The following is a 44,609-nucleotide window of genomic DNA, read 5'->3' as shown; positions in this document are numbered from 1 at the left end:
AGCAGCTTGCTCAGGCTCTTGGCGGACACGGCAAGGCCGCCGGACTCGACCACCCGCAAGCGGATCTCGCCGTCGAAGCTCTTCGCCAGCTGCGCCAGGATCTTCGCCGGGCGGGCATGCAGGCCGTGGGCGTTGGCCAGTACGATACGCGCACTGGGCCAGTCGGCTGGCAGCTCGCCACCGAGCGCTTCGAGCACTGCCCGCGTGCTGGTGGCGCCGCCTAATTCGTTGCCGCGGCCTTCGATCAGCAAAGCGCACAGGCGTTCGAGCAGCGCCTGGTGGGCTTCACCCAGACTCGCCAGGCAGAACAGACCAGTCAACGGCTGCCCCAGATAGCGCAGGGGCTTGTCCGGAGTGACGAACGCCAGGCCCGGACGCTTGACCGTTTGCTCGCTGTGCAGCCACCACAGGCCATCGCCCAATGGCAGCGCTTCGACCTGCTGCAGCAGCGCCGCGAAACCATTGCTTACACAATCGGCCTGGCGGAGCAGACGCGCACCGCGCCACACCAGCTCTTCGAAATCTTCGGCCATCACCCCCAGGCTGATCATCTGCGCATCCAGCGCCAATTCCTGCGGCGCCCCCTGCAGCAGTTTCAGCAGCGCTGGCGCATCGCTGGCCCGGCGCAACGCTTCACCCAGGTCGGTTTCACCCAGTGCGCGGGTCAGCAATTGCAGCAGGCGCAGGTGTTCGTCGGATTTGGCGGCAATGCCGATGGCCAGGTAAACCATCTGGCCATCGCCCCAATCCACGCCTTCGGGGAATTGCAGCAGGCGCACGCCGGTGGTGAACACCAGGTCGCGGGTATCGGGCGTACCGTGGGGAATGGCGATGCCTTGGCCAAGAAAGGTCGAGCCTTGAGCTTCACGCGCTTGCAAGCCGGCCAGGTAACCTTCGGCCACCAAACCATCGGCAACCAGTTTGTCGGCGAGCAATTGCAGGGCGGCGGGTTTATCCACGGCACTCTGGCCCATGGATATCTGCTCTATAGTGAGCTCCAGCATTGCCTCTCTCCTTTACAGCGGCGGCAGCGCGCTGAGGTATTGTTGTGAAGTTTGAGCATAGAGCACCTATGGGCGGGCTTTGTACTCTCGATACGTCCGGCCTGCGTTGCCGAGGGTAAGGGTGAGACCTCGACGAGAGATGTTTTACGGCAGGAAACGCGCAGGCTGAAACGTTTAATCTAGAATGCAGCGCACGTTACTCGATAATCTTCCATGATTGAAGTCCAACCTGTCGGTTACGTTGCCTGATCACGGCCCGACGCAACCTGACCAACGATGAATAAGCGCGATCCAGATGCTCCGGCAACGGCGCGCCGACCACAAGGAATCAACGGTTGAAACTCAGCGATATTGCTCGCCTGGCTGGCGTCTCGGTCACTACGGCCAGTTACGTCATCAACGGCAAGGCTGCTCAACAACGCATCAGCAAGGCGACGGTGGCACGCGTCGAAGCCATCGTTCAGGAACAGGGCTTCACGCCCAACCCCCAGGCGGCCGGTCTGCGCAGTCGGCACACCCGCACCCTGGGTTTCATCCTGCCGGACCTGGAAAACCCCAGCTACGCGCGCATCGCCAAGCGGCTCGAACAGGGCGCTCGCGCTCACGGCTATCAACTGCTGATCGCCAGTTCCGACGACGACGCTGCCAGTGAACTGCAATTGCTGCAACTTTTTCGCGCCCGCCGCTGCGACGCGCTGTTCGTCGCCAGTTGCCTGCCGGCCAGTGACGACAGTTACCGCGAGTTGCAGGCCAAAGGCACGCCGGTGATCGCCATCGACCGGATGATGGACCCGGCGCAGTTCTGTTCGGTCATCAGCGATGACCGCAACGCCAGCCTGCAATTGACCCAGAGCCTGCTGTTGCCCAAGCCACGGCACATCGCTCTGATCGGCGCTCGGTCAGAGCTGAGCATCAGTCAGGCACGAACCGAGGGCTTCAACACCGCGCTGGCCGATTTCGACGGCACGGTGCTGGTCGAGCACAGCGAATATTTCAGTCGCGAAGGCGGCCAGCAGTCCATGCTCGCCCTGCTCGACCAGCTTGGCCACCTGCCCGATGCAATGGTGACAACCTCCTACGTCCTGCTGCAGGGTGTGTTCGATGTCCTGCAGCAGCGCCCGCTGGATTCCCAGGCGCTGCACCTAGGCACGTTCGGCGACACCCAGCTGCTGGACTTTTTACCGCTACCGGTCAACGCCATGGCCCAGCAACACGACATGATCGCCAGCAAGGCCTTGGAACTGGCCCTGGCCGCCGTTGAACAAAAGCACTACGAGCCCGGCGTGAATGCCCTGGCCCGGACCTTCAAACAGAGGATTCACGAGGCCTGATCGTGCGCTTGATCGACACCCACACCCACCTGGATTTCCCCGACTTCGATGCCGATCGCCCGCGCGTGCTGGACAGCGCTGCGGCGCGAGGCGTGGAACGGGTGGTGGTCCTGGGCGTGCACCAGGCCAACTGGCAACGGGCGTGGGACCTGGCCCTGGCGGATGAGCGGGTGTACGCGGCCCTGGGCCTGCACCCGGTGTTTCTCGAAGAACATCAGCCCGACCATGTGAACGCACTGCGCGACTGGCTGGAACGGTTGCACGGACACCCCAAGCTCTGCGCCATTGGCGAGTTCGGTCTGGATTACTACCTCAAGGATCTGGATCGCGACCGGCAGCAGGCATTATTCGAAGCGCAGCTGAAACTGGCGGCAGATCTGGCGCTGCCGGTGCTGCTGCATGTGCGCCACAGTCATGCCGCCGTGATTGCGACGCTGAAGCGTTTCCAGCTGCCGCGGGTCGGTGTCATCCATGCGTTTGCCGGCAGTTGGGAGGAAGCGCGGGAGTACCTGAAGCTGGGCTTCAAGCTGGGCCTGGGTGGCGCGCCGACCTGGCCTCAGGCGTTACGCATGCACAAGGTGCTGCCGCGCTTGCCGCTGGACGCCATCGTTCTGGAAACCGACGCGCCGGACATGGCGCCAGCGATGCATCCTGGCGTACGCAACAGCCCGGAGCACCTGCCGGACATCGCCGAAGCGTTGGCGAAGATCATCGGCACCGACGTTCAGACCCTGGCCGCTGCGAGCACCCAGAATGCCAATGCCCTGTTCGGCTGGCCCGATGGGCAGTGACCTCTGATGCGGCTCCCGCCGCCGCTGCTACAAAAGCGGCGCGAGCCGCGTCCGGGTTCGACACGATGAACCTGAAAAATCACGCCAAAACCGAAACCACCGCCAACACCGCATACCACAACACCCCGGCCCGCACGACCATTTGCCAGAGGCTGTCCAGCGTTTCCACGCCTGCCGGGCCTACCACCGGCGTCGGCACATCGCCTGCCACACGACCGACCCGGCCGATCAGCGTCGCTGCGTCGATGTCCCAGCTGAGCACTTCGTGCAACATCACTCGGCTCACCGCCACGAAGTTGCCGACCAGTGCGAAGCTGGCCGCCAACAGGCGCACCGGCAGCCAGTCCAGGGCATGACGCAGGCGCTGCGCCCGCAGCGCCACTGCGGGATGCCGAGACTGCTCGGCCACCAAGGCCACCAGCCGATAGATCAGCGCCGCCACAGGGCCCAGCGCGGCGTACCAGAAGATCACCGCGAAAAAGCTTTGATAGGCTTCCCAGAGCAGATGGCCCTGCACCCTCTGCAGCAGGCTGTTGCCATCCTCGGCAGTGACCCCCATGTCACGTTCAGCCACGTGTACCGCCGCCTGGGTATCTTCACGGCGCCAGGCGTCGCGAAACGGCCCCAGCCCTACGGTAACGTCACCACGGCCCAGGCTGTAGATCAGCACCAGCAGATGCACCGGCAACGCCAGCAAGCCATACGCGACCGGCTGCAAGACATACAGCAGTAACGCCAGCAGCAGCGTTGGCAGTGCCACGCTGATACCCAGCACCAGCCATGGCTCGAGCGCCAGGCCCGACCGCGCCTCTAGCCGGTGCAGTTCACCGAGGAAGAACCCATCACGTTGCACGCGCTGGCGCAGACCGGAAAACTTCTCCGCCAGCAAGACCAACAGCAGCACTAGAAAGATCATCGAGCATCCTCTTCATTGAGCAAGGCGGCACGGTAACGCGCCCAATCGAAACAGGGGCCGGGGTCGGTCTTGCGACCCGGGGCGATATCGCTGTGACCGCGTATCCGCTCCACGCTCAACGCCGGGAAGCGCTCCAGCAACAGCCGGGTCAGGGTGACGAGCGCCTCGTACTGGGCATCGGCGAAGGGCTGATCATCGGTGCCTTCCAGTTCGATGCCTACCGAAAAATCATTACAGTTTTCGCGGCCGTCGAACGATGACACCCCAGCGTGCCAGGCGCGGTCCAGGCAAGAGACGAACTGCGTCACCCCACCGTCGCGCTCGATCAGAAAATGCGCGGACACCCGCAGGTGGGAAATCCCTTCGAAATAGGGATGCTCAGTGACATCGAGACGGTTCTGGAAGAAGGCCTGCACCTTGCCCGTGGCAAATTGCGCGGGCGGTAGGCTGATGTTGTGGATGACCAACAGCGAGACTTCGCCGTCAGGGCGCTCGTTGAAGTTGGGCGAGGGACAATGCCGAGCGCCTTCGCACCATCCCGTGAAACCGTTCAACCGCATCTGGAGTCCTGCTGGCCAATCAAGGAGCCCCAGTATGAACTCTCAGACCTGAGAAGTCAGACCCAGGAAGACGGCCTGCACCCAGGGCCGGTCAATTCGCCTTGAGCTTGCGCAGGTTGGTGACCACTGAATCCAGTGCCCGGTCGAACAACAGCGTGTCATCGAGCACTCGCACGGTACCGCGACGGAACTCGACCGCCAGCCCCATGCGAGTCTTTTCCAGCACCTTCATGCCAGTACGGTTGACGAACACATACTTGCCCGAGGTCTCGATGATCGCGGTCAGCTTGCAGCGCAGCTTGAACTCTTCGTTTTCCTGCAGTTCCACCCACGTGCCGACGCGCAGCTTGTCGACCTGCAGCAGGCCTGGGTCATCCTCCGGAAGACGCAGCTGGGCTTCACCATCGGCGGTTTCACCGACCGGTGCCAGGACGATCTCCTCGACCACCTGCACCAGCGACTCGTCGCCGTTCGAAGTCCCCTCGACATCCGCCAGTTCGCGCTGGAATGCCTGGACATGCAGCACTTCCAGCTGGCTGAAGAATTCACTGGTGGCGAACGGGTCGAACGCGGTGCTGGTGAGGCCGTCGCGCAGGGACTTGAGCAGACCCGGCACCAATTCCAGCAGGCGCATGCGCATATCCGGATCATCGTGAGGCTCGACGCTCCAGATCAAATCGTCGACAGTCGCCAATGCCGCCTGCCACTCATCCGAGTTGGCCCCATGCTTCAGGCACACCAGCAACAGCACTCGGCTCCACGCATCCTGCAGCAGATTGACCACCACCAGCGGCAGCGTGCGGCCCAGCAAGCGGCTGTTGAGTTCCTTCTCCACCAGATGACGTGCAAGGTCCGCGCGAGCGCGGCCTTCTTCGGCATCGCGGGTGCGCTGTTCGAGCAACTCGCTGCGGCGGCGCTCGTCATTGCTGAAGGCAAGGAAATCGACCAGCAGTTCGGAGAACAGCGAGGTGTCATCGACGAAATCGTTGAGCAGGCGCTGGACGATCTGCTCGATCCGCAAATACAAGGCATCGCGCTGGTAATCGTCGCGGCTGCCCCACCCCATCGCCGCCGAGGCGATTTCGTTGAGCAGGCGCCGGGCCGGGTGGGCGCCACGGCTGAAGAAACTCTTGTCCAGCACTGCGACCTTGAGCATGGGAATCTGCAGACGCGCGATCAAGGCCTTGAGCGAGTCAGGCAGATTGCGATCGTCGAGAATGAATTCGAAGAGCATGGCAACGAGGTTGATGACGTCCTCGTCCACCACCCCCACCACGCGAAACTTGCCGCTCTTGACGCTGACGCGGGTCAGCAATTGTTCCAGTTGTTGGCGCAGGTCGTAATCGTTCTGCGGCGTCTGCTGGGGAACGTGATGCTGCAGATGAGACAGCAGACGCATCAGGTCGCTGGTCGAGATCGGCATGGCCTCGCTGGGCGGCTCCATCTTCGGCGCCATGCTGCCACGCAGATCGTGCAGCAGATCCTGCAGGGCCCCGAACACTTCCTGCACGCTTTCATCGCGCTGGGCAGGCTTGCTCGGTGCTTCGGTGCGCGTTTCCGGTTCGACGGCCGCGGGGCGCGCACGGTCGCTGGAGCGATCGGCGGCGCGACGGGCCGGCGCGGCCTTGAGCTCGGGCAAGATTCCGGCGGCGATGAGCAACTGATTGGCCTCGGCGTAGAGCTGATCGGTATCGGTCAGGACGTATTTTTCGAACAGCTTGAGGATGATCAGCTTGACCTTGATCTCCACGCCCAGGCTGCGCCCGGCTTGAAGAAAATAGTCGCAGAGCATGACCGGGCCAAGGGGATTGGTGGAATCATCCAGGCGGCGCGTGAGCAGCACGTTCAAACGGGTGGTCAACTGGCCAAGGGCGAAGCTGTCACGGCTCAGCACCTTGCTGACCATGGCGTCCAGCGCCACGGTGCGCTCAAGCTCGTCGTTGGGCACCAAGGCCAGCTTGTCGTAGCTCAGCGGCGCAGGTGCATTGGTTTCGGCCGTGTCGTACTGACCCACGCGCACGAAGCTTTCGTAGAATTTTTCGAGGAAGCCGCGCTCGATGCTCTTGCGCTTGAGGCGCAAGTCGCGCATGGCTTCGAAAAAGGTGTTCTGATCGACGTTGTTCAACGCCCGATCGGCCATTTCGAAAAGGGTGTCGTCGGCGTTGTCGAACAACACCTGAAGGGCCTGCTTGAGTTGCAGCGCGGCTTTGTCGCGCACCTGCAACAGGACGACAGGCAGGCGCACACTGGCAGGCTGGCTCGCTGGATCGACGGCCGCCTTGTTCAGTGAAACCACTTTCCCATCGTTCGCCATCAAGAACCCCCCACCCACGAAAAAGAGCGTCGACATCCCTGCCAACCACGTGACGTCATCGCCCACCTGACCTCACAGACAGTGATCTCTGACTACCAAGGTGACAAGCAGTTCAGCGAGCACGGAGCTAAGTAGAAGATTGACCGTAAATAACCTGAAAAGCTCATCTGAGCCGACCAAATGCATCTCTTTTTGCAGCACATTACGGCACTAGGCGCAGGGCTTCGCTCCGAGCCGCGCAGTATCCTATAATCCGCCCCACTTTGCCGATGGAGCGCGTCATGCCCAATCTTCGTCTTGCCGATCTGACCGCTGAAATCGAAGCCAACGTGCGCCGTGCGTTGTTCGAAGACGTGGGCAGCGGCGATATCACCGCGCAACTGATCCCGGCCGAGCGCCTGGCCAAGGCCACCATCATTACCCGCGACACCTGCACCATCGCCGGCACCGCTTGGGTCGACGCCGTGTTTCGTCAGCTCGACCCCCGCGTGGCGGTGCATTGGCAGGTAGTGGACGGGCAACAGGCACAAGCCAACCAGCCGTTGTTTCACCTTGAAGGCCCGGCACGGTCGCTGCTGACCGGAGAGCGCAGTGCGCTGAATTTTCTGCAGTTGCTGTCAGCCGTCGCCACCCGCGCGCAGTCGTTCGCCGAGCGGGTTGCCCACACCCAGGTCAAACTGCTGGACACGCGCAAAACCCTGCCGGGCCTGCGCCTGGCGCAAAAGTATGCAGTGACCTGCGGCGGTTGCCATAACCACCGCATCGGCCTGTACGATGCATTCCTGATCAAGGAAAACCACATCGCCGCGTGCGGCGGCGTGGCCCAGGCGATCATGGCCGCGCAACGCATCGCACCGGGCAAGCCCGTGGAAATCGAGGTCGAAAGCCTGGACGAGTTGCGCGAGGCACTGGCCGCGGGCGCGGACATCGTCATGCTCGACGAGCTGAGCCTTGCGGACATGCGCGAAGCGGTGAGCATCAACGCCGGCCAGGCCAAGCTCGAAGCCAGCGGCGGCATCAATGATTCGACCTTGGTCAGCATTGCCGAAACGGGTGTGGACTACATCTCGATCGGCACCCTGACCAAGGATGTAAAAGCGGTAGACCTGTCCATGCGCCTGAGCCTGTGACAGCCCACATAGATATCGACCAGCAAAGGTATGGAGTTTTCGCAGTGACCAGCACATCCACCCAAGGCGCCCACCAGGTCTACATCGTTCGCATCGACGGCACCCGTTTCGGCCCCTTCGAATCGTCCCTGGAGCCCAACAAGGCCCTGATCTACGAGGTGACCCTCAACGCCGGCGCGGGCGATCGCATCGAACTGCACGACGCCGCCGGAGACGTGCAGACCCACGTCATTTCCAACACCCACTTCCAGCCCCAGATGAGCGACGTCCCCGCGCACTACACCGTCCGCTGGCGCTGACACCCCGCTGGCCTCTATGCAAGCAGCTCCTATGAAAGCAGGCCCTGTGAAAGCAGGCCCTGTAGGAGCAGGCCCTGTGGAAGCAGGCCCTGTGGGAGCGGGCTCTGCCCGCGAAGAGGCCAGTCGCCTCCCCACACATCCCAAGCCCCCCACAAATCCCCCAAACAGTAAATTCCCTTGACTCCCCCCCACGAATCGCCCAATGGTGCTCAAACAAAACCCGCGTAAGGAAGCAGCCTTGAGCATCGTCGAACAGTTTCACTCAGGCCTCAAAGCCGCCCTGCCCGCCGCCAGCCTTGACGAACTCGCGTTCGCCACCGGCGCCTCTTCCACCCAACTGGATGCGCTCAAAGAAGTCTACCCTGATTGCCCGGACAGCCTCCTGCACCTGCTTGCCAAGGTGAACGGCACGCACTGGCAGAAGTACGAAAAAGGGGAAGTTTCGGTACTCATCCTGGGCTCCGACATCGCCGGGTACCCGTACTACCTGCGCTCGGTCGAACAGATCCTCGAAGACCGCACCGCCAACGACAAAACCATTGCCGACATCTACGACGACTTGTTCCTGGAAAACCCGGACATGGTCGACAAGCGCATCGATCCCGATGTCATCCTAGGCGAGAGGCTGTGCTTCTCGCACTGCATGAACAACGGTGGTACCTCCACGCTGTTCATCGACTTCAACCCCACGAGCAAAGGCACCAAAGGCCAAGTGATCCGCTTCGTCCACGACCCGGACGAATACGTGGTCATCGCCGACAGCTTCGACGCCTACCTGAAGATGCTGATCGACGACAAGTTCGCGTTCATTCTCGAGGATTGATGCTGCAGCAGACGAGCCCACCTGCCTGGTGAGCTCGTCTACTGGCAAGACGGTCTGACCACCCACCTATGCTTCCCTCGGGCACTCCTGCACATCCTTCGTATCATTTGCCCTCGCCTACATCCTCATTCCTGATCTAAACCTAGCCAAGCAGCAGATATTGACGCGCAATTGATGGGCAACTAAATTTAGTCGCACCTAGGGAGAGGTATGTCCAGGCAAGGAAAGCTCATCGCCAAACTGATCTCGCAGGATGGCGATTTCACATGGAATGAACTGGTGAAAGTATTGCAGGGGTTTGGCTACGAGCCAATTCAAGGCAGTGGTAGCCGTGTCAAATTCTACAATGGTGATCCGAAGGCCTTAATCAGCCTACATTGTCCTCATCCGGGTAATGAAATCAAACCCTATATCCGGCGGCAGATCATTGCTCAATTGAAAAACGGAGGCCTGATCCCATGAACCCATTGCTTCAATACCGCGGCTATTTCGGATCGATCGAGGCGAGCGCTGAAGACGACTGCCTATATGGCAAAGCGCAGTTCGTGCGGGCGCTGATCAGCTATGAAGGACAAACAGTCTCACAACTCATCGCAGCGTTTCACACAGCCGTAGACGATTATCTGGAAACATGCGCCAACCTGAAGGTGGCGCCGGAAGTACCCTGTAAAGGGTCGTTCAATGTGCGAATAGGCCACGAGTTGCACTTGGCAGCCAGTATTGCTGCTAACCGGCAAAGCATTACGCTCAACGACCTGACCAAGCAGGCCCTTGCAAGCTACCTTCACCAGGAGTCAGCGACTCGCGCAAGTTGAAGCAACCCCTTGCTCAATGCTTGAGCGGAAGCATGCCAATGGCCGGACGGGCGAACAGGTAGCCTTGCTGGAGGTCGATCCCCAGTCCCTGCAGGGCCGTGCTTTCGCCGACGGTTTCCACGCCCTCGGCCACGACGGTGATGTTCAGCTTGCCGGCCACCAGTACGATCCCCGCCACGATGGCCTGGCGCACGGCGTCATGATCTAGATCGCGAGTCAGTGCCATGTCGATCTTCAGCACCTTGGGCTGGAAGGTCGCCAGCAGATTCAGGCCCGAATACCCTGACCCGAAGTCATCGATCGCCGTGACGAATCCCTGTTTCTCGTATTCGCTGAAGATCGACTGCAAATGCAGCGGGTCGTCTACACGCTCGCCTTCGGTCACTTCGAACATCAGCCGATTCAGCGGAAAGCCGAATTCGCGGGCTGCCTCGAGCGTGGCACGGATGCACGTTTCGGCGCGATAGACGGCCTTGGGCAGGAAGTTGATGCTGAGCAGGCAGTCAGGCAGGTCCAGCAGCCCCCAACGGGTGGCCAGCTCGATGGCCTTGACGCGGCAGGACTGGTCGAAACGGTAGCGATTGCCGTCGTTGACCTGGCTCAGGATGCTGTACGCAGACTCACCGTTGATGCCACGCACCAAGGCTTCATAGGCCCATGGCTGCCCGCTGCGCACGTTGAGGATGGGCTGGAATGCCATGGTGAAGTCGAAACCCAGGGCATCCAGGTTTCGACAGTCGGAGCAGCCAACCGCCTTGAACGGCTGGGGGAAAATAATCGAGCTCATGGCGAGGCTCCGTGGGCAAAGTGCGAATGATAGCGTAATGCCACTTTGACAGCTCGTAACCTCGTTAGGTCCATTGGCAGGGCTGAGCGGTCAGCCCAGCACGACCAACCGATCAGGCAACTCGTTGCGAGGATGGGTTACAGGTACGTGTTCACGTAATACCTCACCGCACGCCTGGATACAACCCACGAAGCCCTCCATCGTTTCACCCCGCTTGACCCGCGCGGTGAATGTCTCGACGATCGCACCCCAGGTGTCATCGCCAATACGGCTGGAAATGCCCTCGTCCACCAGGATTTCCACGTACCGTTCCGCCTCCGAAACGAAGATCAACATTCCCGTCGCGCCCTGGGTGTGGTGCAACTTGCGCTCCAGGAACTGCCGACGGGCCATGTTGGCCGCCCGCCAGTGACGCACACGGCGCGGCATCAATGCCGTAGTCAGCGCAGGAATGCGGAACAGCAGCCCCATCACGATGAAGGTCGCCCACTGCGCCAGCAGCAACTGGTGGGCATTCAGCCAGCCGGGGTAATAGTTGATCAGGCCCGGCACCAGCAAGGCGATCAACCCCGCCCACAGCAGCGGAATGTAGGTGTAGTCGTCGGATTGCGGTGCGAGCACCGTAACCAGTTCGGCGTCGGTGTGCAGTTCGGCCTCGGCAATGGCCGTGGCCACGCGCTTCTGCGCGCTTTCGTCCAGTAATGTCATGCTGCGTACCTGCTCGATTTACCAGCCACCCGATGCCCCCCCGCCGCCGAAGCCGCCGCCACCGCCACCAAAACCACCACCGCCGCCGCCGAAACCACCGCCGCCACGGCCGCCGCCGAGCACACTGCCCAGCACCGCACCGGTGAGTACCGAACCGCCACCGCCGCCGCGACCACCACGCCCGCCTCCCCCACCACGGATCATCACGATCACGATGATGATCAAGATGAGAAACGCCGGCCACGGCAGGCGCTGCTGCTCCTGACCTTGACCCTGCGCATTGCTGCGCTGGGGCTCGGCCAGTGGATCACCGCCCAGCACCTGCAACATGGCGGCCGCGCCAGCACGAATGCCACCGGCGAAATCGCCCTGGCGGAACGACGGCACGATCACGTTATTGATGATGATGGAGGACTGCGCGTCGGTGAGCTGCCCTTCCAGACCGTAGCCCACTTCGATGCGCACCTTGCGCTCGGCCTTGGCCACGATCAGCAGGGCGCCGTTATCCTTGCCCTTCTGCCCTATGCCCCAGGCGCGTCCGAGTTGATAGCCGTAGTCGGCGATGTCCGTACCTTGCAGATCCGGTACGGTCACCACCACGACCTGCTCGGAGGTCGCCTGCTCGTGTGCTTCGAGCATCTGGCTGAGCTGACTGCGGGTCTGCCCGTCGAGCAGGCCCGCCTGGTCCACCACCCGGCCGCTGAGCGCTGGAAACTCCAGCGCTCCGGCGGTGGCGACCCACAGCAGCATCAGCAGCGGCAGGCACCGCCATGGCTTCATTGGAACTTCACGCTCGGCGCTTGCTCGGCATTGGGTGCCGTGGCCTTGAAGTTCTCGCGAACCTTCTGGTCACGGTACATGGTCATCTGCCACAGCTTGCCGGGGAAGGTGCGGATCTCGGTGTTGTACTTCTCGACCGAGGCGATGAAGTCACGACGTGCCACCGCGATGCGGTTTTCGGTCCCTTCTAGCTGCGACTGCAAGGCCAGGAAGTTCTGGTTCGACTTCAGGTCAGGATAGCGCTCGACAGTGACCATCAAACGGCTCAAGGCACCGCTGAGTTGCTGCTGAGCCTGGTCGAACTGCTGCAGCTTGGCCGGATCGTCCAGGGTATTGGCGTCGACCTGGATCGAAGTGGCCTTGGCCCGCGCTTCGATTACCCGGGTCAGGGTGTCCTGTTCCTGCTTGGCGTAACCCTTCACCGTTTCCACCAGATTGGGAATCAGGTCGGCACGACGCTGGTACTGGTTCTCCACCTGAGCCCAGGCCGATTTCACCTGTTCGTCATATTGCGGAATGTTATTGATGCCGCAGCCACTGAGCAGCGTGGTGAACATCAACACGGTCAGCAGCCGTGTGCGCAGAGAAATGGTCATGGCGGGGTCAAGCTCCTTGGAAGGCAGCGCAACAAGGCGCTGCAACGCGCCGACATCCGGTTCGGGTCGACGCTTGAATAAGAGAGGTTAGCAGGCCTGGATGGGCGAAACGCCAAATCGCAGGCAAAGAAAAGCCCGCCGACGGGGAGGAAAGCGGGCTTGAAGAAGGAGCAAGGTCAACATTACGCCCGAGAATGTGAACACCGCGTGAAACGGATGTGAACGGACAGTTAGCTGCACTTTTCTCCCTTTTCACGACATCAACGACCGTCTGCGATCTTGCGTTCGATCTCGGCGGTCTTGCGCTGCAAGGTCTCGGCGTCCTGCTCTTTCTCCTTGATGGAGGTGGGCGTGATGACCTTGTCGACGCCTTCGGTCGCCGGGGTTTCGTTCTCGATATCGCGCTCGACCACGTTCACGGGCTTGCCGCTCGCGTCGAGGGTCGGAGCTTTCGGCTGGATTTCATCGCGTGTGGTCATGGTAGGAAGCCTCTGATGTTAGGTAACGATTCGAGGCTTTGCAGGCGAGGTAAGTTCCTGTGCATAACTTTTGACCGCACGTTACCCACAGGCACGGGTCACAGTTTCTTTGGGAGGAAAACCATGGCCATTTCAGTGAAGAAACTCGAAGGCGATGACGTCCCCGAGCAATACCGTGCACAAGGCATGGACCTGGTGTTTCAAGTACAGGACGCCGAGGGCGAGCTGCACATCCGCACCAACGACGAAGAGGCCGCCGCCCTGGCGGTGGAGTTCAGCGAAAAGGACCAGGCCAGCAAGTGACCGTGGATGGCCTGTACAGCCTTGCCGACGTGCATGCCCGGCCTAACGGCTGAGCAACCAGACCCCGGTGCAGATCAATCCGGCCAGCAACGTACCGCCGAACAAGGCGTACTCCAGCTTGGTGCGATTCAACGAGTCGATTACCTGCTCGATGTACACCTCAATGTCAGCCGCTCGGCGGCGCATCTCCAGACCTTCGATAATATCCTGCACCCGCGCATCGAGCAGCGGCGAGACGCACAGATAGACCGAAGCGTAACTGGCGAGAATGATAAGAAGGTACTTCACGGTTGGCTTCCTTGCCCAAAATACAATGCGGGCGCATGCGCGGTCGACAGACGCGATGAAAACGATACAGGTAGAAGCGAACAATCGCCATGATGGGAACGCTCCCCTCGATTGCGCCTGCCGATCGCGTCACAGCCTGCCGTCACAAATACTTTTTCGCTTCCTTGTCGAGGTGTTTGTCGGCCTTGTGCCGCTCATCATCGTCATATTTGAGGCCTTTATCGACCTCGGCGGCGTCGTGTTTAACGCCTTTGTCGATTTCCTTGGCATCGTGCTCGACACCTTTGTCGAGTTCACGATTGTCGTGACGAATGCCCTTGTCCAGTTCATCTTCAGCCTGCGTGGCAGGCGCCACGGCACAGATCAGCAGCAAAGCGGTAGCGATTGAAGGGACCCACTTACCCATGGCAACACTCCTGTTTAGACGGCTGGAGCCACTGACTCCATCGACCCTAACGGTAGTAGATGCCCACAAACCGCGCCAGAGTGGGCCAGACAGATGACCGCCAACACATCGGGCTATCGAATCCTGTAAAACGTACGAACCAAAAACAACGAAACACACCATGACCGTCTTCTACCTCAAGCTGCTCATCACCCCGCTGCTCATGCTCTCGATTTCCATCGCCGCCAAACGCTGGGGCACCCACGTCGGTGGCTTGCTCTCGGGTCTTCCGGTGACTTCGGCCGTGGTGATGTTGTTTCTGAGCCTTGAACAAGGCGCTGGATTCGTAGCAATGGCGGTACCGGGCGCGCTGTCGGGCGTTGCGGCGATCCAGGCGACCTACCTGTTCTACCTCACCGTGACCCGGCGGCTTTCGGCATTCCTCGGCTGCGTGGCAGCGCTGGCCTTCTACGTGGTCGCCGCCTTGCTCATGAACTGGCTGGGCTCACTTCCGGCGTCCATTGCGGTCACCCTGTGCCTCATCGTCGTACTGATCATGGCCACCTCAACGACCGGCGAGCGCCCGGCAAAGCCGGTTCCGCTGCCCAGCTGGCTCATCCCGATGCGGATGCTCACCGCCACCCTGCTGCTCCTGCTGATCACCGCCGGCGCACAGTGGCTGGGCCCCGTCGTCAGTGGCTACCTGGCGCCCATCCCCATCATCGCGTGGCCGCTGGCCGTATTCGCCCACGTCCAGGGCGGACGCCAGGAACTCGCCGCCATCGTGCGCGGCAACGCCATTGGCGCCGTCGGCGTGATCGGCTTCTACCTGAGCCTGCAAGGGATGGTGATGCAACTGGGCATACTGCCCGCCGTGGCGACGGGCGTGGTCCTGGCCGTAGTAATCACGGCCGTCGTCGCGCGACTGGCCAACCTGCGCCGGATGTAAACGGTCTAGGCCATATCCGAGGTGTGCACGAAACATAACTTGTTGCCCTCGGGATCCCGGCAATAGGCCCCGAAATAGTCCTGCGCATACTGCGGCCGCAAACCCGGCGCCCCCTCGTCCGTACCGCCGTTATCCAACGCCGCCTGCCACGCGTCCCGCACCTGCTGCTGCGACTGCGCCGCAAAACTCACCTGCATGCCGTTGCCCCACGTGGCTGGCAGGCCGTTGAACGGAAGCTGGACGTAGACCTGAGGCCAGGGCCTGCCCGGCCGCTGCCAACCGGCGCCGTCTGGACCGCCGTCGTTTTCCTCGGGGATGCGGACGAGGCTCAGGGGTTGGAGGACGCGGTCGTAGAAGGCGAGCATTTTTGGGAGATCGCGGGCGCCGATTTGGATGTGGCTGAACATGGGGGCTCCTGGGCATGTCGTCTGGGCTATGCATGAGAGCAACCGAGCTGGACAGCTTCTGCCCTGCCCCCGATTCACTACTGCGCCATGATTGCCTGATATCTCTTTTGATACTCGTCGTAAGGCAAGTTCTGCTGCATCAGCAAATCGATCTGCCGTTCGCGGTATTCAGAGGACGATAAGGGCGCAGGCGCGGTACTGGGCGCGGCTCGGTAGGGTGCTGTCGCCTGTCGCGCAGGGACAGCAGCAGGAGCTTGGCTTGGGCCAAGGTAATTGAGTGGCGCAGACACGCTGCCGAGGTTGCCGAGGCATTGGTATTTCTTCGATACACGCCATGCGGAGCAATCGCCATAGCCGCGTCTGAGCGTGCATTCCTGGTTTGTTCCGCCAAAAGGCTCTGCGTCGACATAACCCCATAACGAACACTTGGAGCGGGCGATGGCATACGCCTGCTGCTGATCGACCACGGGGGTTTCGAAGCTATTGAATTCGTACCCAACGTCAATGACGCCATCTGCGCGACTTCCGCCTGTGGCCTGGAAGTCCTTGTGCGTTGCGCAACCGGCAAGGGTCGCCAAAAACACGAAAGCCGCTGTTCGGCGGCTGAGGGTTAGGAGAGGCATGTGATATCCGTATTCTGGGTTCTTGAGCAGCGGTGCTACATCAGGCTTGCTGGGTCTGAAAATCTGAAGCTGACACAGGTGATTTCAGATGGTGCCGGAGATAGGAATCGCATAACACAGGGTGCGGCCCGTTATTACTAACTTATGCCATCTAAAAAGCTAAAGCGTATCCCTAAATAAAAATTCACCCAAATGACTAGTGACCTCAGACTTTCTGAGTGACGAGTGCGATCAACGGCATGAGGACGAAAAAGAGACCGGCCGAGATCCTGTACCTCGCCCCAATGCTGTTAAGCCAATTCTGAAAAGGCCCTGCTGCTTTACTAACCACCCGATGTACCAAGCAAAAAGGACGACGGTCCAAATCGACAACCATCCCCAACCATGATCAACGACCATAGCTGGGACCTGGACGAGAAGCCCTCCTAGAATTACACCGGCCATGTAAGCGCCCAACGAATGAGTGCCTGACAAGGGCAGGTTTGCAACATAGGCCGTCCCGGCCACACCAGGGCGGATCAAAAAGGCGCCGAAGAAGATCAGTCCAGTAGAACCAGCCACGTTCCACAGACTAGGGCCTAACCCTTCGAGAGCTGCCATCGTTAGATACTTGCCACTCGAGTGATCAGCCGCAACGTTGGCAAGCAGCGTAAGCAGAAGCCCAAAAGCGCCCCAGGAAACGGACTCCCTCACTGCTCCTTCAAAAGCCCCCCCTTAGACCAGAAGCCGTTACGGCCAAACCAACCACTGTCAAGAGATCTAGCTCTCAACCCCATTAGTCTACTTCCTGTCATGCATCGATAGTTTTGCCATACGCACAAAATCGCCAGCGGACTACTTCACTTTGACTAGCTCAATCAGTAGATGCACGCGAAGTCGCCTGCAACGCGACTCCTTGTAGAAATGAAATAACGAAGCTGAAACCCTTCCTCGAAGATGGTGCCGGATCGGTGTGGATGAGGGCGGCGGTGACTGCCAGACCGCGATGGCCAGCGCTGATTTGGCGATCAAATTGTACGAGCAGTAGGTTGCCGAGTTGCTGGGCCTAGCGCAGGGGCCAACAGCAGGCACCGAGCCTGGCCAGTGCCCCGACCGCAGTCCTCGCTGGGGCCGGGGATCCTGGGAGTTTCGGCAACATACGGGGACGGTAACCCACTCTAGCGCGCTAGCGAGCCGCCCGCCAGGTTACTGAAATTTCAACCACTGAAATCTAGCCGAAGCGCTGTCAAGTCAGGTGATTTTTACCGGTACGGTAAGGATTAGGGCCGATGTTCAAGAAGATGCACAATTCACCCCTGTTCACCCAGTTCACCCAGTTCACCCAGTTCACCCAGTTCACCAGTTCACTAAGCTGGCAGATCGTCCGCTAATGAAAAGCTGCGGGTTCCCAACCCCGTATATCGGCTGATCCTTCACGGTCCCCAGCAGATTTCGAACCCCTTAGGCGGGCTGGACCTTTCCCGCTGAGGGTTGAACCTAAAGGGGTATGGGATAATTCAAGCGAACATCTTGAATAATGCTGTGTAACAGGTGTAGAGCGTGTAGTAGATCGCTTTAACTAATTGATTTATATGTAAAATAAATGAGCTACACCTCGAGATGATTTTTGCTCTCGCAGTGTAACTTTGGAAAAGGTGTAACGAAAAGCGGTTCAGTGTGGGCCGCCTACTCCCGATAGCTACCTTCCTAAAATTGTCACCAGCGAAGGAGCTGCTCTTGGCCAAACGCAGCGATTGGAGTCGGCACCTATCGGTACGTTGTAGGCTTTAGTATCATTTGGGCATCACACCAAGGTCGGGACTAGGGAATGCAACAGGAATTTTTGCTGAAGTTTCTTGAGACTGGAACTATCGACCTCAAAGGCGATGACACAAAACTCGATAAGCTTCGATCTACGGTCAAAGACCTAGCAGCCATCCTTCGAAAAGCACCTTCCAAAACCGTCAGCTTCACAATGGTGGCGGCCGATCCCAACATTGCACCCACGGACCCAACCGTGGAAGAGGCAATGGAGGCCCTCCGCAAGCAATGGGAGACTATTGCCAATGCCTTTGCCGGGCGGCCAGTCAGCATCTTACGGGCTATCCTCCTTGACGCGATTGTACAGACAGCTCGTTCGGACGATGATATTGCAGTAGCCTTCGTCAACACGGCCCGCAACGCCCTGGCTCACTCCGAAGCAGCTGACGAATCCGATATTTGGCGCGAAGCTGTTAGCGAAATTGAAAAAAAGATCGATGCACGCGCCGAGAAAGAGTGGGCAACGCCGGAAACGATTACGGTAGATCCTTTGGAGTACACCCCACCGCATCCAATAGACAGACAATCTGAAACTGTCATTGTTGATCGGGAGCGTTTGAAGGAAGGTCGTGTCTCGGCTGCGGCCGCAATTGAGCACTACCAATACGTCAGCAATTGGATGCCAACTGTTTTAGATAAATTTAGTGACAGCATCGCAGAAGCAATCGACGGAGTGGCCGAGGAGCTTGCTCCATCCCCCGTAGATCTCTCAGGCCCGTTATCTGCACTTGCGAAGGCGGTCGCCACACATGTTGAAAAAGCGTTGGCTAGCTTCAGCGCAGCAACGACAGGTCTGCAGCGCCGTACGAACCTACTTTGGTGGAAAGAAGCGCTGTATTCTCCGAGTGCTCACGCGAGTTATCTTGAGCTACCGCCATTCGAAGCCTCCGCACTAATGGCGCTAGACTTACATAAACAGGTACCGACTTATTCGCCGGCAAGCGTATCTGCCTTCTTGCGAGAAGCCATTCGCTGTCTACCGATTGAAAAAGATGACCAAAGCAACGGTGAGCGTGACTTCGCATGTCTCGTTCACGAAGCGAAGACAGCTACTTTCATGCAGCCATTCCGTGAGCTGGCTGCGCAATACGCGCCTGCGCCAGTTGGCCGAGGCCTTCTACTATCGCTGATTGGACACTCGCAAACTTCAGTGATAGCTGAAGCAGCAACCCTACGTGCACTCTGTGGCGTGGATGCTTCCACTTTAATGACCCCATCTGATTGGGGAACATACCTATTCCGAGAGCTCCAGACAGCTCGCGCTATCAGCAACAGCCCATCCACGCGGACAAGGAAGAAGTGAAATCCCCATGAACAGGTGCCCCCAACCAAACTGCTTTGCGGATGACAACACCACTTGCACCTTGGGCCACCTCCGGCTCGACATGTGTCCCGAGTGGACGCAAGTTAGCCAAAGCGAGGTAATTCCCTCGCCTAGCGATGACCAGATGCTGCTCCCATGGAGCGGCTTGGCAATGGGAGAGTCTGATCTCAACTTTGTTAGCGGTAAGGTAAAACCTATAATTGTCGGTATCGTCGGTCCTGAAAGCGCAGGTAAGACGACCATTCTTGGTGCGTTCTATCTATTGCTTGGCCGAGGATCCCTAACCACTGACGCGAATCTGTTCAGTAACTCTTACACGCTCGCAGGTTGGGAGGCCGTGGGGACATATTTGCGCTGGAAGCCGGGACAGCCTCCAAGCTTTCCGCCTCACACGCCCAGTGGGGCGGCTCGAGCACCTGGCATGCTTCACCTTGGTTTTCGTCGTGAGGACGGGTCGCTGCGCGACCTTCTTTTTGCCGACGCCCCGGGGGAGTGGTTTCAAAAATGGGCGGTCAATGAACAGGCAGTTGACGCTGAAGGGGCCCGGTGGATTGCCCGACACGCAGATGTCACACTATTAATTGCTGACCGCCAGGCACTTGCTGGACCGAAGATGGGGACCGCTAGAAACGATTTTCAGCTACTGGCTCAACGTGCTGTGACAGAAGCTCGCGGACGGCGCATGGCACTTGTCTGGACCAAGGGGGACGTAGACGTGGCACCAGCCATGGAGGCGCAGATCAGAAAGGCGGTAGCCTCTGCTTCCTCAAGCGCCCGAGAGTTCACAGTCAGCGTCTCCCCTTGTGACGATATCGACGCAGCAGAAGGCTTCCGCGAGCTATTTGCCTGGATTCTCTGTACCGAACGAGCGGGAGTAGGCTTGCCCATGACAGCATCGTCTAGTCACGATCCATTTTATAGATTCGATAGGAGATAGTTGGTGGCGGCTCAACACACTATCTTGTTGGTCGGCGAGTCAAACGTCGGTAAGACTCACTATGGGGCTCAGTTTTTGAAGAGGCTCATGGTCAAAGCGTGCGCGCTTAAGATGTCAGGTGCTCCGACGAACCTGGAGGCATTTACTACAGCTCTCAGTTGCTTGACAGAGGGAAAGTCGACTGACCATACACCGGCTAGCACCTATGTTGAGAGCGTCTGGCCTATCACGGATGAGGCCGGTCGCCACGCCGAACTGATTTGGCCTGACTACGGCGGCGAACAGGTCCGTAATCTTGTCACGCAGCGCAAGATCCCTGCCGCCTGGCGCGAACGTGTACTTGGAGCCACGGATTGGGTATTGCTCATCAGACTGCATTCTCTTCGGTCTGAAGATGATCTATTTTCACGCCCGCTGCAGTCATTCGCTGCGCTGGAATCCCAAGCAGAGACTCCCTCATACGATCTGTCAGATCAAGCAAGAACAGTAGAGCTTCTTCAAATGCTGCTCTACTTGGCCCAGTTCCACTTGGACCGGCCGCTTCGCAAACCTCGCTTGACGCTGCTTCTGAGTTGTTGGGATGAGCTTAAAACGACAGAACTACCGGTTGACCTTCTGGCCTCTCGACTACCGATGCTTTGGTCGTTCGTGCGGAGCAATTGGGCGTCGCCTGCTGTCATTGGCTTGTCGGCTTTGGAACGCACACTCAGTAAGACGGATGCGGACCAAGAGTATGCAATCCGCGGCCCCGAAGAGTTCGGCTATGTAGTGCTACCTGACGGTGTTAAGAGCAACGACATCACCCTGCCGATTCAACGCCTAATGATTGATGGGGTCTGAGCAAATGCGAGTCGAGCAGGCTGTCTATGGCGAAGTATCAGGTCGAGGCCACGGACTTAGGGCATCAAGTACTGATGCGCCTATAGCCGCTACCATCGCATCAAAGCTGGACCTACCAGATGTAGTGCCTATCGGTGTCCAGACTTGGTCTCCGTTTGTTCGCGGCTTCCCAATCGACGAGCACTACGTGCTTGCTCGCACGTTTCTGGATTCTAGTGCGTCGCGCGGTGGAATGGTGCTGACTCATGCACTGATCATCAGCTTGAACGATATGTGCGAGGTTAGCAGTCTGGCCATGTTGTTTGGGCGGCTGGCACCGTCAGTTACAGATTGTCCCGGCTCGATGGTAACGCTTGAGCTTAACACTCTCGACAGCAGCCACGAACCGGCTGCAGACCTAATAGGTACGGCTAACGCGTTGACAGCCCAAGAACTCGCCCCGGTAGTCCGACTGAGCGCTGGAGGATTCGAGCACCTCGTCGATTCTTTATGGAGGAATCTCTGGCCAGCTTTGAGGAGAACTTTCGCGTTCCGGCTGAGCTTTGGTCCGAACGACATTGTAGAGCAACCACTGCCTGCGCTCGTATGCACGCCTGAGCAGCTCCAAGCTCGCTGGACGAAGCACCGTATAGTAAAGCCAGGCGATAAAACCCCAGAATCTGAAATTGCACGCGTTCTCTGTGGCCTGCGCGACCTGCGGCCGATCCTTGCTTTAGCCGCAGAGTTGGGCCTTGAAGTTCATACGCTCAAGGAGCTGGCTAAGCTTGAACGGCTGCACACCCTCCTATCAGATCGCGTGAGTTTCGATAATTTGCTGACTGCCATGCGCTTGACAGATGGCCTCTCAAGTCAGCCGACACTCGGCGCAGGAATCAAGGACAAGATCATCGGACGTTTCACAGCCTTGATTCCAGGAATAGGCTGCAAGCAATTGCTGCCAATGAGGAATCTGGCACTCACTGGTTTTGCCAATACTGCGTTGCTTTGGTCGGCCGTTGAGCTTAGGGTTAGTAACCTCAATTTCGCGCCAGTGGACGACAGCGATTTAACAGAGATGGCTGCTGCGTCGGTTGATGAGGATCTCGCATTTCCGTCTTGGCGCGCTGCGGTGACAGCGGGCTTATCGACTGCCGCTCGTCGAGACAACCCCGCCATTTTTCAAGCGATCTGGCGATGGGCTGAGAACAGCCAAGCTGCGTTCGACGCGGTCATAGACTTCCTACCGGCTGATGCAGCGGTTGAGCAACGACTGACGAAGGAAGTGCCCCGAAAGCTCCACGTCACCAATCATGCCCCCTTGCTCTCGTCGTTGCTGAAAAAGCGATGGCTGACCGCATATGGTGCCTTGTTAGCTTCGACTCTCCCCCCTCTCGATGCTGCAGCTCAACAGCTCAAAGTGGACAGGGATCCAGACCAAAGCGCCGGCTTGCGCTCAGCCCTCAGATACGCGAGTCCTTCCCAGGCATTGGAATGCGCACTCAAATATACGGACTTGCGCTTGGTGGAATTATGCGCTGGCCTGGCGGCCACCTACCCTGAGATCCTGTCTAATATCCGCTGCGAGAACATCACCGAGCAAAAGGTATGGGGGGCTGCGATTAGCAAGAGCTCTTCCCTGTGGAACGCTCCAAGTAACGCCATCTGCGCGCGCGACACCGTTCTAGCTCAACTTGTCGAAGGACGGCACGTCGAAACTGGCTTACTTGAAGCGTTGGCGCATACCCCATTGGCTGATCTTAGTGCCGTCCCGGAGCGGGCGCGGCTATGGTCGTCTCTCCCCATTTCGCAGCGTGAGTACTACCTACAGGCGACTGCAATCGGTTGGTTGAACGTCGCGGTAAGAGAATCAGTGATTACTCCCCCCGAAGCCCCACTTGAGTGCGCAATTATCGCAAGTTTGAGTTTAAAGTCCGTGCTTGAGAAATCATCGGTGACGGTTGCTGCGCGCGTCTCAATCATCAGTCTACTTCCGTCCTTCCTCGAAGATGTGTTCATTTCATGGCTAAGCAATCTCTTGAAGAACGTTCGCACTCTTTCTCATACCGATTCTGAGCAACTGGGATCGCTTGTGGCGTCTCGACGGTGGGAGCGAGCAGCCAAAAACCTCTCAGAGCGGTTTGCCGACCACCGCCCAGATCTCATGCCGGGGCTAAGGTTGTGCGCAGACTTGCTCAACTTTTATACGCGTTGGATGCTTGGAATCTCTAAACCAAGCGATCGCGAGAAGTGGGATGAATTCGAGAAGGAGGCCTGCGAGCTCTATCCTCGCGGTCCAGATAGTGACGAACTCTGGTCACGGGCCGGAGGCAAAAATGCTGACCTTCCAGGGCAGCCCCAAAACGGCGCAACACGTTGGCACACTGCATTGAATTCAATCCGCTACGGCGGTCGGCCGACTGCACGTGAGCTCCTTAAAGTAATGTGCAATGATTTTCCTGTGAACGAAAAGCTGCGCTTGTATATCAGAGACGTTGATATCATAGGCCGGCGTTGACATCCCATGTTTATGGTTTCCATATGAACACAACTAGTTACCCGCAAGGCCATGCCCTTCTCATCGGCGTGGCGAGCTATCAGCAAATCTCTAGCCTGCCTGCTGCGATTCTGAACGACGTTAATGACGTTGCAGCGACCCTCTCATCACCGGAATACTGCGCCTATACCCCTGCGCACGTCGTCACTCTCTTAGAAGAGAGCGCTACTCGGGCAGCTGTACTGAAAGGGCTAGAAGAATTGGCTGCTAGGGCGGGTCCTGACGACACGGTTTGCGTATTCTTTTCCGGTCATGGTGCCATCGTAGGCGATCCTGGCAATGAGGACAGCGTGCTGGTCACCGTGGACAGCGATCTAGCTGACATTGAAAACACATCTATTAGTTCTAGTGAGTTAGCCGCAGTCCTTGCGCAGATCAGGGCGAAGCGACTGCTGGTGTTCATCGACGCTTGTCATGCTGGAGGGGCTGCGATTTCGAAAAGATCGACTAATGGCGGAGATCACGAGTTCAAGTCGGGCTACAGCCAAAAAATATTCGCGAAGCTGGCAGTTGGAAAAGGACGTGCGCTGATGGCATCTTGTCGCGCTAACGAATTTTCGTCCGTATTTTCCGGAGCGAGAAATAGCGTTTTCACTACGGTATTGCTTTCAGGTTTGCGGGGAGCTGCTGACAAGAACGCCAGCGGTTTCATCAAAATCTTTGACCTGTTTAACTACGTCTCCGAAGAAGTGCCAAAACTGATCCCAGATAACCAGCATCCAGTTTTTAAGGCTGACGATCTTGAAGGGAACTTCGCTGTTGCACTAAGTCAAGGCGGGAGGAAGTCGCCGCTTGCGCCGATGGTGCAAGAGGAGGAACTGTGGTTTGCGCTAGAGAAGATCCTAATCGAACTTTACCCATTTGGACCTAGGGATCAAGAGATATGGAGCCGAGCAGGTGGTGATCTGTTCCGCCTCCAGCTACAGCCGACCGGCCAAGCTTCTTGGCATGCTGCACTTCGCACTTTGAAGCAGGGCGGCGGAGGCAGGAATATCAAATTTGACAGCTTGCTTAGTACAGCGAAGGAAGACTTTTCGAACCATCCTCAACTGGCGATGCTCAAGACGCTTTAAGGGGGCATTAGAAAATCTTCAGTTTAATAGTAAACGGTGAAATATAGCAGCCTCAATCTTATGGTCTACTTTCGGCAACGGCTGGTATTCAATCGAGAGGCTTCGAAACATTAAAGGTGGTGCACACTGGTAATTTAGCTGAAGTATTTGATCTATTACTCTTAGATAGTGAGCTTGAGGAGGCTGAATGGAAGGTGTTCTAGCTGAAGCTCTGCCAGTATTGCAAGCCATAATGCCGGGTTTCGTTGTCACATTTATCTTTTATTGGTTATCTGATGCGCCGAAGCCCAGTCAGTTTGAGCGGGTAATCCAAGCCTTAATGTCGACAGTAGTAATTCAGGTTGTCGTCAAGGTGATTCATTGGTTGGCGATTTTAGCAGGAAAATTTCACACCTTGGGGCAATGGACTGACGGTGTTGCGACGGGATGGAGTGTCACGATCGCGGTTGTCTCTGGGCTTCTGCTTGCCAAGTGGGCCAACAACGACGCTATTTACGCGATATGCAGAAACCTTCGATTAACATCCCGATCAGCTGATGGGGAATGGCGTTTCGCACATCGTACACAAAAAGACAGAGGCGTTGCGCTGCAGCTGAAGGATGGAAGGAGGCTCGCGGGATATCCTAGAGCTTGGCCGACTGACCCCACAACGGGTCACTACTTGATTATCCAACCCACTTGGATTGTCAATGGCAGCTACGAACCAGCTGATAGAATTACCTCTATACTGATTGCCGTAGCAGATGTAGCTTGGATTGAGTTCCTAGATAAGCCGGAGGAAGAAAATGAGTCGTGATAGAGAAAGCATCGATGAGGTGATCAGGAAAAGTATCAATGAGGGCTTAAACGTTAATCCGCTTATGCCGAGAAACGTGTTACCCAAAACACCGCCCAAGGCTCCGCCAGCCCCGCCGGCTAGAGGTCCAGCCAAAGAAGGAGACTGAACGTGAGCTAAGACAACTAAAAGCCGAAAAAAGGCCTGTCGGCGAGCCAACCTTCAATATCATCAATGGTGTAGTGGTCTAATGAAGCCGGACACCCATTTAGGCGAGAATGCTCGCCAGATAGAGGTGTCTGATGACCAAACAACGCCGTACTTTTTCCGCTGAATTCAAACACGAGGCCGCAGGCCTCGTGCTCGATCAAGGCTATAGCCATATCGAAGCCTGTCGCTCGCTCGGAGTGGTCGAGTCCGCGCTGCGTCGCTGGGTCAACCAGCTTTAGCTGGAGCGCGATGGCGTCACGCCGCAGAGCAAAGCCCTGACGCCGGAGCAGCAGAAAATCCAAGGACTGGAAGCCCGGATCGCTCGCCTTGAGCGGAGAAATTCATTTTAAAAAGGCTACCGCGCACGAGCGCATGCGCTGATTGATCAGCTTAGTGTCCGTGAATCGGTTGAGTTGCTGTGCGAAGCCTTTGAAGTACCGCGCTCATGCTACTACGAGCATCGCCGCAGACGCCGGACTCCAAACGTTGAGCGGGTTAGATTACGCAGTCGAGTCAACGAACTGTTCACGCAAAGTCGGAGCGCTGCCGGCAGTCGCAGCATCGTTTTGATGATGCAAGAAGATGGCGAGCAGATCGGCCGATTCAAGGTACGCGGCCTGATGCGGGAGCTGGGATTGATCAGCAAGCAACCGGGCTCGCATGCTTATAAAAAAGCGACAGTTGAGCGGCCAGACATTCCGAACATTTTGAATCGAGAGTTCGATGTTCCAGCGCCTAATCACGTCTGGTGCGGCAATATCACCTACATCTGGGCGCAAGGAAAATGGAATTGCCTGGCAGTCGTCATGGATCTCTTCGCGCGCCGAGTGGTGGGCTGGGCATTGTCGAGCAAACCGAATACGGATCTGGTGATCAAGGCGCTGGATATGGCCTATGAACGTAAGCGGATGGCGAATACAGCTACTGAACTCCAGCATTAAGGGCGATGGTGTCCGCGTATTTTTAAGCGGACGCGATCACCCTTATCGCCAGGATATCCATGCGCCAACGAAGCTATTACCCCAAGCCATTCAAAGCCCAAGTCGTCCAGGAATGCCTGCAACCCGGAGCCACAATTTCCAGCGTAGCCATCCATCACGGCATCAACGCCAACGTGATCCGCAAGTGGCTACCAACTTACCGGGATCAATCGCCTGCAACCTTGCCGGCTTTCGTTCCGGTAAAAACGGTACCAAGGCGAGCATCAGAAGAGATGGTGATCATCTCGCTGCCTCTAGGCGATAAATCCATCACAGTTAAATGGCCAGCCGCAGATCCAGATGGTTGTGCGCGCTTTATTAGTGGCTTGTCCCGATGATTCGCGTTGATGCCATCTGGCTCGCCACCGAACCCATGGACATGCGTGCCGGCACTGAGACTGCATTGGCTAAAGTGGTCGCGGTGTTCGGTGCGGCGAAGCCGCACTGCGCTTACCTCTTTGCCAACCGTCGAGCCAACCGGATGAAAGTCTTGGTGCACGACGGCGTCGGTATCTGGCTGGCGGCACGGCGCTTGAACCAAGGTAAGTTTCATTGGCCAGGCGTCCATCGTGGAACGGAGGTCGAACTCGACCCCGAACAACTCCAGGCGCTGGTACTTGGATTACCCTGGCAACGAGTCGGTGCGGGCGGCGCAATCATATTGCTTTAAATGCTGCCTTTTAGCTGAAGCAGTCGGGCTGCTTTGGTAAAATCCACCCCCATGACTTCCTTGCCCGATCTCGACCAAATGACCCCCGAACAACTGCGCACACTGGCTGCGCAGTTGATGTCCAAGGTCGACACCCAGAGCCGAAAGATCCATCGTGATGAAACGATTATCGAGCAGCTCACTCACGAGATCGCCATCCTTAAACGGCACAAGTTCGCCAAGCGCAGCGAGCAGATCAGCCCGGCGCAGGGCAGCCTGCTCGATGACCTACTCAATACCGACCTCGAAGCCATCGAGGCGGAGTTAAAAGCCCTTCATCCCGCACCTGCGCAGGAAGAGCCACGCAAGCAACCCAAGCGTGCGCCGTTGCCACCGCAGTTCCCCCGCACTGTGGTCCATCACGAGCCGGACAACACTCAGTGCGCGTGCGGCTGCCAGCTTCAGCGCATCGGCGAAGATCTCAGCGAGAAGCTGGACTACACGCCGGGCGTGTTCACCGTCGAACAGCATGTGCGTGGGAAATGGGCCTGCCGGCAGTGCGAAACATTGATCCAGGCCCCGGTGCCGCCCCAGGTGATCGACAAGGGCATCCCCACTGCCGGCCTGCTGGCGCATGTGATGGTGGCGAAGTTCGCCGACCTCCTGCCGCTGTATCGACAGGAAAAGATCTTCGGCCGTGCCGGCATGGCCATCCCGCGCTCGACACTGGCGCAGTGGGTGGGTCAAACCGGCGTGCAGCTTCAGCCGCTGGTCGATGCGCTGCGCGAAGTGGTGCTGGCCCAGCACGTGGTTCACGCCGATGAAACGCCGGTACAAATGCTGGCGCCCGGCGAGAAGAAAACCCACCGCGCTTACGTCTGGGCCTATAGCACGACGCAGTTCTCAGCCCTCAAGGCCGTGGTTTACGACTTCAGCCCCAGCCGTGCCGGCGAGCATGCGCGTAACTTCCTGGGCACCTGGAACGGCAAGCTGGTCTGTGATGACTTTGCCGGCTACAAGGCCAGCTTCGAACTGGGCATCACCGAAATCGGCTGCATGGCGCATGCGCGCCGTAAGTTCTTCGACCTGCATGTAGCCAATAAAAGCCAGTTGGCGGAGCAGGCACTTCACTCGATTGGCGGGCTTTACGAAGTCGAGCGACACGCCAAGGACATGAGCGACGAAGACCGTTGGCGATTACGCCAGGAAGCAGCCGTGCCCATCGCTGAAAAACTGCATGAGTGGATGCGGGCCCAACGCGAGCGTGTGCCCGAAGGCTCGGCTACGGCAAAGGCCTTGGATTACAGCGTTAAACGCTGGGTAGCGCTGACGCGCTACCTGGAAGATGGTGCTGTGCCCATCGACAACAACCAGATCGAGAACTTGATCCGGCCATGGGCGCTTGGGCGGTCGAACTGGTTGTTTGCGGGATCGCTGCGCAGCGGCAAGCGGGCGGCAGCGATCGCGAGCCTGATCCAGTCGGCGCGCTTAAACGGGCATGACCCGTATGCTTATCTCAAGGATGTGCTGACGAGGTTGCCGACGCAGCGAGCTAGCGAAATCGCCCAGCTGCTGCCGCATCAATGGATACCTGCATAGCTTGAAAAGGGGAGTTTTTCGTGGACGATATATCGATAATCCAAGCACTTATTTCAGAAGATCCCATCCGCTGGCGACTACTGAAAATGGTGCGCTCCCTCAATTTGCCAGACTGCTGGATAGGAGCAGGTTTCGTTCGAAACGCGGTTTGGGACTATTTACACGGGCGCAGTCCGTCTCCTGTATCAACAGACGTCGACGTCATTTGGTTTGATCATAGACGTTGCTCTCCAGAGGAAGATAAAGCCTTGGAGACTCTCCTCAGAGGGCTAGACCCGACCGCAATGTGGTCGGTAAAAAACCAAGCCAGAATGCATGTTCAGAATGGGGATGAACCATACCTTTCAACGACCGACGCAATGCGCTACTGGCCGGAAACCGCAACGGCGGTAGCCGTCAGACTAGGAGAGTCAGGTTCATGCGAGGTCGCAGCGCCATTGGGCCTCGATGATCTGTTTGGGTTGGTTATCAGGCCAGCAGGGAAGTTTGCCACGGAGAAAAAAAAGATCTATCAAGAACGGTTCAAGTCCAAAAACTGGATAGATATCTGGCCACTTCTCACGCTTGCTTCAGCACCTTTACCTTCAATCCCTTGCGTCAAGGCGACTTAACCGGACGCTTACCTATGAACAACGCGGTAAGCCTCAGGGCCTAATGTTTCACTCGGATCAGGGCTCGCAATACGGCAGCCGCCAATTCCGCCAACGGCTCTGGCGATACCGCATGCGCCAAAGCATGAGCCGTCGTGGAAACTACTGGGATAATGCTCCGATGGAGCGTGTGTTCCGGAGTTTGAAAACTGAGTGGATACCGACCGTGGGTTACACGACAGCTCAACAGGCACAGCAAGACATCAGTCATTATCTGATGCGTCGCTACAACTGGATTCGTCCGCACCAGTTCAATAACGGGCTGACACCAGCTCAGTCCGAAAAAAGACTTAACGTCGTGTCCAGGATCAGTTGACCACTACACATAGACTTCTGGAAACTGGTCTCTGGTGCCGGAGATAGGAATCGAACCTACGACCTTCGCGTTACGAGTGCGCTGCTCTACCGACTGAGCTACACCGGCTGATAGGAGTGAAGCTAGCATCGTCTGCAAACCCCCACAAGCTGAGATGCGGGTTAAACAACGATAGAGTAATGAACCACGTCGTTTTTTGACAAAAAATGTCACACCACACAACGGGAACTAGGCTTTCAAAGCGCGTGACCCATAGATTTTCAATGTCTAAAGCGCCCTGCAGATGTGGCACGCCGCTTGCTAAATCGAATGTACGCGCTTTCATCGGTGCTGAAAAATCACATAGAGAAGGGCTCGATATGAACAATTCGCAAAAAGGTTTCACCCTTATAGAGCTGATGATCGTCGTAGCGATTATCGGCATTTTGGCCGCGGTAGCTATCCCGCAATACCAGAACTACGTTGCTCGTGCTAACGGTGCTAGCGCAGTCTCTACCCTTGATGCCGCTAAAACTCAAGTAGCTATGAACATGCAGGAAGGAGTAACGGCGCTCTGCACTAACGTTAGCTTGCCCTCCACCGCCACATGTGATGGTACCAGTGGCAAATTGGTCAGCGCTTCTATTGGCAGTGGTGGTTCAGCTACAACCGCGACATTAACGCCTACTAACGCTACCACTGGCGTGACGTGGGCATGTACTGTAAGTAACGCGAAATCTGCAACAACCATCTGTACCGCAGCGGCAACCCCAGCCACTGGTGGATAAGCGAAACGCACCCAGCCCCAAGGCGCTTTAATGTACACAGGCCTTTGGGGCTGCTTCAGGTGGGGTTACTTCGCAGGACCACAAAAGAACGCCGCCACTTGCTGTCGGCGTCAGTTTTACTGTTATATTGGTAGCGCCTGAAACCCCTGTATTTTGCAGCTCACCGCTACCACTATTACACTCAACACTTGGCGCGCGAGGGCTCAAACACAGCTCTCCTCCTGCCTGCCAATTCTCAGCGACCACTAATTTAGGAGCCTCAAGCTCTGCCAGAAGCCTACCTGCTTTTACTTTCAGCATGTAATTAGTGAGGATTGGCAATGTTAGAGCGGCTAGCACCCCTACAATCGTAACCACGATCATCATTTCAATCAGTGTGAAGCCACGAGATTCTTTTGGTCCGCTCCACTGTGCTGACGCGTCCGAATTGACAGCCTCACTTCTCATCAGTCGCAACGGGTCAATATTTCTCAAATTATTTCTCCCACATGCGGCAAAAGCAAAAAAAGCTAGATACCTTTGAAGCGTACCACCCGTTCGATAGACTGAAACTGGGTCTAGTTGAAACGGGGCGTCAGGCCATGAGCGTACAGCTTTTTATCCTGCCGGAACACTAGCTTTCATTGGCACAGATGCCCATCTACGCTATAACCACCCCAAGCTTGCATTAGGTATAGAGATGAACGACATCACCCTTAGCGGCTTGGCCAGACAGCTGGTGCAAGCTGAGGTAGTCACAGATAAGGCCGCGCAGCAGGCAGTTCTGCAATCGCAGAAGGCTCGAATCCCTTTCGTACATTTTTTGGTACAGAACAACCTAGCTGGGAGCCGTGTGATCGCAGAGGTTGCCTCTGAGCAGTTTGGGGTAGCAGTGCTGGATTTGAATGCTGTAGATCTCGAGTCCCAACCAAAAGCGCTGGTCAGCGAAAAGCTCATTAGGCAACACCATGCTCTACCTCTTTGGCGCCGTGGCAATAAGCTCTTCGTCGGCCTATCGGACCCAACCAACCATCAAGCTGTAACCGATATTCAGTTCAGTACAGGCCTGACGGCTGAGGCAATTCTTGTTGAAGACGACAAGCTCACTATTGCTATTGAAAAATATTTCGACAGCGCTAGCACCGGCCTTGAGGACCTTGGCGACGTCGACTTGGATGGCGTGGATGTCGAAACGGTTGATGACAGATCGGATACCCCAGCGACCCAAGACGCCGACGACGCACCTGTCGTACGGTTCGTCAACAAAATGCTACTCGACGCAATACGAGGCGGATCGTCCGACCTTCATTTCGAGCCATACGAAAAAATTTATCGAGTCCGCTTCCGCACTGACGGAATGCTGAAAGAAATAGCCCGCCCCCCTATCAACCTAGCCAGCCGCATCGCTGCCCGCTTGAAAGTCATGGCAAGCCTGGACATTTCCGAACGTCGAAAGCCCCAAGACGGGCGGATCAAGATGCGCATATCCAAGAGCAAGTCGATCGACTTCCGTGTGAACACTCTCCCTACGCTGTGGGGCGAAAAGGTGGTCATGCGTATCTTGGACCCGTCCAGTGCGCAGATGGGCATTGACGCGCTTGGTTATGAGCCGGAACAAAAAGACCTCTACGTCCAAGCTCTCAAACAGCCACAAGGCATGATTCTCGTAACGGGACCCACAGGCTCCGGCAAAACGGTTTCGTTGTACACCGGGCTGAATATTCTCAACACCATTGATATCAACATTTCGACGGCAGAGGATCCCGTTGAAATCAACATGGAAGGGATCAACCAAGTCAACGTCAACAATCGCCAAGGGTTGGATTTTGCGCAGGCGTTGCGATCATTCCTGCGTCAGGACCCAGATGTGATCATGGTCGGCGAGATCCGAGATCTTGAAACCGCCGAAATTGCAATCAAGGCAGCCCAAACAGGTCACTTGGTCCTGTCTACACTTCACACCAACAGCGCTGCGGAAACGCTGACACGCTTGCAAAACATGGGTGTTGCCAGCTTCAACATCGCGACCTCTGTCAGCTTGATCATTGCTCAACGATTGGCGCGAAAATTGTGTGTCCAGTGTAAGCGAGAGGTCGAGATTCCTCGGGATGCACTGATCGAAGAAGGCTTTCCCGTGGAGTCCATTGGTACGTTCAAGATATTCGAACCGGTAGGCTGTGAGCACTGCAACGGCGGTTACAAAGGCCGCCAGGGGATCTACGAAGTGGTCCGCAACACCAAAGCCTTGCAGCAGCTGATCATGGAGTCGGGTAACTCCATAGACATTTCAGCGCAGATGCGTCGAGACGGGTTCCCTGACTTGCGCACCTCCGGGCTACGCAAGGTCATGCAGGGTGTAACGAGCCTCGCTGAAATCAACCGCGTCACCAAGGATTAAGTAATGGCTGCGAAGGAGCAAAAATCCAGCACCTACGTATGGGAGGGAACCGATCGTAGGGGGACCAAGGTCAAGGGCGAGATGAGCGGCCACAGCATCCCCTTGATCAAGGCGCAGCTGCGCAAGCAGGGTATAAACCCTGGCAAGATCCGCAAACGGTCCACCCCACTGTGGAGAAAAGGCAAGAAGATCAAGCCTAAAGATATTGCATTGTTCACTCGCCAAATGGCGACGATGATGCGTGCAGGCGTGCCACTGTTGCAGTCCTTCGACATCATTGCAGAGGGCGTGGACAACCCGAACATGGCCAAACTGGTTGATGAAATCAAACAGGAAGTAGCTGCTGGTAATAGCTTTGCGGCCTCCCTGCAGAAGAAGCCCGAATATTTCGACGAGCTCTATTGCAGTCTCGTGAACGCAGGTGAGCAGGCCGGTGCGCTTGAGACCTTGCTTGACCGGGTTGCCACTTACAAAGAGAAAACCGAGGCACTCAAGGCGAAGATCAAGAAAGCCATGACGTATCCAATAGCGGTGCTTCTAGTCGCTATCGTGGTGTCCGGTATTTTGCTGATCAAGGTGGTTCCGCAGTTCAAAGAGGTGTTTTCCAGCTTCGGTGCGGAGCTTCCAGCGTTCACACTCATGGTGATAGGGCTGTCCAATGCCGTTCAGGAGTGGTGGTTCATCATTCTTGCAGTAGCTATCGCGGCCGGCTTTGCCTTGAAACGGCTGCACAAGACCAGTCAGAAGTTTCGAAATTCGGTCGATCGGTTCACGCTCAAGATTCCTATCGTGGGCCAGATCATTTACAAATCGTCGGTCGCGCGATATGCGCGCACTCTGTCCACAACATTCGCGGCGGGTGTTCCGCTTGTGGAAGCTCTGGATTCGGTGTCGGGCGCAACCGGCAACATTGTTTTCAAGAATGCGGTTAATTCGATCAAAGCAGATGTGTCCACAGGCTCGCCTCTGAATCAGTCGATGCGCACTACCGCTGTCTTCCCCACCCTCGCCATCCAAATGACCGCCATCGGCGAAGAGTCCGGCGCTCTGGACGACATGCTGGACCGCGTGGCAACTATCTACGAAGCTGAAGTCGACAACATGGTCGACAGCCTCACCAGCCTGATGGAACCCATGATCATGGCGGTTCTTGGTGTAGTGGTAGGCGGCTTGGTTATCGCGATGTACCTCCCCATCTTCCAACTCGGCAACGTAGTCTAAGAAATGCCATTAATCGACCCATCAGCCTTCCCCACGTTGGCCCTAGCCGCCTGCGCCCTCCTCCTCGGCCTCATCATCGGCAGCTTCCTCAACGTCCTCATCCATCGCCTGCCCATCATGCTCGACCGCGACTGGACCACGCAGTCCCGGGAAATGCTCAGCCTGCCGCCGGAGCCCGCGGGCGCCACCTATAACCTGCTGCTCCCGCACTCCGAGTGCCCGCACTGCGCGCACAAGATTCGCGCCTGGGAGAACATTCCGGTGGTGAGCTACCTGATGCTGTGCGGCAAGTGCTCCAGCTGTCGGGCGAAGATCAGTCTGCGTTATCCGCTGGTCGAGTTGGCCACGGGCATTCTCAGTGCGTTCGTGGTGTATCACTTCGGCCTGGGCTGGGAGGCGGCGGCGTTTCTGGTGCTGACCTGGGGGCTGCTGGCGATGAGTCTGATTGATGCCGATCACCAGTTGCTGCCGGATGTGCTGGTGCTACCGCTGTTGTGGCTGGGGTTGATCGTCAATGGGCAGGGGTTGTTCACGAACCTGTATGACGCGCTGTGGGGCGCGGTGGCCGGTTATCTCAGCTTATGGCTGGTGTATTGGGCGTTCAAGTTGATCACCGGCAAGGAAGGCATGGGCTATGGCGATTTCAAGTTGCTGGCCATGCTGGGGGCCTGGGGTGGCTGGCAGATTCTGCCGCTGACCATTCTGCTGTCGTCGCTGGTGGGGGCGGTGCTGGGGGTGATCATGCTGCGGATGCGCAACGCGCAAACCAGTACGCCGATCCCGTTCGGGCCTTATCTGGCCATTGCGGGGTGGATTGCATTGCTGTGGGGTGATCAAATAACCACTTCATACATGCAGTTTGCCGGGTTCCGATGACAACAGCTGTGGATAAACCGTGGGTGCTGGGTCTGACCGGTGGCATTGCCAGCGGCAAGAGCGCGGCGGCGCAGCGCTTTGCCGAGTTGGGCGTGCACGTGGTGGACGCCGACCAGGCCTCGCGCTGGGTGGTGAAGCCGGGGCGTCCGGCGTTGGCGGCGCTGGTCGAGCGCTATGGCGCGGCGCTGTTGCAGGCCGATGGCAGCCTGGATCGCGGAGCGCTGCGCAAGGTGATCTTCGAGGATGCGCAGGAGCGGCGCTGGGTCGAAGCGTTGTTGCACCCGCTGATCGCCGAGGAAATTGCGCAATCGCTGGCATCGGCGACGTCGCCCTACGCGGTGTTCGTGTCACCCTTGATGGTCGAGTCCGGCCAACACCGCATCACTCAGCGCCTGCTGGTGGTGGATGCGCCCGAGGCGGTGCGGGTCGCGCGGACACTCCTGCGCGACCACACCACGCCGGAGCAGGTCCAGGCGATTCTGAAAGCCCAGACCAGCCGCGAGCAGCGGCTGGCGCTGGCGGACGATGTGCTGGTCAACGATCGTGATCTGGCCTGGCTGCACTCGGAAGTCGAGCGGCTGCATACTTTTTACCTGACTTTGCGTGGAGGCCGAGAATGAGCCAACCCTTGACCGTTGATTGCCCGACTTGCGGGGCGCCGGTGGAATGGACGGCAGCGAATGTGAACAGGCCGTTCTGTTCCGATCGTTGCAAACTGATCGACCTGGGCGCCTGGGCGGCCGAGGAACACAAGATTCCGGTCAGCCCGGATGCCGAGGACGAGCTGTTCAGCGAGGACCTGCCACCGCGCGGTCATTGAAGCAGCGTTGCATTGCGCGATTGTGATGCAGTCTTCGGGATGCAACAATTGCGCAATTGTGAATGACTATCAAAAACCCCCTTGCGTACTGCTGGTCGAAGACGACGCCGAGCTTCGCGAACAGCTGTGCCTGCACCTGCAACGTCGCGGTCTGGTGGTCCAGGTGTGCGAACGCGGCGACGCAGCCTTGCTGCTGGCGCAGCGTGAACCGTTCGACCTGATTCTGCTGGACATCATGCTGCCCGGCCTCGACGGGCTGAAGGTCTTGAGCCAATTGCGCCAGGCTCAGGGTACGCCGGTCATGCTGATGTCGGCCCTGGGCGCCGAGCAGGATCGCATCAGCGGTTTCACCCAGGGCGCGGACGATTACCTGCCCAAGCCTTTCAGCCTGGCCGAGCTGGATGCGCGTATCGACGCGCTGCTGCGCCGAGTGGCCCTGGACCGCCGCGCCACGCCGACCCGCGCTGAAACCGATATGGCCGGGTTGATCCGTGACGGCCATGCTCAGGACATCCACTACCACCAACGCCCGGCTGGATTCACCAGCTCCGAGTACCGGCTGCTGTGCACCCTGCTCGACCATGCTGGTGAGGCCTTGAGCAAGGCGTTCCTCTATCAACAGGTGCTGCACCGCAGCTACACACGGCTGGACCGCGGCTTGGATGTGCATGTGTGCAACATACGGCGCAAGCTGGGCCAGATCGGTGCCGACCATGTGCAGATCCAGGCAGTACGCGGCCAGGGTTACGTACTGGTGGTCGCAGGGTGATGCGTCGGCGTCATTCGCTGCTGTGGAAGCTGGCTTTGCTGCAGACGGGTTTCTGTCTGCTGCTGGTGTGGCTGGTGTGGTTCTGGGGCCTGCACGTGGAGCGGCGCAGTTATTTTCTAGACCCTGCCACCCGACAGGGTCTGGCGGCCCATGCCGAGCAGGCCGAACAGCGCTGGCTGAACGAAGGCGCAGATGGGGTGGAGCGATGGCGCGAACGGTTCATGGCCGATCAGCGAACCTGGGCAGCGGTGATCGGTCCGCAACTGCAAAGCCTGGGCACCAGCGCCTTGAGCCACGATGAATCCAGCCACCTGACCTTCATGCGTAAGCTCGACTGGCCCATGAGCCGACGCCTGGACGACGAACTGCCGTATGTCAGCATCGCCTTTCCTCGGCATCCCGAACAAGGTCGCTTGGTACTGCAACTGCCGGAACGGCTGCTACCGGAGGGGCTCACGCCCTGGACCCACATCGTCACTCACGGCCTGATGCCGGCTGCGCTGGCGCTGCTGTTGGGGCTGTTGCTTTATCGGCATCTGGTGGTGCCGCTCAATGAACTGCGCGAACGCGCCAACGCGCTGCGTGCCGACGACCTCGAGCCGGTCGCCAGCAGTGCGGTCGCGCAACGGCGAGACGAACTGGGCGAACTGGCCCAGGCTTACGAGCACATGGCCCAGCGTGTGCGGCAGAGCCTGCAACAGCAACGTCAATTGTTACGCACGTTGTCCCACGAGATGCGTACTCCGCTGACCCGTCTGCGTGTGGCCAGCGACAGCCGCCTGCCGGACGGGCAATTGCAGGCGCGCGTGTCGCGCGAAGTCGACGAGATGCAGCGACTGGTCGAGGACGCGCTGGATCTGGCCTGGCTCGATACCGAACGGCCCGACCTGCCCCGTGAAGAGGTGCGGGTACGTTCGGTATGGGAAGCGCTGGTGCAAGACGTACAGTTCGAGAACCACTGGCCGGCCCATCGCTTGCGCTGCGAGGTGCCGGACGACTGCGTAGTGCAGGCGCACCTGAACAGCCTCGCTCAGGCGTTGGAGAATCTGCTGCGCAATGCGGTCCGGCACTCGCCAGCGCAAGGCTGGGTGACACTTCGTGGCCACCGTGATGGCCTCTTCTGGCATCTGTGCGTAGAGGACCAAGGACCCGGCGTCGACGTCGCCGACCTGGAGCGGATCTTCGAGCCGTTTTTGCGCCTGGATGGCACGCCGGGCAAGGGCTTCGGTTTGGGCTTGAGCATTGCTCGCCGCGCCATCGAGTTGCAGGGCGGCCAGCTGTGGGCCAGCCGCGGGGATCACGGTCTGCGCATGAACCTGCGTCTGTTGGCCCATGACTCGTCTAGCCAGACGCCAAGTGTTTAGAAAGTTAATGCGCTTTACTATCATTTAGCAATTATTATCATCTTCGATCTTCCGGCCACCCTGGCCAGTTCATGGAGATCCAACGATGCGCCTGCGCCTGCCGCCCCTGCCCTATTTCGCCGTGCTTCTGGGCGCTTGCCATCTGCTCCCCGCGACCGCGTCGGCCGACAACACGACAGCCGAACCCGTGGAGCTGGAAGCGTCTTCGGTGGTGGCCACGGCCGAAGAAGAGATCAAGCAGGCTCCCGGTGTGTCGATCATCACGGCGGAAGACATTCGCAAGCGCCCACCGGCCAACGACCTGTCGCAGATCATCCGCACCATGCCGGGGGTCAACCTGACCGGCAACTCCAGCAGCGGCCAGCGCGGCAACAACCGGCAGATCGATATTCGCGGCATGGGGCCGGAAAACACCTTGATCTTGGTCGACGGCAGACCGGTGAACAGCCGCAATTCGGTGCGTTATGGCTGGCGCGGCGAGCGCGACAGCCGCGGTGACACCAACTGGGTGCCCGCGGACCAGGTGGAGCGCATCGAAGTCATTCGGGGGCCGGCCGCGGCCCGTTACGGCAATGGCGCGGCGGGCGGCGTGGTGAACATCATCACCAAGCAGCCGGGTACCCAGACCCACGGTTCGGCGACGGTCTACCAATCCTTTTCGCAACACAGCGCGGAAGGCGCCACCAAGCGGGTCAATTTCGGCCTGAACGGGCCACTGACCGATGCGCTGAGCTACCGCGTGTTCGGCAATGTCGCCAAGAGCGATGCCGACGATCAGGACATCAACAGCGGCCATGAGTCGCGGCGCACCGGCAACCAGGTCGGCACCTTGCCGGCCGGGCGCGAAGGCGTGCGCAACAAGGACATCAACGGGCTGCTGAGCTGGAAGCTCAGCCCCGAGCAGACTGTAGATCTGGAAGCGGGCTACAGCCGCCAGGGCAACATCTACACCGGTGATACCCAGAACACCAACAGCAACGCCACGGTGCGCAGCCTGGTGGGCCATGAAACCAACATTCTCTATCGCGAGAACTACGCCCTGACCCACCGCGGCGACTGGGATTTCGGCACCTCGCTGGCCTATCTGCAGTATGAAAAGACCCGCAATCGACGCGTGAAGGAAGGCCTGGCAGGTGGCACCGAGGGCATCTTTTCCAGCACTGATTTCACCACCAACGTGGTGCGCGACCTGACTGCCCACGGCGAGGTCAGCCTGCCGCTGCATTGGGGCGTCGATCAGATGCTGACCCTGGGCACGGAGTGGGTCGAGCAGAGCCTTGGCGACCCCAATTCCAACGTGCAGACCACCACGGCCGGTGGCGCCATACCGGGCCTGGCCAGCAGCAACCGCAGCGGCAGTTCGGAGGCGCGCATCGCTTCACTGTTCGTCGAGGACAACATCGAGCTGTTCCCCGGCACCAAGCTGACCCCCGGCTTGCGCCTGGACCATCACGACATCGTCGGCGACAACTGGAGTCCGTCGCTCAACCTGTCCCAGGTGCTGACCGACACTGTGACCGTGAAGGCCGGCATCGCCCGTGCCTACAAAGCGCCGAACCTCTACCAACTGAACCCCAACTACCTGCTGTATAGCAACGGTCAGGGTTGCTACGGCCAGACCACCAGTTGCTACCTGCAGGGCAATGCCGACCTGGAAGCCGAAACCAGCGTCAACAAGGAGCTGGGCGTGGAATATCGCAAAGACGGCGTGGTGGCCGGCCTGACCTACTTTCGCAACGATTACCGCAACAAGATCGAATCGGGCCTGACCCCGGTCGGCACCGCCATCGGTGGCAGCGGGACGACTGCCAACGCCAGCATCTTCCAGTGGGAGAACGTGCCCAAGGCCTTGGTCGAGGGATTGGAAGGCAACCTGACCTTGCCCGTGACGGATGATCTGAACTGGACCAACAACTTCACCTACATGCTGCGTTCGGTGAACAAGGAAACCGGCGATGTGCTTTCGGTGACGCCCAAGTACACCCTGAATTCGATGCTCGACTGGCAGGCCAGCGAAGCGCTGTCGCTGCAGGCCAATGTGGCCTGGTACGGCAAGCAGAAGCCCAAGAAATACGACTACCACGGTGCACGAGTGACCGGCACATCCAACAATCAGCTGTCGCCCTACGCGCTGGTCGGCGTCAGCGGCACCTATGCGCTGACTCGGCACCTGAGCCTGACGGCGGGCATCGACAACCTGCTCGACAAGCGCCTGTATCGCGAGGGCAATGCCCAGGGTGTGAACAACATCGAAGGCGCGGGCGCGGCCACCTACAACGAGTCGGGCCGCACGCTCTACACCAGCCTGACGGCGTCGTTCTGATGAAGCATACGATCATCAGCGGGCTGGCAATGGCCGCCCTGATTTCACACGGCGCCGCGCAAGCACGTCCGGACCCGCAGCAGCCCATGGTGGCCCCGGTGCTGGAACGGCCCGACACTGGCTATGGGTTCACCACCCGAACCCTGGACTCGGCGGACGGGCAGCGGCATTACCGGCTGTACATCGGCCGCCCGGACCAGCCCGCCCCGGCCGCTGGCTACCCGGTGGTGTACCTGCTCGATGGCAATGCTGCCGTGGGTGCGTTGGACCAGACACTGCTACGGCGCTTGAACGAAGGCGCGGACGCACCGCTGATCGTGGCCATCGGCTCGACCACGCCGCTGCGTATCGACCGCCCGGCGCGAACTTTCGATTACACGCCGCGAGTGACCGGCGACACGCAGATCGATGCACCCTCCGGGCTGCCCAGCGGCGGCGCCGATCAGTTTCTCGATCTGCTGGATCAGCGAATCAAACCGCTGGTGCAGCACGCCATGCCGGTGGATCTGACACGGCAAACGTTATGGGGGCATTCCTATGGCGGATTGCTGGTGCTGCATGCCCTGCTGACCCGGCCTGGGGCGTTTCAGCATTACGCTGCGGCCAGTCCTTCGCTGTGGTGGGGAAACGGTGCGGTGCTCGAGCCGTTGGACGGCTTGGCGGACCGAGTGGGCCAGAGCAAGGTGGGGTTGACGTTGATGCGAGGTGACACCGAGGCAGCCGGACCGGGTGGGCCGGCGCGCTCGACGCAGGCGCCGGGGGTGGCCATGGAGCGGTTGTTGAAAGGTGTTCGCGGCGTGCCCGGTTTGCGCGTCGATTACCACGTGTTTCCTGGGCTGGGGCATGGGCCGATGCTGCCTGCCTCGCTGCGATATGTATTGGAGAATGGCGTGTATCGCTGACGCGGCTTGCGCCGCTGCTGCAGGGAATTGGCGCTTTTCTGTAGCAGCGGCGCAAGCCGCGCCCGGTCGCACCGCGCCGGCGGGATCATGCCAATTCGAACAGCACCTCCTGCGCCCCTTCCCACAACGTCTTCACGCCCAGGGCTCGAAAATTTTCCTTGCCCTGCACGATGGTCAGGAAATGATTGCCGGCCAACTGCCCCATCTTGCTGGCGAAACAGCACGACCCGTAGGCCAGCAGGATTTCCGTTTCGCTGTACGGCCCCGGATAAAACAGCACGTCCCCTACCGACGGGTGACTGGTGTGGTTCTCGAAGCCTACCGGCGCATCGCCTCGCAGCAACTGAAATTCCCCCAACGGCACCCAGCACGCCTCACCGCTCCAGCGTACGTGGATGATTTTCTGCCGATAGGGCAGCAGCTTGAGAAACGCCTCCACCGTCTGCGGTGCGTCGGGGTGGGTTTCGGCCAAGAATTCATAGCCGCCGGAGGTGATCTTGATGCTGGGCATGGTGCAGCTCCTGGGAAAATCCCATCCTTACCCATTACCCGGCGATTTTGAAGCGTTGGCCATTATTCTTTTCGTCGCACAGGCGGGCTAAGCTAGGGCCATGGATGACTCCGACTACCTGCGTTTGCTCACCAGCCAGGCCGAGCAAGCCAATGCCTTTCTGTCCAATGCGCGCAAATGGGAGCGCGAGCGTTGGGTGTGCGAGCGCCTTTTGCAGGGGCTGAACATCACCTACCGCGACGACGAGTTCACCCCTGCAGGCCAGGAGCCGCCGGACGTGCTGTTTCGCGACGCCAGTTTCGAAGTGTTTTTCGTACTCGATGAGGGTCGCCGGCTCAACGATGAATGGCGCGAAGAGCTGCAACGTCGTCGCAGCGCCTTCTCCCTCAGCCAACTAGTGCGCCGTGAAGCGCGTCCCAAGCGCATTCGTGCGCCCGAGCTGCTGCAGCGGCTGGCGCCGACCCTGCGCAAGAAAGCCCACAACTATCGCGAACGTGGCCTGGACCTGGGCGAGCTGGACATCATTGCCTTCGCCAGCCTCAAACGCGAAACCCTGGACCTGAACAGCCATTTCCCGCCGCCTACCGAATTTCTCCGCCAGGGCTGGCGCTCGCTGTCGCTGGTCGGGCCCACCTTCGCACGGGTCTTGTTCGCCCATCCGGATGCGCCGGATTTTCTGCGCAACAACCTGGGCCGCAGCATCGTTTTCGATGTCGGCATCAGTTTGTGACAACCGCCATTTATCAGCCATGGCGTATCCGCAGCGGCGATGATACAAAGCGTCATCGTCCGCACCGACTGTCAGGAACCCTGTAGCCTTGCCAGCGTCTGAAACGTCTACCTGTTCATGGTTCCAAGCCCTGCCACGTGAACCGCGCCCTATGGGTCGGCGGTTGTCTGTGTGCTTGTCGACAGCAAGTCGAGCGTCCGCTCCTTGCCTCGATAACCGCCGTCGCAGGGCCCGCGGAACCGTCTGCCTGAAGGTGCGGAGCTATGAGCTGCCTTGCGCTCGCCCCCCTCGCAGACCCAACGAATTCCTTAACCTTATGAGAGCTTTCCATGACACATCGCATCGTTATCGTCGGCGGCGGCGCCGGCGGCCTGGAACTGGCCACCAGCCTGGGCAAGACCTTGGGCAAGCGCGGCACGGCCAGCATCACGCTGGTGGACGCCAACCTGACCCATATCTGGAAACCGCTGTTGCATGAAGTGGCAGCCGGTTCGCTGAACTCGTCCGAAGACGAGCTCAACTATGTTGCCCAGGCCAAGTGGAATCATTTCGAGTTCCAGCTGGGTCGCATGAGTGGCCTGGACCGGGCGGCCAAGCAGATCCAGCTGAGCGCTACCCTGGATCCGGAAACCGGTCTGGAGTTGGTGCCGGCGCGCAGCATTGGCTACGACACGTTGGTGATCGCCGTGGGCAGCACCACCAATGACTTCGGTACCCAGGGTGCAGCCGAGCATTGTCTGTTTCTGGACACGCGCAAGCAGGCCGAGCGCTTCCATCAGCAGTTGCTCAACCACTATCTGCGTGCGCACGCCGGACACGATGAAAGCCGCGCGCAGATCAGCGTGGCCATCGTCGGTGCCGGTGCCACAGGGGTCGAGCTGGCGGCCGAGCTGCACAATGCGGCCAAGGAACTGGCGGCCTATGGTCTGGGCCGCATTGCGCCCGAGAACATGCGCATCACCTTGATCGAAGCCGGTCCGCGGGTGTTGCCGGCGCTGCCGGAGCGTATCGGTCAACCGGTGCACCAGACTCTGGAAAAACTGGGCGTGACGGTGCTGACCAATGCCGCCGTGAGTGAAGTGACTGCCGAAAGCCTGCTGACCAGCAGTGGCCAGGTCATTCCTGCCAGCCTGAAGGTGTGGGCGGCGGGCATTCGGGCGCCGGGTTTCCTCAAGGACATCGATGGCCTGGAGACCAACCGCATCAATCAGCTGGTGGTGCGCCCGACCTTGCAGACCACTCACGACGACGACATCTTTGCGTTCGGCGACTGCGCGGCGTGCCCGCAGCCGGGTACCGATCGCAACGTGCCGCCGCGCGCTCAGGCCGCCCACCAGCAGGCTTCGTTGCTGGTCAAGTCGCTGAAGCTGCGTATCGAGGGCAAGGCCCTGCCGGAGTACACCTACAAGGACTATGGCTCGCTGATTTCGCTCTCGCACTTTTCGGCGGTGGGCAATCTGATGGGTAATCTGACGGGCAGCGTGATGCTGGAAGGCTGGCTGGCGCGCATGTTCTACGTGTCGCTGTACCGGATGCACCAGGCGGCGCTGTATGGTCTGTTCCGCACCGGCATGTTGATGCTGGGCAGCCGTATCGGACGCGGCACGGAGCCGCGATTGAAGCTGCATTGATGGAGGATCGGCCGCGTTACGTGTGACGTGACGCGGTGATGCCGGACGCAGCTTGCACCGCTGCTACAGGCGGGTGTATTGAATTGGGGGCAAAAAAAAAGGCGCCTATGACAGGCGCCTTTCTTCGAATATGGTCGGGGTAAGGGGATTCGAACTCCTGACATCCTGCTCCCAAAGCAGGCGCGCTACCGGACTGCGCTATACCCCGGTACAAAAAAGGCACCCCGGAAGGCGCCTTTTCTGCTGCCCACCGGTGTTAATCGGTGGGGCTTTTAAGATTCGACCCGGCGAACCGGAATCAAAAATGGTGGGTCGTGTGGGATTCGAACCTACGACCAATTGGT

Annotated in this window: 46 protein-coding genes, 2 tRNA genes and 2 pseudogenes; 33 read left to right on the top strand and 17 right to left on the bottom strand. The window is 58.8% G+C overall.

Translation table 11 applies throughout. The features are described 5' to 3' along the window. A partial coding sequence (gene fruB / locus B2V21_RS05590; RefSeq protein ID WP_286916275.1) for a fused PTS fructose transporter subunit IIA/HPr protein occupies positions 1-1,004 on the bottom strand: 1,004 nt, incomplete at its 3' end. Positions 1,005-1,339: 335 nt separating this feature from the next. On the opposite strand from fruB, the gene cra reads away from it, so the two are divergent. After that, a complete protein-coding gene (gene cra / locus B2V21_RS05585) occupies positions 1,340-2,335 on the top strand; it encodes a catabolite repressor/activator (RefSeq protein ID WP_286916274.1) in 996 nt (331 codons plus the stop codon). A 2-nt stretch (positions 2,336-2,337) separates the two neighbouring features. Continuing rightward, positions 2,338-3,126, top strand: a complete 789-nt coding sequence (locus tag B2V21_RS05580; RefSeq protein ID WP_286916273.1) for a TatD family hydrolase — start codon at positions 2,338-2,340, stop codon at positions 3,124-3,126. 79 nt (positions 3,127-3,205) lie between these two features. Here the strand turns inward: B2V21_RS05580 and ampE are convergent, their stop codons facing one another. The 3 genes from ampE to B2V21_RS05565 form a co-directional block, all read right to left on the bottom strand. Continuing rightward, entirely contained in the window at positions 3,206-4,042 is an 837-nt protein-coding gene (gene ampE, locus B2V21_RS05575; protein WP_286916272.1) for a regulatory signaling modulator protein AmpE, read from the bottom strand. After that, a complete protein-coding gene (ampD, locus tag B2V21_RS05570; RefSeq protein ID WP_286916271.1) occupies positions 4,039-4,602 on the bottom strand; it encodes a 1,6-anhydro-N-acetylmuramyl-L-alanine amidase AmpD in 564 nt (187 codons plus the stop codon). The genes ampE and ampD overlap by 4 nt, the downstream gene beginning before the upstream one ends. Positions 4,603-4,693: 91 nt before the next feature. Beyond that, complete coding sequence (locus tag B2V21_RS05565) at positions 4,694-6,916, bottom strand: DUF1631 domain-containing protein (RefSeq protein ID WP_286916270.1); 2,223 nt, start codon at positions 6,914-6,916, stop codon at positions 4,694-4,696. Between the two features lie 281 nt (positions 6,917-7,197). Here B2V21_RS05565 and nadC point away from each other — a divergent pair, with 281 nt between their 5' ends. The 5 genes from nadC to B2V21_RS05540 all read left to right on the top strand — a co-directional run bounded on the left by nadC (position 7,198) and on the right by B2V21_RS05540 (position 9,983). Next, complete coding sequence (gene nadC, locus B2V21_RS05560; protein ID WP_286916269.1) at positions 7,198-8,046, top strand: carboxylating nicotinate-nucleotide diphosphorylase; 849 nt, start codon at positions 7,198-7,200, stop codon at positions 8,044-8,046. A gap of 44 nt (positions 8,047-8,090) precedes the next feature. After that, complete coding sequence (locus B2V21_RS05555) at positions 8,091-8,345, top strand: hypothetical protein (protein WP_049861166.1); 255 nt, start codon at positions 8,091-8,093, stop codon at positions 8,343-8,345. A 238-nt stretch (positions 8,346-8,583) separates the two neighbouring features. Further along, entirely contained in the window at positions 8,584-9,168 is a 585-nt protein-coding gene (locus tag B2V21_RS05550; protein ID WP_286916268.1) for an SMI1/KNR4 family protein, read from the top strand. A gap of 210 nt (positions 9,169-9,378) precedes the next feature. Beyond that, a complete protein-coding gene (locus tag B2V21_RS05545) occupies positions 9,379-9,630 on the top strand; it encodes a type II toxin-antitoxin system HicA family toxin (RefSeq protein ID WP_286916267.1) in 252 nt (83 codons plus the stop codon). Continuing rightward, positions 9,627-9,983, top strand: a complete 357-nt coding sequence (locus tag B2V21_RS05540; RefSeq protein WP_049861164.1) for a type II toxin-antitoxin system HicB family antitoxin — start codon at positions 9,627-9,629, stop codon at positions 9,981-9,983. Before B2V21_RS05545 ends, B2V21_RS05540 begins: the two co-directional genes overlap by 4 nt. 13 nt (positions 9,984-9,996) lie before the next feature. Here B2V21_RS05540 and B2V21_RS05535 read toward each other — a convergent pair whose 3' ends face one another. The 5 genes from B2V21_RS05535 to B2V21_RS05515 form a co-directional block, all read right to left on the bottom strand. Continuing rightward, positions 9,997-10,770 (bottom strand): EAL domain-containing protein, encoded by a 774-nt coding sequence (locus B2V21_RS05535; protein WP_049861163.1) that lies wholly within the window; start codon positions 10,768-10,770, stop codon positions 9,997-9,999. A 90-nt stretch (positions 10,771-10,860) separates the two neighbouring features. Further along, complete coding sequence (locus B2V21_RS05530) at positions 10,861-11,478, bottom strand: TPM domain-containing protein (RefSeq protein ID WP_286916266.1); 618 nt, start codon at positions 11,476-11,478, stop codon at positions 10,861-10,863. An 18-nt stretch (positions 11,479-11,496) separates the two neighbouring features. Next, the gene (locus B2V21_RS05525; protein ID WP_090360313.1) at positions 11,497-12,258 is read right to left on the bottom strand and encodes a TPM domain-containing protein; all 762 of its coding nucleotides are present in this window, start codon (positions 12,256-12,258) and stop codon (positions 11,497-11,499) included. Further along, a complete protein-coding gene (locus tag B2V21_RS05520) occupies positions 12,255-12,854 on the bottom strand; it encodes a LemA family protein (RefSeq protein WP_049861160.1) in 600 nt (199 codons plus the stop codon). Before B2V21_RS05520 ends, B2V21_RS05525 begins: the two co-directional genes overlap by 4 nt. Before the next feature lie 260 nt (positions 12,855-13,114). Beyond that, the gene (locus tag B2V21_RS05515) at positions 13,115-13,333 is read right to left on the bottom strand and encodes a hypothetical protein (protein WP_043192846.1); all 219 of its coding nucleotides are present in this window, start codon (positions 13,331-13,333) and stop codon (positions 13,115-13,117) included. A gap of 123 nt (positions 13,334-13,456) precedes the next feature. Between B2V21_RS05515 and B2V21_RS05510 the strand changes: the two genes are divergently transcribed. Then, on the top strand, positions 13,457-13,636 hold the full coding sequence (locus B2V21_RS05510) for a hypothetical protein (protein ID WP_056844111.1): 180 nt from the start codon (positions 13,457-13,459) through the stop codon (positions 13,634-13,636). A gap of 42 nt (positions 13,637-13,678) precedes the next feature. Here the strand turns inward: B2V21_RS05510 and B2V21_RS05505 are convergent, their stop codons facing one another. Then, positions 13,679-13,924 carry a hypothetical protein gene (locus B2V21_RS05505; RefSeq protein WP_286916265.1) on the bottom strand — a complete coding sequence of 82 codons (246 nt, stop codon included), beginning with the start codon at positions 13,922-13,924 and terminating at the stop codon, positions 13,679-13,681. A gap of 142 nt (positions 13,925-14,066) precedes the next feature. Continuing rightward, positions 14,067-14,330, bottom strand: a complete 264-nt coding sequence (locus tag B2V21_RS05500; protein ID WP_286916264.1) for a hypothetical protein — start codon at positions 14,328-14,330, stop codon at positions 14,067-14,069. A 160-nt stretch (positions 14,331-14,490) separates the two neighbouring features. On the opposite strand from B2V21_RS05500, the gene B2V21_RS05495 reads away from it, so the two are divergent. Next, positions 14,491-15,258 (top strand): hypothetical protein, encoded by a 768-nt coding sequence (locus B2V21_RS05495; protein WP_286916263.1) that lies wholly within the window; start codon positions 14,491-14,493, stop codon positions 15,256-15,258. 5 nt (positions 15,259-15,263) lie between these two features. On the opposite strand, the gene B2V21_RS05490 is transcribed toward B2V21_RS05495, so the two are convergent. After that, entirely contained in the window at positions 15,264-15,665 is a 402-nt protein-coding gene (locus B2V21_RS05490) for a VOC family protein (RefSeq protein WP_286916262.1), read from the bottom strand. 77 nt (positions 15,666-15,742) lie between these two features. After that, entirely contained in the window at positions 15,743-16,288 is a 546-nt protein-coding gene (gene yecR, locus B2V21_RS05485) for a YecR family lipoprotein (protein ID WP_286916261.1), read from the bottom strand. A 1,807-nt stretch (positions 16,289-18,095) separates the two neighbouring features. Between yecR and B2V21_RS05480 the strand changes: the two genes are divergently transcribed. The 12 genes and pseudogenes from B2V21_RS05480 to B2V21_RS05425 all read left to right on the top strand — a co-directional run. Beyond that, on the top strand, positions 18,096-19,391 hold the full coding sequence (locus tag B2V21_RS05480) for a GTPase-associated system all-helical protein GASH (RefSeq protein ID WP_286916260.1): 1,296 nt from the start codon (positions 18,096-18,098) through the stop codon (positions 19,389-19,391). A 7-nt stretch (positions 19,392-19,398) separates the two neighbouring features. Then, positions 19,399-20,349 (top strand): TRAFAC clade GTPase domain-containing protein, encoded by a 951-nt coding sequence (locus B2V21_RS05475; RefSeq protein ID WP_349681585.1) that lies wholly within the window; start codon positions 19,399-19,401, stop codon positions 20,347-20,349. A 3-nt stretch (positions 20,350-20,352) separates the two neighbouring features. After that, complete coding sequence (locus B2V21_RS05470) at positions 20,353-21,189, top strand: hypothetical protein (RefSeq protein ID WP_286916258.1); 837 nt, start codon at positions 20,353-20,355, stop codon at positions 21,187-21,189. After that, the gene (locus B2V21_RS05465; RefSeq protein ID WP_286916257.1) at positions 21,179-23,683 is read left to right on the top strand and encodes an effector-associated domain EAD1-containing protein; all 2,505 of its coding nucleotides are present in this window, start codon (positions 21,179-21,181) and stop codon (positions 23,681-23,683) included. Before B2V21_RS05470 ends, B2V21_RS05465 begins: the two co-directional genes overlap by 11 nt. Before the next feature lie 23 nt (positions 23,684-23,706). Beyond that, positions 23,707-24,795: a caspase family protein gene (locus B2V21_RS05460; RefSeq protein ID WP_286916256.1), complete on the top strand. Its 1,089-nt coding sequence runs from the start codon at positions 23,707-23,709 to the stop codon at positions 24,793-24,795. Between the two features lie 187 nt (positions 24,796-24,982). After that, the gene (locus B2V21_RS05455) at positions 24,983-25,591 is read left to right on the top strand and encodes a DUF6338 family protein (RefSeq protein ID WP_286916255.1); all 609 of its coding nucleotides are present in this window, start codon (positions 24,983-24,985) and stop codon (positions 25,589-25,591) included. 281 nt (positions 25,592-25,872) lie between these two features. After that, a pseudogene (locus B2V21_RS05450) lies at positions 25,873-26,685 on the top strand (IS3 family transposase); the annotation flags it as partial. Between the two features lie 95 nt (positions 26,686-26,780). Further along, positions 26,781-27,098 (top strand): IS66-like element accessory protein TnpA, encoded by a 318-nt coding sequence (tnpA, locus tag B2V21_RS05445; RefSeq protein WP_286916254.1) that lies wholly within the window; start codon positions 26,781-26,783, stop codon positions 27,096-27,098. Further along, on the top strand, positions 27,095-27,430 hold the full coding sequence (gene tnpB, locus B2V21_RS05440; protein ID WP_286916253.1) for an IS66 family insertion sequence element accessory protein TnpB: 336 nt from the start codon (positions 27,095-27,097) through the stop codon (positions 27,428-27,430). Before tnpA ends, tnpB begins: the two co-directional genes overlap by 4 nt. Before the next feature lie 51 nt (positions 27,431-27,481). Beyond that, positions 27,482-29,008, top strand: coding sequence for an IS66 family transposase (gene tnpC / locus B2V21_RS05435; RefSeq protein WP_286916252.1), 1,527 nt, complete (start codon positions 27,482-27,484; stop codon positions 29,006-29,008). A gap of 20 nt (positions 29,009-29,028) precedes the next feature. Further along, positions 29,029-29,619 carry a nucleotidyltransferase family protein gene (locus tag B2V21_RS05430; RefSeq protein ID WP_286916251.1) on the top strand — a complete coding sequence of 197 codons (591 nt, stop codon included), beginning with the start codon at positions 29,029-29,031 and terminating at the stop codon, positions 29,617-29,619. Positions 29,620-29,626: 7 nt separating this feature from the next. Then, positions 29,627-29,974: pseudogene (locus tag B2V21_RS05425) on the top strand (integrase core domain-containing protein); the annotation flags it as partial. Between the two features lie 32 nt (positions 29,975-30,006). On the opposite strand, the gene B2V21_RS05420 reads toward B2V21_RS05425, so the two are convergent. Beyond that, positions 30,007-30,082: transfer RNA gene (locus B2V21_RS05420), tRNA-Thr, on the bottom strand. Between the two features lie 251 nt (positions 30,083-30,333). Here B2V21_RS05420 and B2V21_RS05415 point away from each other — a divergent pair. Then, on the top strand, positions 30,334-30,741 hold the full coding sequence (locus tag B2V21_RS05415; protein ID WP_286916276.1) for a pilin: 408 nt from the start codon (positions 30,334-30,336) through the stop codon (positions 30,739-30,741). A gap of 27 nt (positions 30,742-30,768) precedes the next feature. On the opposite strand, the gene B2V21_RS05410 is transcribed toward B2V21_RS05415, so the two are convergent. Beyond that, complete coding sequence (locus tag B2V21_RS05410) at positions 30,769-31,215, bottom strand: pilin (protein ID WP_286916250.1); 447 nt, start codon at positions 31,213-31,215, stop codon at positions 30,769-30,771. 205 nt (positions 31,216-31,420) lie between these two features. Here B2V21_RS05410 and pilB point away from each other — a divergent pair, with 205 nt between their 5' ends. The 9 genes from pilB (at position 31,421) to B2V21_RS05365 (ending at position 41,393) form a co-directional block, all read left to right on the top strand. Then, positions 31,421-33,118, top strand: a complete 1,698-nt coding sequence (gene pilB, locus B2V21_RS05405) for a type IV-A pilus assembly ATPase PilB (RefSeq protein ID WP_286916249.1) — start codon at positions 31,421-31,423, stop codon at positions 33,116-33,118. A gap of 3 nt (positions 33,119-33,121) precedes the next feature. Next, the gene (locus B2V21_RS05400; protein WP_192001184.1) at positions 33,122-34,339 is read left to right on the top strand and encodes a type II secretion system F family protein; all 1,218 of its coding nucleotides are present in this window, start codon (positions 33,122-33,124) and stop codon (positions 34,337-34,339) included. Between the two features lie 3 nt (positions 34,340-34,342). Then, positions 34,343-35,215, top strand: coding sequence for a prepilin peptidase (locus tag B2V21_RS05395; RefSeq protein ID WP_286916248.1), 873 nt, complete (start codon positions 34,343-34,345; stop codon positions 35,213-35,215). After that, a complete protein-coding gene (gene coaE, locus B2V21_RS05390) occupies positions 35,212-35,835 on the top strand; it encodes a dephospho-CoA kinase (RefSeq protein WP_286916247.1) in 624 nt (207 codons plus the stop codon). Before B2V21_RS05395 ends, coaE begins: the two co-directional genes overlap by 4 nt. After that, positions 35,832-36,035 (top strand): DNA gyrase inhibitor YacG, encoded by a 204-nt coding sequence (yacG, locus tag B2V21_RS05385; RefSeq protein ID WP_049861149.1) that lies wholly within the window; start codon positions 35,832-35,834, stop codon positions 36,033-36,035. Before coaE ends, yacG begins: the two co-directional genes overlap by 4 nt. A 58-nt stretch (positions 36,036-36,093) precedes the next feature. Beyond that, complete coding sequence (locus B2V21_RS05380) at positions 36,094-36,804, top strand: response regulator transcription factor (protein ID WP_286916246.1); 711 nt, start codon at positions 36,094-36,096, stop codon at positions 36,802-36,804. Beyond that, positions 36,804-38,168, top strand: coding sequence for a HAMP domain-containing sensor histidine kinase (locus B2V21_RS05375; RefSeq protein ID WP_286916245.1), 1,365 nt, complete (start codon positions 36,804-36,806; stop codon positions 38,166-38,168). The genes B2V21_RS05380 and B2V21_RS05375 overlap by 1 nt, the downstream gene beginning before the upstream one ends. Positions 38,169-38,253: 85 nt before the next feature. Next, the gene (locus B2V21_RS05370; protein ID WP_286916244.1) at positions 38,254-40,491 is read left to right on the top strand and encodes a TonB-dependent siderophore receptor; all 2,238 of its coding nucleotides are present in this window, start codon (positions 38,254-38,256) and stop codon (positions 40,489-40,491) included. Continuing rightward, entirely contained in the window at positions 40,491-41,393 is a 903-nt protein-coding gene (locus B2V21_RS05365; RefSeq protein WP_286916243.1) for an alpha/beta hydrolase, read from the top strand. The genes B2V21_RS05370 and B2V21_RS05365 overlap by 1 nt, the downstream gene beginning before the upstream one ends. Positions 41,394-41,478: 85 nt before the next feature. Here B2V21_RS05365 and B2V21_RS05360 read toward each other — a convergent pair whose 3' ends face one another. Next, the gene (locus tag B2V21_RS05360; protein ID WP_286916242.1) at positions 41,479-41,904 is read right to left on the bottom strand and encodes a DUF3830 family protein; all 426 of its coding nucleotides are present in this window, start codon (positions 41,902-41,904) and stop codon (positions 41,479-41,481) included. 100 nt (positions 41,905-42,004) lie between these two features. Between B2V21_RS05360 and B2V21_RS05355 the strand changes: the two genes are divergently transcribed. Both B2V21_RS05355 and B2V21_RS05350 read left to right on the top strand, forming a co-directional pair. Beyond that, positions 42,005-42,634, top strand: coding sequence for a DUF1780 domain-containing protein (locus B2V21_RS05355; protein ID WP_049860973.1), 630 nt, complete (start codon positions 42,005-42,007; stop codon positions 42,632-42,634). A gap of 329 nt (positions 42,635-42,963) precedes the next feature. After that, positions 42,964-44,265: an NAD(P)/FAD-dependent oxidoreductase gene (locus tag B2V21_RS05350; protein ID WP_286916241.1), complete on the top strand. Its 1,302-nt coding sequence runs from the start codon at positions 42,964-42,966 to the stop codon at positions 44,263-44,265. 131 nt (positions 44,266-44,396) lie between these two features. Here the strand turns inward: B2V21_RS05350 and B2V21_RS05345 are convergent. Further along, a tRNA-Pro gene (locus B2V21_RS05345) sits at positions 44,397-44,473 on the bottom strand. Positions 44,474-44,609: the final 136 nt, after the last annotated feature.

The sequence above is a fragment of the Pseudomonas sp. UBA6276 genome, from assembly GCF_002438365.1.
GTDB lineage: Bacteria > Pseudomonadota > Gammaproteobacteria > Pseudomonadales > Pseudomonadaceae > Aquipseudomonas > Aquipseudomonas coleopterorum.
The sequence above is the reverse complement of the archived record's forward strand: the minus strand, read 5'-3'. Positions and strand labels throughout refer to the sequence as shown.

What these genes read in the sequence shown, in the direction of transcription:
- ampE (WP_286916272.1), bottom strand. Translation starts at nt 4,042, where the DNA reads ATGATCTTTCTAGTGCTGCTGTTGGTCTTGCTGGCGGAGAAGTTTTCC.
- ampD (WP_286916271.1), bottom strand. Translation starts at nt 4,602, where the DNA reads ATGCGGTTGAACGGTTTCACGGGATGGTGCGAAGGCGCTCGGCATTGT.
- B2V21_RS05565 (WP_286916270.1), bottom strand. Translation starts at nt 6,916, where the DNA reads ATGGCGAACGATGGGAAAGTGGTTTCACTGAACAAGGCGGCCGTCGAT.
- nadC (WP_286916269.1), top strand. Translation starts at nt 7,198, where the DNA reads ATGCCCAATCTTCGTCTTGCCGATCTGACCGCTGAAATCGAAGCCAAC.
- B2V21_RS05545 (WP_286916267.1), top strand. Translation starts at nt 9,379, where the DNA reads ATGTCCAGGCAAGGAAAGCTCATCGCCAAACTGATCTCGCAGGATGGC.
- B2V21_RS05540 (WP_049861164.1), top strand. Translation starts at nt 9,627, where the DNA reads ATGAACCCATTGCTTCAATACCGCGGCTATTTCGGATCGATCGAGGCG.
- B2V21_RS05535 (WP_049861163.1), bottom strand. Translation starts at nt 10,770, where the DNA reads ATGAGCTCGATTATTTTCCCCCAGCCGTTCAAGGCGGTTGGCTGCTCC.
- B2V21_RS05530 (WP_286916266.1), bottom strand. Translation starts at nt 11,478, where the DNA reads ATGACATTACTGGACGAAAGCGCGCAGAAGCGCGTGGCCACGGCCATT.
- B2V21_RS05525 (WP_090360313.1), bottom strand. Translation starts at nt 12,258, where the DNA reads ATGAAGCCATGGCGGTGCCTGCCGCTGCTGATGCTGCTGTGGGTCGCC.
- B2V21_RS05520 (WP_049861160.1), bottom strand. Translation starts at nt 12,854, where the DNA reads ATGACCATTTCTCTGCGCACACGGCTGCTGACCGTGTTGATGTTCACC.
- B2V21_RS05515 (WP_043192846.1), bottom strand. Translation starts at nt 13,333, where the DNA reads ATGACCACACGCGATGAAATCCAGCCGAAAGCTCCGACCCTCGACGCG.
- B2V21_RS05510 (WP_056844111.1), top strand. Translation starts at nt 13,457, where the DNA reads ATGGCCATTTCAGTGAAGAAACTCGAAGGCGATGACGTCCCCGAGCAA.
- B2V21_RS05500 (WP_286916264.1), bottom strand. Translation starts at nt 14,330, where the DNA reads ATGGGTAAGTGGGTCCCTTCAATCGCTACCGCTTTGCTGCTGATCTGT.
- B2V21_RS05495 (WP_286916263.1), top strand. Translation starts at nt 14,491, where the DNA reads ATGACCGTCTTCTACCTCAAGCTGCTCATCACCCCGCTGCTCATGCTC.
- B2V21_RS05490 (WP_286916262.1), bottom strand. Translation starts at nt 15,665, where the DNA reads ATGTTCAGCCACATCCAAATCGGCGCCCGCGATCTCCCAAAAATGCTC.
- yecR (WP_286916261.1), bottom strand. Translation starts at nt 16,288, where the DNA reads ATGCCTCTCCTAACCCTCAGCCGCCGAACAGCGGCTTTCGTGTTTTTG.
- B2V21_RS05480 (WP_286916260.1), top strand. Translation starts at nt 18,096, where the DNA reads ATGCAACAGGAATTTTTGCTGAAGTTTCTTGAGACTGGAACTATCGAC.
- B2V21_RS05475 (WP_349681585.1), top strand. Translation starts at nt 19,399, where the DNA reads ATGAACAGGTGCCCCCAACCAAACTGCTTTGCGGATGACAACACCACT.
- B2V21_RS05465 (WP_286916257.1), top strand. Translation starts at nt 21,179, where the DNA reads ATGGGGTCTGAGCAAATGCGAGTCGAGCAGGCTGTCTATGGCGAAGTA.
- B2V21_RS05460 (WP_286916256.1), top strand. Translation starts at nt 23,707, where the DNA reads ATGAACACAACTAGTTACCCGCAAGGCCATGCCCTTCTCATCGGCGTG.
- B2V21_RS05455 (WP_286916255.1), top strand. Translation starts at nt 24,983, where the DNA reads ATGGAAGGTGTTCTAGCTGAAGCTCTGCCAGTATTGCAAGCCATAATG.
- tnpA (WP_286916254.1), top strand. Translation starts at nt 26,781, where the DNA reads ATGCGCCAACGAAGCTATTACCCCAAGCCATTCAAAGCCCAAGTCGTC.
- tnpB (WP_286916253.1), top strand. Translation starts at nt 27,095, where the DNA reads ATGATTCGCGTTGATGCCATCTGGCTCGCCACCGAACCCATGGACATG.
- tnpC (WP_286916252.1), top strand. Translation starts at nt 27,482, where the DNA reads ATGACTTCCTTGCCCGATCTCGACCAAATGACCCCCGAACAACTGCGC.
- B2V21_RS05415 (WP_286916276.1), top strand. Translation starts at nt 30,334, where the DNA reads ATGAACAATTCGCAAAAAGGTTTCACCCTTATAGAGCTGATGATCGTC.
- pilB (WP_286916249.1), top strand. Translation starts at nt 31,421, where the DNA reads ATGAACGACATCACCCTTAGCGGCTTGGCCAGACAGCTGGTGCAAGCT.
- B2V21_RS05400 (WP_192001184.1), top strand. Translation starts at nt 33,122, where the DNA reads ATGGCTGCGAAGGAGCAAAAATCCAGCACCTACGTATGGGAGGGAACC.
- B2V21_RS05395 (WP_286916248.1), top strand. Translation starts at nt 34,343, where the DNA reads ATGCCATTAATCGACCCATCAGCCTTCCCCACGTTGGCCCTAGCCGCC.
- coaE (WP_286916247.1), top strand. Translation starts at nt 35,212, where the DNA reads ATGACAACAGCTGTGGATAAACCGTGGGTGCTGGGTCTGACCGGTGGC.
- yacG (WP_049861149.1), top strand. Translation starts at nt 35,832, where the DNA reads ATGAGCCAACCCTTGACCGTTGATTGCCCGACTTGCGGGGCGCCGGTG.
- B2V21_RS05375 (WP_286916245.1), top strand. Translation starts at nt 36,804, where the DNA reads ATGCGTCGGCGTCATTCGCTGCTGTGGAAGCTGGCTTTGCTGCAGACG.
- B2V21_RS05370 (WP_286916244.1), top strand. Translation starts at nt 38,254, where the DNA reads ATGCGCCTGCGCCTGCCGCCCCTGCCCTATTTCGCCGTGCTTCTGGGC.
- B2V21_RS05365 (WP_286916243.1), top strand. Translation starts at nt 40,491, where the DNA reads ATGAAGCATACGATCATCAGCGGGCTGGCAATGGCCGCCCTGATTTCA.
- B2V21_RS05360 (WP_286916242.1), bottom strand. Translation starts at nt 41,904, where the DNA reads ATGCCCAGCATCAAGATCACCTCCGGCGGCTATGAATTCTTGGCCGAA.
- B2V21_RS05355 (WP_049860973.1), top strand. Translation starts at nt 42,005, where the DNA reads ATGGATGACTCCGACTACCTGCGTTTGCTCACCAGCCAGGCCGAGCAA.
- B2V21_RS05350 (WP_286916241.1), top strand. Translation starts at nt 42,964, where the DNA reads ATGACACATCGCATCGTTATCGTCGGCGGCGGCGCCGGCGGCCTGGAA.